We start from the raw sequence: 57671 nt of genomic DNA on the forward strand, positions 1-57671 counted from the left end.
AGGCCGCCACGCTCTCCGGCCTCTACCGGGTCGGCGGCGGCGGCGAGGCACTGGCCGCGCGGATCGAGGAGATCTGCACCGAGGTCGACGCCGCCATAGAGGACGGCGCCCGCCTGATCGTCCTGTCCGACCGCCACTCCGACGCCGAGCACGCGCCGATCCCGTCGCTGCTGCTCACCTCGGCCGTGCACCACCACCTCATCCGCACCAAGCAGCGCACCCAGGTGGGCCTGCTGGTCGAGGCCGGTGACGTCCGCGAGGTCCACCACGTCGCGCTGCTGATCGGCTTCGGCGCCGCCGCGGTCAACCCGTACCTGGCCATGGAGTCCGTCGAGGACCTGGTCCGGGCCGGCACGTTCATCGAGGGCATCGAGGCCGAACAGGCCATCCGCAACCTCATCTACGCGCTGGGCAAGGGCGTCCTGAAGGTCATGTCCAAGATGGGCATCTCCACCGTCGCCTCCTACCGCGGCGCCCAGGTCTTCGAGGCCGTCGGCCTCGACCAGTCCTTCGTCGACCGGTACTTCAACGGCACCGCCACCAAGATCGGCGGCGCCGGACTCGACGTCGTCGCCAAGGAGGTCGCCGCCCGGCACGCCAAGGGCTACCCCGCCTCCGGCATCTCCGCCTCGCACCGCGCGCTGGAGATCGGCGGCGAGTACCAGTGGCGCCGCGAGGGCGAGCCGCACCTGTTCGACCCGGAGACGGTCTTCCGCCTCCAGCACGCCACCCGCAACCGCCGGTACGACATCTTCAAGAAGTACACGGACCGGGTGAACGAGCAGTCCGAGCGCCTGATGACGCTCCGCGGCCTGTTCGGGTTCACCTCGGACCGCGAGGCGATCGACATCGACGAGGTCGAGTCCGTCTCCGACATCGTCAAGCGCTTCTCCACCGGCGCCATGTCGTACGGCTCGATCTCGCGCGAGGCGCACGAGACCCTCGCCATCGCGATGAACCAGCTGGGCGGCAAGTCCAACACCGGCGAGGGCGGCGAGGACGCCGACCGGCTCTACGACCCGGCCCGCCGCTCCTCCATCAAGCAGGTCGCCTCCGGCCGCTTCGGTGTCACCAGCGAGTACCTCGTCAACGCGGACGACATCCAGATCAAGATGGCGCAGGGCGCCAAGCCCGGCGAGGGCGGCCAGCTGCCCGGCCACAAGGTCTACCCGTGGGTCGCCAAGACCCGGCACTCCACCCCGGGTGTCGGTCTGATCTCCCCGCCGCCGCACCACGACATCTACTCCATCGAGGACCTGGCTCAGCTGATCCACGACCTCAAGAACGCCAACCCGGCGGCCCGCATCCACGTGAAGCTGGTCTCCGAGGTCGGTGTCGGCACGGTCGCCGCCGGTGTCTCCAAGGCGCACGCGGACGTCGTCCTCATCTCCGGCCACGACGGCGGAACGGGCGCCTCCCCGCTCACCTCCCTGAAGCACGCGGGCGGCCCCTGGGAGCTCGGCCTCGCCGAGACCCAGCAGACCCTGCTGCTCAACGGCCTGCGCGACCGCATCGTCGTGCAGACCGACGGCCAGCTCAAGACCGGCCGCGACGTCGTCATCGCCGCACTGCTGGGCGCCGAGGAGTTCGGTTTCGCGACCGCTCCGCTCGTCGTCTCCGGCTGCGTCATGATGCGCGTCTGCCACCTCGACACCTGCCCGGTCGGCATCGCCACCCAGAACCCGGTCCTGCGCGACCGCTTCTCCGGCAAGGCCGAGTACATCGTCAACTTCTTCGAGTTCATCGCCCAGGAAGTCCGCGAGATCCTCGCCGAGCTCGGCTTCCGTACGATCGAAGAGGCCGTCGGCCACGCCGAGCTCCTGGACACCGACCGTGCGATCACGCACTGGAAGGCCCAGGGCCTCGACCTCGCCCCGCTGTTCTACGTCCCCGAGCTGGCCGACGGCGCCGTCCGTCACCAGATCGCCGAGCAGGACCACGGTCTGTCCAAGGCCCTCGACAACGAGCTGATCAAGCTCGCCGCCGACGCCCTGAACGCCGACAGCCCCGAGTCCGCCCTGCCGGTCCGCGCGCAGGTCGCGATCCGCAACATCAACCGGACCGTCGGCACCATGCTCGGCCACGAGGTCACGAAGAAGTTCGGCGGTGCGGGCCTGCCCGAGGACACCATCGACATCACCTTCACCGGTTCCGCGGGCCAGTCCTTCGGCGCCTTCCTCCCCAGCGGTGTGACGCTGCGCCTGGAGGGCGACGCCAACGACTACGTCGGCAAGGGCCTCTCCGGCGGCCGCGTCGTCGTCCGCCCGGACCGCGGCGCCGACCACCTCGCCGAGTACTCCACCATCGCGGGCAACACCATCGCCTACGGCGCCACCGGCGGCGAACTGTTCCTGCGCGGCCGCACCGGTGAGCGGTTCTGCGTCCGCAACTCCGGCGCCACGGTCGTCTCGGAAGGCGTGGGCGACCACGGCTGCGAGTACATGACCGGCGGACACGCCGTCGTCCTCGGCGAGACCGGACGCAACTTCGCGGCCGGCATGTCGGGCGGTGTCGCGTACGTCATCGACCTGAACCGCGACAACGTCAACATCGGGAACCTCGGCGCGGTCGAGGAGCTCTCCGACACCGACAAGCAGTGGCTGCACGACGTCGTGCGCCGCCACCAGGAGGAGACCGGATCCACGGTCGCCGAAAAGCTTCTCGCCGAGTGGGACACCGCGGTGGCCCGCTTCAGCAAGATCATCCCGTCCACCTACAAGGCAGTGCTCGCCGCCAAGGACGCCGCTGAGCTCGCCGGTCTCTCCGAGCAGGAGACCACCGAGAAGATGATGGAGGCGGCGACCAATGGCTGACCCCAAGGGCTTCCTGACCACCGGCCGCGAGGTCGCCAAGACCCGCCCCGTCGGCGAGCGCGTCAAGGACTGGAACGAGGTCTACGTTCCGGGCTCGCTGCTCCCGATCATCAGCAAGCAGGCCGGCCGCTGCATGGACTGCGGCATCCCGTTCTGCCACAACGGCTGTCCGCTCGGAAACCTCATCCCCGAGTGGAACGACTACGCCTACCGCGAGGACTGGACCGCCGCGTCCGAGCGCCTGCACGCCACGAACAACTTCCCGGAGTTCACCGGGCGGCTCTGCCCGGCCCCGTGCGAGTCGGCGTGTGTGCTCGGCATCAACCAGCCGGCCGTCACGATCAAGAACGTCGAAGTCTCCATCATCGACCAGGCGTGGGACCGGGGCGACGTCACCCCGCAGCCGCCCGAGCGCCTCTCCGGCAAGACCGTGGCCGTCATCGGCTCCGGCCCGGCCGGACTCGCCGCGGCCCAGCAGCTGACCCGGGCCGGCCACACCGTCGCCGTCTACGAGCGCGCGGACCGCATCGGGGGACTCCTCCGGTACGGCATCCCCGAGTTCAAGATGGAGAAGTCGCACATCAACCGCCGCATCGAGCAGATGCGCGCGGAGGGCACCAAGTTCCGCACCGAGGTCGAGATCGGCAAGGACATGGACGCCGCGAAGCTGCGGCGCCGCTACGACGCCGTCGTCATCGCCGCCGGCGCCACCGTCTCCCGCGACCTGCCCGTCCCGGGCCGTGAGCTGAACGGCGTGCACTTCGCGATGGAGTACCTGCCGCTCGCCAACAAGGTGCAGGAGGGCGACCTGACGGTCTCCCCGATCACCGCCGAGGGCAAGCACGTCGTCGTCATCGGCGGCGGCGACACCGGCGCCGACTGCGTCGGCACCGCCCACCGGCAGGGCGCGCTCTCCGTCACGCAGCTGGAGATCATGCCGCAGCCGGGCGAGGACCGGAACGCCAACCAGCCCTGGCCGACCTTCCCCATGCTCTACAAGGTCACCTCCGCGCACGAGGAGGGCGGCGAGCGGGTCTACTCCGTCTCCACCACCCACTTCGAGGGCGACGAGGACGGCAACGTCCAGGCCCTCCACCTCGTCGAGGTGGAGTTCAAGGACGGTAAGCTGGAGCAGAAGCCCGGCACCGAGCGGCAGATCCCCGCACAGCTGGTCACCCTCGCGATGGGCTTCACCGGCACGGACCAGTCCAACGGCCTGGTCCAGCAGTTCGGTCTGGAGCTCGACGCGCGGGGCAACGTCGCCCGTGACGACGACTACGCCACCAACGTCGGCGGAGTGTTCGTCGCCGGTGACGCGGGCCGCGGCCAGTCCCTCATCGTGTGGGCCATCGCCGAGGGCCGCTCCGCGGCACGCGGCGTGGACCGCTTCCTGACCGGAGCCAGCGCACTGCCGGCCCCGATCCGCCCGACAGACCGTTCCCTGATGGTCTGATCACGGCACACCAGACGTCCCGTACAACGGCGTACGGAACTGAACGCGGCGCCTGCCCGTCCCCGACCGGACGATTCGGCAGGCGCCGTGGCGCGTCCCGGGACGTTTTCTCCGCCCCGCCCCGCCCCGCCCCGCCCCGCGCCTCAGACGACCAGGGCCAGCGCGCAGGTGGCGGCGGCCACCCCCGTCACCGACAGCACCAGGCCGGTCAGGAGGAAGCGCCGCACGTCGATCCGCGTTCCCTGCCAGCGGCACCTCTCGAACCACAACAGGGTCGCCAGCGAACCCCACGGCGTGACGACGGACCCGGCGTTGACGCCGATCAGCAGGGCCAGCAGCTGGTTGTGGTTGTCCGCCGGGATCACCGCCTCGCCCGCCACGTACGCCGGCAGGTTGTTCAGCACGTTGGACAGCCCCGCGCCCACCCCCGCCGACCGCAGCATGCCCACGAAGCCGTCGTCCGAGCCGAGCGCCCGCACCAGCAGCTCGTGCAGCCCGTGCGCACTCACCGTCTCCACGACCAGGAACATCCCGGGGACCAGCACCAGCAGCCGCCACGGGACCAGCGACAGCCGCAGCTCCTCCCGGCGCCGCACCGCGTAGGCCGCCACCACGACCACCATCGCGACCAGCGAGGCGGACCACAGCGGCACGTCCAGCAGCAGGATCGCCAGCAGGAAGCCGGCGCACGCCACCGCGCAGATCCTCAGCAGCACCGGATCACGGGGCACCGGCACGGAGGGCGGGGTGTAGCGGTCCGCCCCGCGACGGCCGCGGCGCCAGTAGAACACCCACAGGCACCCGGCCGTCACCCCGATCGCGGCCAGCTGGGGCAGCCACATCACGGCGGCCAGACCGGCCGGTGACAGCGCCACCCGGTCCGCCGCCAGCAGGTTGGTCAGGTTCGACACCGGCAGCAGCAGACTCGCCGTGTTGGCCAGCCACACCGTCGTCATCGCCAGGGGCAGGGCCGCGATCCCCACCCGGGTGCCCAGGGCCAGCATCACCGGGGTGAGCAGGACCGCGGTGGTGTCCAGGTTCAGGGTGATCGTGGTCAGCGAGGCGAAGGCCACGCACAGCCCGAAGAGCAGCGGGTACCGGCCCCGGCCCGCCCGCGCCACCCACGCCGCCACCACATCGAAGACCTGGGCCCGGCCCGCCAGTTCCGCCAGCACGATCACCGTGGCCAGGAACGCGAGCAGGGGCCCGATGCGCCGCATCTGGTCCGCCGCCGGGCCGGCGGGCAGCAGCCCGGTCGCCGCGGCGAGCAGCCCGGCGAGGAGCAGCCCGGCCGCCAGCCAGTCCAGTGGGTGCAGCCGCCGCAGCAGGGAGACCGCACCGGAGCGCACGGCTCCCGGCGCGGAGTGATCATTCCGCATGCGGGCATCGTGTCAGACCGGGCACCCGACGGGCCTCTCAGCCCGTCAGCGCCGAGCTCTTGAGAACCACCAGCAGGACCAGCACGGCGAGCAGCACCACACACCCGGCCGCCTGTACGGGCGCACGCCGCTGCGCCGGGGCGTACGCGTACACGACCGTGACCACCGCACCGGTCAGCAGCCCGCCCAGATGCGCCTGCCATGAGGCGAAGGCCGCCGAGATCAGCATCCAGACCAGGAACCCGGCCATGAACCGGTTCACCGCCTGCATGTCCCGGCCCAGCCGCCGGTTGATGACGTAGAACGACGCGGCGAGACCGAAGACCGCCCCCGAGGCACCCACCACGGAGTCGAGCGGCGCGATCAGATAGGCCAGCACCGAACCGCCCAGCGCGGACAGCAGATACAGCGCGAGATACCGGACCCGGCCCAACTGCTCCTCGACGACCCGGCCCAGATTCCACAGGGCGTACATGTTGAAGACGATGTGCAGCACGCCGAACGGCACCGAGCCGAGGGAGGACCCGTCCGGCGGCAGGTGCAGGAACGCCCCGGTCAGCAGCCGGTACCACTCACCGTCCACCACGCCGATCACGTCGAAGCCGGGGACGCCCCCGTTCTCGTAGACGTACTGGACGCCGTCCGGGCCGGCCAGTCCGGCACCCGTCATCGCGAACCGGTCGACGATCCCCGGACGCACCAGTTCGGCCAGGTACGCCAGGATGTTGAGGCCCATCAGCACATAGGTGACGACCGGCACCGCGCTGCGGGGCACCGCACCGCCGAACACCGTCCGCGCCGCGCGTATCGAACGCCGTCCCTCCTTCACGCACTCCACGCAGTGATGGCCGACGGCCGCCTCGCGCATGCAGTCCGGGCAGATGAAGCGCTCGCAGCGCGTGCAGCTCACATACGTCTCGTACGAGGGATGGCGGTAGCACGTGGTGACGGCGGCCTCCATGGCCGGCTCCTTCATCTGTGTTCGGACAAGAGGCCGGTGGGGGCGGCGGCGATCAAGATAGCGAATCCGGGGGAGCGGACCGCACCCGGGATTGCGGGGCGGCCCTCCGGGAGCGGACCGCGATCCCGGGTGGCTCAGCGCGCGGGCGTCGTGCGCCCGCCGGGGACGACGCGACAGCCCTTAGGCTCGGGTTTCCTCGTTCCCGTAGATCGGAGCCCCACTGATGACCGCCGAGGCGTTCCGGATCCTGCGTGCGGCGGGCCGCACACCGGTGGCGTGGAAGAACGGACGGGGCGTCACCCGTGAGATCGCCGCGTCCCCCGGCGCCACGAACGAGACCTTCGACTGGCGGGTCAGCCTGGCGGACGTGGCCGAGGACGCGCCGTTCTCCGTGTTCCCGGACGCCGACCGGACCCTGACGGTGGTGGAGGGCGCCGGGATGGACCTGATGGTGGGCGGCGAGCACCACATCGTCGACGAGCCGTACTGGCCGCACGACTTCCCGGGCGACCTGGAGACGGACGGCCGGCTGCTGGCCGGCCCCGTCGTGAACCTCAACGTGATCCACCGCCGCGACCGCGTCCGGGCGGAGACGGCGGTGGTGCGCGGCACCCTCCGGCTGATGGCGCCGGAGGGCGGGGCGGTGCTGGCCGTGGCGCTGGAGGACGGTGCCGTCATCGACGGCACGGACACCGGACTCGGCCGCTACGACGCGGTGCTGGTGCGGAGCGGGGCGTCCTGTGTGCTGCGGACGCAGGGATACGCGGCGCTGGTCACGCTGTCGGGTTACGAGCCCGGCAGCCAGTAGCGGTGCACCTGCGAGACCGTCGGGCGCTCACCCGAGGCGGGCAGCCCCTGCTTCTCGGCGACGGGCATCATCACGGCGCCGAACTTGTCCATGGCCTCCTCGGACTCCCAGAGGTCGTACACCTCGATGCCCGATTCGGTGGCGACGCAGACGTGCGACAGACAGCCCGCGAAGGTGTCGCCGGGCAGTGCCTGGAGTTCCGCGTTGAGCGCTTCGTACTGGTCCGTCGTCATACCCGGCAGCGACGCCTTCATGAAGATCGCCATCTGAACTCACCTCGGAGGCGGGAGCGGTCCTCCCCGCCGCCCGGACGGCGGCCTCTACCCCTTCCAGCACAACACGCCGGAACCCGGTCGGCATCCGTCCGGACGGTCCGTGACCGCGCGGTCCGGTGTCAGAGAGTCCGGACGGAGGACGACCGGGTTCCGTGTTCAATGGGGCGATGACTTCACGTTCCTGGGCGGACTTCCGGTCCGCGGAGCCGGACTTCGCCGACAGCGTCCGACAGCGCTTCGAGCTGTACAGACACCACGTCCTGGCGACACTCCGGAAGGACGGCTCGCCGCGGGTGACCGGTATCGAAGTGGACTTCTGGCACGGCGAGCCGTTCCTCGGCATGATGCCGAACTCGCGCAAGGCACTGGACCTGCGTCGCGACCCCCGCTTCGCGGTGCATGCCAATCCGGGCCCCGACGCCGGGATGTCCGACGGGGACGTACGGATCTCGGGACGCGCGGTCGAGGTGACCGACCCCGAGGTGCTGGCCCGTTTCATCAGCGAGAGGAAGCCCCCGGAACCCTTCCACCTCTTCCGGGTGGAGCCGGCCGAGGTGGTACGCGTCGGGATCGAGGGCGGCGACACCATGGTCATCCAGTCCTGGCACCCCGGCCACCCGCTGCGCACCGTCCGCAGGGGCAACGACGACGGCTCGGCGGCCACCGCGCCCTGACCGCTCCCGGAGGCGGGTGACGCGGTGTCCTCGGCGCTGCCTCCCGGGCGGAGAATGGGCGGGTGCCTACCAAGAAGAAGCCCCAGGTGACCCCCTCGCCCGAGCGCCGCGGCGAACTGCTCGCCACCGCCGCCGAGGTGTTCGCCGCCCAGGGATACAACGCCACGACCGTCCGCAGGATCGCGGACGCGGCCGGCATGCTCGCGGGCAGCCTCTACTACCACTTCGATTCCAAGGAATCGATGCTCGACGAGATCCTCTCCACCTTCCTGGGCGAGCTCTGGGAGGGGTACGACGCCGTCCTCGCCGCGGGGCTCGGCCCCAGGGAGACCATCGAGGCACTCGTCACCGAATCCTTCCGTGAGATCGACCGGCACCGCGCCGCCGTCGCCATCTACCAGAAGGAGGCCCGGCACCTGGCAGCCCAGCCGCGGTTCCAGTACCTCGTCGAGTCCCAGGAGAAGTTCGAGAAGGCCTGGCTCGGCACGCTGGAGCGAGGTGTCGCCGACCGGACCTTCCGCGCCGATCTCGACATCCGCCTCACCTACCGGTTCGTCCGCGACACGGTCTGGGTCGCCGCGTCCTGGTACCGGCCGGGCGGACAGCACAGCCCGGAGGAGATCGCCCGCCAGTACCTCTCGATGGTCCTGGACGGCATCGCCCTGCGTCACTGAAGCCGGCCCGCGGGAACGGGTTCGAACGGATTCGAGGCGGCTCCAGGCCGGACGCCCCAAGGGTTCGCACGGGAATCCGAGGACCCGCGGCGTGGCGTGTCCCACCGCTGGTCGGCAGATCGTGCTACGGTGATCCGGTTGCAGTTTTGGTACCCATGAACTTTATGTGCGCCTGACGGGAATGCTTCCTCAGGCGCTTTAATGTTTTCCGGCTTTCTCCGGGTGGGGCTCAATGCGGCGACTTGGAATTCGTAAAGTGCGGATTTCCGGCACTGCACCTGTTTTAGGAGAATGACATGGCTACTGGAACCGTGAAGTGGTTCAACTCGGAAAAGGGCTTCGGCTTCATCGAGCAGGACGGCGGCGGCGCTGACGTCTTCGCCCACTACTCCAACATCGCCACCCAGGGCTTCCGTGAGCTCCAGGAGGGCCAGAAGGTCTCCTTCGACGTCACGCAGGGCCAGAAGGGCCCGCAGGCGGAGAACATCGTCCCGGCCTAATTGCCGGACGCGTACCTCGCAGCCGGGGCCCGCACCGTGAAGGTGCGGGTCCCGGCTTGTGCTGTCCCTGGGAAGTAACGCACAGACCGGGCGCCGTCGGCGACCGGCACAGGGTGCAACGAAGCGCCCCGGGCGTCCCGGGAGTTCCGCGCGCCGCGTCCAGCGGTCCGTCCGCATGGACACGCAGCCCCCGGAACGCTCCCGCAGCCCCAGCCAGTCCCCGTATGTCCCAGCAGTCCCACGTAGTTCCCCAGGAATCCCCAGGAGGGCAATTCCGTATGACCCGCTCCGAACGTCAGGACCGTCCCGCCCGCAATCGCCCGTCGAGGGGGCGTGGCACGGCCCAGGCACAGGCAACCGCACAGGGTTCCGGCAAGGGATCCGGCAAGGCGTCACCCCGTCGCAGGGCCACGCCGCCGCAGGGTGAGTTCGCCCTGCCCGAAACCATGACCCCCGCGCTGCCCGCCGTCGAGGCGTTCGCCGAGCTGGACATGCCCGCCGCCCTGCTGAAAACCCTTGCCGCGCAGGGCGTCACCGACCCGTTCCCGATCCAGGGCGCCACCCTGCCGAACTCGCTCGCCGGCCGGGACATCCTCGGCCGCGGCCGCACCGGCTCCGGAAAGACCCTCGCCTTCGGCCTCGCGCTGCTGGCCCGCACCGCAGGCCGCCGCTCCGAGCCGAAGGCACCGCTGGCGCTCGTCCTCGTCCCGACCCGCGAACTCGCCCAGCAGGTCACCGACGCGCTGACCCCGTACGCCACCGCCGTCAACCTGCGGATGGCCACCGTCGTCGGCGGCATGTCGATCAGCAAGCAGTCCGGCACCCTGCGCCGCGGCGCCGAGGTGCTCGTCGCCACGCCCGGCCGCCTCAAGGACCTCATCGAGCGCGGCGACTGCCGCCTGGACGACGTCGCGATCACGGTCCTCGACGAGGCCGACCAAATGGCCGACATGGGGTTCATGCCGCAGGTCGTCGCCCTGCTCAAGCAGGTCGAGGACGACGGACAGCGGATGCTGTTCTCCGCGACGCTGGACAAGAACATCGACCGGCTGGTCAAGATGTTCCTGACCGACCCCGTCGTGCACTCGGTCGACCCGTCCGCCGGTGCCGTCACCACCATGGAGCACCACGTGCTCCACGTGCTCGACGAGACCGACAAGAAGGTCGTCGCCACGAAGATCGCCGCCCGCGACGGCCGGGTGATCATGTTCGTCGACACCAAGCGCGCCGCCGACCGCTTCGCCAAGCGGCTGCTCGCCAGCGGTGTCCGGGCTGCCGCACTGCACGGCGGGCGTTCCCAGCCGCAGCGCAACCGGACCCTGGACCAGTTCAAGACCGGTGAGGTCACCGCACTCGTCGCGACGAACGTGGCGGCCCGCGGCATCCACGTCGACGACCTCGACCTGGTCGTCAACGTGGACCCGCCCACCGACCACAAGGACTACCTCCACCGCGGCGGACGCACGGCCCGCGCCGGGGAGTCCGGCAGCGTCGTCACGCTGGTCCTGCCCGAGGAGAAGCGGGAGATGACCCGGCTGATGCAGGACGCCGGCATCGCGCCCCGCACCACCCGGATCAAGTCCAGCGACGAGGAGCTCACCCGGATCACCGGGGCACGCGAACCGTCCGGCATCGCCATCGTGATCGAGGTCCCGCAACCGACCCAGCCGAAGCCGCGCACGCGGTCCGGCGGCGGCACGGGCACCGGTACCGGCTCCGCGGGCGGCTTCCGCTCGGGCAGCCGCGGCCGTGGCCGGCGCGGCGGCTCCGGTGGAGCCGGCGGCGCGGGTGCGGCCGGTGGCAGCGGTGCACAGGGTACGAGCGGTGCGTCCCGGAGCGCCGGTGCCGGCGGCGCCTCGCGCGGAACCGGTGGCACGGGCCGCTCCGGTGCCACGGGCGGTGCCGGTCGCTCCGGCGGCGCGGGCCGCTCCGGTGGTTCCGGCCGCGGTGGCGCGCCCGCACGGGGCCGCCGCGCGGCGTAGCAGGTCGGTTCTCGGCCCGTCCGGTGTTCGGGGACGGAGGCGGCAAGCGGGTACGCCCGGGTGCCGCCTCCGTCCCCGAACACCGGACGGGCCTGTTCATGCCCGGCACGAATCAAGCGCCCCCGGCGACCGGCGAGCGGGGGTACGGGGACAGCGCCCCCGTCCGAGGCGGCACGGACGCTCCCAGCCGGGCCAGCACCTCCGCGCCGAACGCCCGCCGCGAGGGGTCCTCCGCCGCGCACCACGCGGCCGCCGCCTGCCGGGTCTCCTCCCCGCCGCGCTCGCACAGCGCGTCGAGGGACGTTCGCCAGTTCTCCAGCTCCGGGCCACCGGACCGCAGAGCCCGCCGCGCCAGCTCCTCGAAGGACGCACCCAGGCCCAGCTCGCCCTCCAGCACCGTGGCGATCGCGCCGTGCCCCGTCTGCTGGTCCCGGCCCGCAGACGGCCAACCGTCGCGGACCAGCTCGACGGTCAGCGTCTCCCCGCCGTCGACGACGGTCCGGCCCACCACGACCTCGTACGCGTCCCCGTCCCCGTACAACTCCCGCAGACCCGCCCGCATCTCCTGCTCCAGGTCGGTGTCCAGCATGCGCCGCGCCTCGCCGAGCGCCTCCTCGACCGCGCCCTCCACCGCCCCCGCACCGTGCCGCAGCAGCACGCGGACCGTCGGCAGAGAGCCCCGGCGGGTGGCGAGCAGCAGAGGCGATTCACCCTCCGGACCCGGCAGGCACGCGTCGGCGCCGTACGCCAGCAGCACCTCGGCGGTCCGTGCGTGACCCAGCCCCACCGCCCACCGCAGCGCCGTGAACCCGAACTGCTCGCGCAGATCGGGCCGCGCCCCGGCCGCCAGCAGCGTCTCGACCACCTCCGTGTGGCCGCCGCACGCCGCCCCGCACAGCGGCAGGTCGCCCGCCTCGGGACCGCACGCCCGGTCGGGATCGGCGCCCGCCGCGAGGAGCAGCCGCACCACCCCCGGCCGGTCCGACACCGCCGCGAGATAGAGCGCGCTCGCACCGTCCCCGTCGACCGACTCGGCGGGCACACCGGCACGCAGCAGCCGCACGACGGCGTTCTCACCCTCGTACACCGCATCGATCAGGCTCGGGCCGCCTCCTGCCGCCACCATCGGATCATCTGTCATATTTCGACTGTAATACGCCGCGCTCCAGGGCCTCTTGCCCGTAGCGGCCGTCCTCAGGTGGTGCAGTCCAGCACCGTGCGGCACAGCGCGCACCGCGCCCGCACCCGGCCCCGGACCGGAACCCTGTTGCGCTGATGGCAGGTCGGGCACGGGAACGCGACCCGCAGCCCGTCCCGGCCGGACTCGAAGGCGTACGGAACCTCCCGACCCGGGACCGCGACCGCTCCGGGATGGTCCTGGGCGTACCGCCGGTCCTTGGCGTACCGGCGCCGGCCCGCCCAGCCCGCCGCCGTCAGCGGCGGCTGCGCACTCTCGCGCAGGGCCTGCGCCCGGCCCCTGGTGTACGCGGTGTACGCCTGCGGGCTGGTGAACCACGGCGAGGGATCCTCGTCGAAGGCGAGCGCCCGCTTGGCCAGCACGTACCCGAACTCCTCCGGAGTGAGATAGCCGAGCTTCTGGCTGGACGTGGCGTCCTCCCGGAACGCGTCCAGCAGCAGCCAGCCGGCCCCCAGATAGGCCGCGGCCGTGTCGGTGAGGATCTCGTTGTCGCGCGTCCCCGGGAACTCCAGGCCGAGCCGGTGCAGCAGCACATGCGTGACCTCGTGCGACAACGCGGCACCGATGTCCCGGCGATGGGTACGGAAGCGGTCGTTCAGCTCGATGAAGTACTCGGGCCCCGCCGCGAGTTCGACACTTCCCGCATGCTCCATCGCACGGAACGCCACGACCATCCGGGCATCCGGCAGCCGCAGATGCCGCACCATCGCCCGCGCCACCCGCTGCGCACCGAGATGCAGGTCGTCCACGTCGGCGAACGCCGCCTCCGCGGGGGCGAGGCTCGGGGCGAAGCGGTGGACACCGTCGTACGACAGGCGGCGGTACAGCGCGGTGATCGCCGAGCGCACGGTGTCCAGATGCGGGAAACCGTGCACCACCGGGCTCCCGCGGGGGCTGTCCGGCACGTCCCCACCCCCACTTCGCGACGCTCAGCTCCTCACCACTGTAGACCGCGGCGGGCGCGGCCCGTCAGGCCTCCGCGTCCACCGGACCGGCCGCCCGCACGGGCAACCCCGGCCCCAGCTCCGCGTACGGCGCCGCCGCGCCCTCCACCTCCAGCACCCACACCTCGTTCACGCCGTCCCGCAGCACCGGACCCGGCACGTACAGCGTCCGCTGCGGGCCCGCCGACCAGTAGCGCCCGAGGCAGAAGCCGTTCACCCAGACGAACCCACGCGTCCAGCCCGGCAGTTCGAGCCCCGCATGCCCGGTGCCGGACGCGTCGGCGACCTCGAACGTGCCCCGGTACAGGCCCGGGCCCCCGGACCCGTCGACCGGCACGAACGGGACGCCCGCCACCGCGGCCGGCTCGTCGAACGCGTCGAGCCGCAGCGCCCGCGCCCGGACCCCGTGCAGGAACTGGCGCTCGTGCAGCACACCCCCGGTGATCCCCTTCGGTTCGCCCAGGCGCGGCCCGTAGTTGACCCGGCCCAGCGACTCCACCCACAGCTCTACCTCGGCGGGCCCCGCCACCGGCTCCGCCAGGCGGTCGTCCCCCTCGCTCAGCACCCCCCTGCGGACCCCGTCCACATAGACCAGCGCCCGGTCCCGCAGGCCCGAAACGCCCAGGGTGTACGGCCGGCGCGGACCCGGGACCGCGACCCGGTAGCGCACCAGGCCACGGTCGACCCCCAGCTCCTCGAACGTGGGCGGCACACCGGACTCGGCCCGCTCCTCGTCACCCAGCGCCTCCATCACGCCGGTCAGGGGCGCCCACTCGGTCAGCTCCGCCCGCGCCGGAGCCAGACCGGCGGGCTCCGGCGGCAGCGCGGGCAGCGGCCCGTCCGCGAACGGGGCGAGAAGCTCCCGGAACAGGCGGAACTTCTCCGTGGCCCGGCCGTACTCGTCGATCGGCGCGTCGTAGTCGTACGACGTCACCGTCGGCTGCAGGCCCTGGTCCTGGAGCGGCCCCGAGCGGTTGGCGCCCGCCCACCCGGCGAAGTTCGTCCCCCCGTGCGCCATGTAGATGTTCACCGACGCCCCGCACTCCAGGATCTCCCGCAGCGCGTCGGCGGCCTGCGCCGGATCCCGTACGACGGGCGGCGCGCCCCAGTGCTCGAACCATCCGCACCAGAACTCCATGCACATCAACGGGCCCGCGCTCTGATGACGGCGCAGCACCCGGAACGCCTCGCGCGCCCCCGAACCGAAGTTGGCCGTGGCCAGCAGACCGGGCACCGAACCGCCCGTGAGCATGTGGTCCTCCGGCCCGTCGGAGGTGAACAGCGGAACGCTCACACCGCACTCGGCGAGCAGCGCCGTGACCCGGCGCAGGTAGACCGCGTCGGTGCCGTAACTGCCGTACTCGTTCTCCGCCTGCACCATGATCACCGGACCGCCGCGGTCGATCTGCCGCTCCGCCACCTGCGGCAGCAGCTCGGCGAACCACCGCTCCACCGCGTCCAGATAGCCCGCGTCCCGGGTCCGCACCCGCCGGCCGAACCGCCCCGTCACCCACGCCGGCAGCCCGCCGTTCTCCCACTCCGCGCAGATGTACGGCCCCGGGCGCACGATCGCCCACAGACCGGCCCGGTGCGCCGCGTCCAGGAAACGGCCGAGCGCCGCGACGTCCCGGAACTCGCCCGGCCGCGGCTCGTGGAGGTTCCACGGCACATACGTCTCGACACAGTTCAGGCCCATCGCCCGCAGCATCGACAGCCGGTGCTCCCACTGCGCCTCGTGCACCCGGAAGTAGTGCAGGGCCCCCGACAGCAGCCGTACGGGCTTCCCGTCGAGCCGGAAGTGGTCGTCCCCCACGGTGAAGTCAGCCATCGTGCTCGTTCTCTCCTGTGCGCGCGGTCCCGTGAACGCCGCGTTGCGCGGCCCGGTACGAGCGGAACGCGGTACGTGTGACGGAGCGGGCGAACCCGGGAGGAATGTCACGGCCCAGCCTCACCCCCTGGCGTGCGGCCGGTCCATGGACAAAGATCACTGCTGATTGGACGCAGCACACAACACCGCACGTCACATGGCCGCGGACGGAGGAGCGAAGGATGTACCACACCTGGATGCGCTTCTTCACGCCGAGCCCGCTCCACCACCGCCTCGGCCTGGTCTGCCTGGGGGTGGGCCTGCAGCACGGCACGCTGCCCACCGTCGGCCCCCGCACCCTGGACCACCACGTGGCCGTCGTCATCAACGCGGGCAGCGGATGGTTCGCGGGACCGGACGGGCGACGGGTCCCCGTCACGGCGCCCAGCCTGATCTGGCTGACCCCCGGCACCCCGCACCACTACGGCGCCGACCCGGTCACCGGCTGGGACGAGAGCTTCGTCGACTTCAGCGGGCCCGCCACCACCACGTACACCGAACTCGGCTACATCGAACCGGACCGCCCCCTCGTCCCGCTCGCCGACACCGCGGCGCCGCGTGCCGCCGTCGGACGGATGGTCCGGGCGGCCCGGCGCGGCAATCCCCTGCTGGAGGTGGAGACGGGTGCGGCCGTCCACGAACTCCTCGTCGCGCTGCGCCGGGCACGCGCCGACGTCAGCCCCGACGGCGACCCCGTGCTCCAGGCCCTGGCCCGTGACGCCTTCCAGCCGCTCTCCGTCGCCGAGCACGCCGCCCGGCACGGGATGACACCCGCCGAACTGCGGACGGCGGTGCGGCGGGGGGCCGGGTGCAGCCCGAAGGACTATCTCCTCGGCATCCGGCTCGGCCGCGCGAAGGAACTCCTCGCCACCGGCGACCTGCCCGTCGCCGCCGTCGCCCGGCGCGTGGGGTACGACGACCCCGCGTACTTCTCCCGCCTGTTCGCCCGCCGCGTCGGCATGGCCCCGGTCCGCTTCCGCGAGCAGCAGGGCCGCAGCGTGCCGGGTGGCTGGAGCGACCGGGTTCCGGACCCGGAACACCCACCGACGATCACGCCGTAGCCCGTTCCGTCTAAGCTCGCTGACCATGACCACGAGCGACATCGACGATTCCGTAGGCGCCGAACTCAACCGGCTGCGCGAGAGCATCGACAACATCGACGCTGCTGTTGTCCATATGCTCGCCGAGCGCTTCAAGTGCACCCAGCAGGTCGGCCACCTCAAGGCCGCCCACCAGCTTCCCCCGGCCGACCCGGCCCGGGAGTCCCGCCAGATCACCCGGCTGCGCCAGCTGGCGGAGAGCGCGCACCTGGACCCGGCGTTCGCCGAGAAGCTGCTGAACTTCATCGTGGCCGAAGTCATCCGGCACCATGAGCGGATCGCGGAGGAGTCGGCGAACGGGGATAGCGGCCCTGCCGCTTGAGCGGGGGCCCACCGGGTCTTCCCGGGCGCCCCGCCGGGCGCCCGGGAAGACCCTGCGGACGACCGGCTCAGTAGTACTGCGTGCAGGTCGTGGCGCCGTTCGACTTCACGATGCAGGCTCGGGCCTTGGACGTCGAGGGGTTGTAGTACATCGGCGTGCGGGTCACGTACGTGTTGCTGGTGCCGGCGACCTTGGCGGTCCAGCCGGAGGCGCCGACCTTGGTGTAACCGAGGTACGTGGTGCACGAGGTGCCGCTCTTGTTGCAGCGCTCGACCATGATGTGGTAATTCGGCGCAATGCTGAAGTACTCCAGCCGCGCCCAGCTGTACTGGTCGCCGTCCGTCTTCCCCCAGCGCAGCTCCAGGAATTCGGAGCCCCCGACCTGGACGGTGTAGTTGGTGACAGGGCCCTCCTGCCAGGTCTGAATGTTCGGGTCGTGGTCGTCGCACCCGGAACCGCTGCACGATGCGGCGAAGGCGGCATTCGGAATCGTGAACACGAGCGCCAGCGCGCCGAGAATGGTTCCCAGGGCGGACAGCATTCTGGCCGTCCGGGATCTCTTGAGCGACATAATTATCCCCTCATCAACAAAATGCATTCCACGCCGCATGCGCTTCGGCGGGTATTCGGCACTCTATGGGCTCGCGCCGTTTCTTGAAAAGGCGAAGGGGAGGGCTCATGAGGGGGAAGAGGAGGGGGTTACTCATGGTGATCCCGGCGGTGATCGCGCGGCAGGATTTATGCGATATGGGAGTTGGCGTGTCCCCGTAAAGTGATCACGGGTCAGGGTGTGATGTGCGTCTCAATCGGCGGGGTGCGTGAGGGCGTCGACCCGCGTGACCCGTCCCCCGCCGAGCGGAGGTGGGATTGCCGGGACCTGCGGGCCTTCGTTTCCGGGGGTGGATCGACGTGGGCGGCGCGAGCGGCGGATGATCTTCGGGGTCTTCGGGGTGATCTCCCCGGGCTCGGCCGAATGTCCGTGCCGGGCCCACCGTGCCGGGAGGGGGCGGCCGGGCGGAATACCGAAAGGCATTTCATGGTGCAGAAATGCCTGCCCCGCCGGAATGCGTGGATCAGTGAATCCGGGCTCGCGTTTCGGGGAGTGCGATCGGCGTTTCCCGTGCATCGGTGGATTCCGGGCGGACGTCGCGTCGGGGGAGGGGTGCCGGCTGCCTGGTGCGTGAGGGTTTCATCAGTCGGCGCCCGTCTCCCGCGGTCGGATCATGCACGGATATCGCCCCCATATCCCCTTCCGGGTGAAGGGTCCGTCCCGTCGGGGTGAGGCCTCTTTCCGGGGGAGGGGGCCGGGGGTCCGTCCCGTCGGGGTGGGGTCCCTTTCCGGGCGAAGGGCCGGGGCCCCGTGTGTCGGGGTGAGGCTCCTTCCGGGGGACGGGGCCGGACCGTCAGGGTGAGATCTCCTCCAGTGGCCGGTTCGCCGTCTCCTCCGCGAACGCCCCCGCCACGACCGCGCCCACCGCGGCGACGGCGCCCAGCATCACGAACACCGGGGCGACGCTGTCGCCCGCCGCGTAGACCATGCCCACCAGGATCGGGCCGAGGATGACGCCCGCCCTGTTCACCGCGCCGCCGACGCTGCATCCCAGGGCGCGCATCCGGGTCGGGTAGAGCTCGGGCGTGTACAGGTACAGGCAGATGTTGGAGCCGAAGAAGCCGACGGCCGAGAGGGAGGTCCAGATCAGGACCTCGGCGGGGGTGCCGGCGCCGAGCGCGGCCAGGGTGAGCAGGAGTGCGGCCGAGGCGCCGAGGCAGAGGGCGAAGATCCGGCGTCGGCCCAGGACGTCCACGGTGAGGGCGACGATCAGGCAGCCGAGCAGGCCGGCGACCGAGGTCACCGTGGAGTAGAGCAGGGCGTCGGAGAGGGTGAGTCCGTACGCGTCCTTGTAGATGCTGGGCAGCCAGGACGTCACGCCGTAGTTGACGAAGTAGCCGGTGAACCAGATCGCGCCGACGACCAGGGTGCGGCGCCGGTAGCGGCCGGTGAACAGGCCGCGGGCGCCGGTCGCGGCGCGTTCGGCCGGGGTGGCGGGCGTCGCCGCGGGCTCCGGGGCGGCGGGGGCGGTGGTGGCGGCCGGGCGGGGGAGCGGTTCGCCCGTCGCCGCCGTCACCTTGGCCTCGATCCCGGTCATGACCGCTTCGGCCTCGTCGAGCCGCCCCCGCTCCGCCAGCCAGCGTGGCGACTCCGGGACCTTGCGCTGGACGAGGAAGGCCAGCAGGCCGGGCACGGCGGCGACCGCGAACATCACGCGCCAGCCCGCCGCCGGGACCACCCAGGCCGCGACCAGGGCGCCGATGGTGAGGCCGGCCGGGAAGACAAGTTCGTACAGCAGGACGAATCGTCCCCGCTTGAAGCTCCGGGTGATCTCGCTGATGAAGGCCGCCGCGACCGGTACCTCGCCCCCGATCGCGAGCCCCTGGAGGAAGCGCAGGGCCAGGAACGGGGTGAGCGAGGTGCAGGCGGTCAGCGCCAGGCTCGCGACACCGGACGCGGCTACGCAGTACGCGATCACCTTCACCCGGCCGTAGCGGTCGGCGAGCCGGCCCGACAGCAGGGCGCCCACGAGCATGCCGGCCGAGCCGACCGTGAGGACCGCCGTGGCGTCGGCCGTGGACAGCTGCCACTCGTCGCGGAGCTCCGGCAGCGCGTAGGCGATCAGCAGCTGGTCGAAGGCCTCGAAGAAGGTGACGACACCCACGATCAGGCGGACGGTGACATGCCAGCGGGAGAGCGGCAGGCGCTCGAAGCGGGCGGCGATGGTGGCGCGGGTGGGGCCGGCCGGCGAGGGGCCGGGGGCGGCGCCCTTCGAGGTGTCGGTGCTCATCCAGGGTTCCTCCTGCTCCGCGTGGGGCCGGAGCGGTTGGGGAGCCAGGTGTACGGGGTCACAGAGGGGCGGGAACGAGCCGAGCGTACGGGTGGGAACGGTCGCGCGGTGCTCGTGAGCGGGTGAAGTCGCCCACGGGTCTCTGTAAGTGCCTAGCTTTTAAGTGCTTAAGTTTTACCGGTCCGAGGGTGCTGCCCGTCAAGCCCCTGGAGGCAAAGGGAGATTTTGCCGAGGGGGGTTGCGGTGGATTACTTAAGCACTTAGATTTTTAGCCCTGAGGTAACCGATCCGACTGCAGGAGGCCAACTGATGCTTGCCGACGAGGTGTTGGTCGCGGGACGGTGGCGACAGGGCCGTGGTGCCCTCATCGAGACGGTCGACCCGGCCACCGGCCAGGTCATCGCCACCGTGCACGCCGCATCCCTCGACGACGTCGAGGAAGCCGCCGAAGCCGCCGCCCGCGCCGCCCACGACCCCGCCTGGCGCGAACTCCCCGCCCACCGCCGCGCCCGGCTCCTCCACCGCATCGCCGACCTCGTCGAGCAGAACGCCGACCGGCTCTCCGCCCTGCAGACAGCCGACACCGGCAAATGCCGCACCGAAACCCGCGCCCTCGTCCTCAGCGCCGCCGGCACCTTCCGCTACACCGCCGCCGCCCTGGAGACCGCCGAGGACACCCTCACCCCCTCCCGCGGCCCCTACGTCACGATGAGCGTCCACGAACCCATCGGCGTCGTCGGCGCGATCACCCCCTGGAACTCGCCGATCGCCAGCGACGCCCAGAAGCTCGCCCCCGCACTCGCCGCCGGCAACGCCGTCCTCCTCAAGCCCGCCGAGTGGACCCCCCTCGTCGCCCTCGCGCTCGGCCGCCTCGTCCACCAGGCACTTACCGAGGCCGGGCTCCCCACCGCGCTGCTCTCCGTCCTGCCCGGCCGCGGCAGCGTCATCGGCGACGCGATCGTCCGCCACCGGGCCGTGGAGAAGATCACCTTCACCGGCGGCACCGCCACCGGCCGCACCCTCGCCCACATCGCCGCCGACAAGCTGATCCCCGTCTCCCTGGAGCTCGGCGGCAAATCCCCCACGATCGTGCTGGAGGACGCCGACCTGGAGCAGGCCCTCGCCGGCGTCATGTACGGCGTCTTCTCCTCCAGCGGACAGAGCTGCATCGCCGGCTCCCGCCTCTTCGTCGCCCGCTCCCGGTACGAGGAGTTCCTCGGCGCACTCGTCTCCCGTACCGAGAAGCTCCGCGTCGGACCCGGCACCGACCCCGACACCCAGGTCGCCCCGCTCGTCCACCACCGCCACCGCGACAGCGTCGCCGCCTACGTCGACCTGGCCCGCGAGGAGGGCGCCACTGTCCGGTGCGGGGGAGCGGCACCCGAAGGCGAGCGCTACCGCGACGGCGCCTACTACCTCCCCACCGTCCTGGACGGCCTGCCCAACACCGCCCGCGTCTGCCAGGAGGAGATCTTCGGCCCGGTCGTCGTCGCCCTGCCCTTCGACGACGAGGACGATCTCGTCGCCCAGGCCAACGACAGCGTCTACGGACTGGCCTGCGGCATCTGGACCCGCGACCACGCCCGCGCCTGGCGCCTCGCCCGCCGCATCGACGCGGGCACCGTCTGGATCAACACGTACAAGCAGTTCAGCATCTCCACCCCGTTCGGCGGGCTGAAGGACAGCGGTATCGGTACCGAGAAGGGCCGCGACCTCATCCGCGGCTACCAGCGTCAGAAGTCCCTCTACTGGGCCACCGACACCACCCCGCTGCCCTGGGCCTCCTAGGGCCGAGCGAGAAGAACCTGGAGCCCCCCATGCCGTACGAGAACACCGCACGCCCCCCGCTGGAACCCGTCGCCCGGCTGCGCGCCCTGCGTTCCGTCGAGCTCCGCACCCCCGCCTTCACCCAGTCCGCCGACTTCTACCGCGAGGTCTGGGGCCTGGAACCCGTCGAACAGGAAGCGGACGCCACCTGGCTGCGCGGCACCGGCGAGGAACACCACGTCCTCCACCTCACCCGCGGCGAAGCCAACGGCCTCGGCCGCATCACCTTCGCCGTCGCCACCCCCGCCGAGATCGACGAGGCCGCCCGCCGGCTCCTCGCCCGAGGCATCGCCCCCGTCGCGGGCCCCGGCCCCCTCGACCAGGTCGGCGGCGGCTACGGACTGCGCTTCACCGACCCCGAGGGCCGGCTGATCGAACTCAGCGCCCAGACCCACGCCGTCACCCCGCGCGGCCGGGACGCCGCCGTCCCCGTCGGCGTCACCCACACCGTCCTCAACACCATGGACATCGACGCCGCCGTCGCCTTCTACACCTCGGTCCTCGGCCTGCGCGTCTCCGACTGGTCCGAGCACCAGATGGCGTTCCTGCGCTGCAACGCCGACCACCACTGCATCGCGTTCAACCAGGCCGAGTGGACCTCCCTCAACCACGTCGCCTACGAGATGAGTGACGTCGACCACTTCATGCGCGGCCTCGGCCGCCTGCGCCACCACGGCATCAACCCCCAGTGGGGTCCTGGCCGGCACGGCCCCGGCAACAACACCTTCTCGTACTTCACCGACCCCGCCGGGCTCGTCTGCGAGTACACCTCCGAAGTCGCCCAGATCGTCGAGGACGCCTGGATCGCCAAGGTCTGGCGCCGCACCCCCGACCTCTCCGACCTGTGGGGAACCGCCGGACCGCCCTCGCCCGAGATCCGCTGCCACATGGCCGGTGCCCCCGACCCCGGCCCCCTCGCCACCCCCACCGACGCACCGCAAGAGGTGACCGCATGACCGCCACCCTCACCCCGGGGCCGGACACCACCACCCGGCCCGCCCGCCCCGTGCGCCGCATCGGCCTCGTCGGCTGGGGCGCCATCGGACGCGTCGTCGGCACCGCACTCGCCGAAGGCCGCATCCCCGGCGCCGAACTCACCTGCATCATCGACAACCGCCCCCTCGTCGACGCCCCCGCACCCCAGCTCTCCTTCGAGGACGCCCTCACCGTCTGCGACCTCATCGTCGAAGCAGCAGGCCAGGCCGTCGTACGGGAATGGGCCGAACGCGTCCTCGACAGCGGCGCCGACCTGCTGATCGCCTCCACCGGCGCCCTCGTCGACCCCGACCTCACCGACCGGCTGCGCGCCGCCGGACCCGGCCGCGTCTACTTCACCGGCGGAGCCGTCGGCGGACTCGACCTCCTCCAGGCCGTCCGCGGACTCGGGCCCCTCACCTCCGTCACCCTCACCACCACCAAACTCCCCGCCACCCTCCACCAGCCCTGGATGGACGCCGAACTGACCGAACGGCTGCGGACCACCACCGAACCCGTCGAGGTGATGCGCGGCACCGCACGCGACGTACCCGTCAAGTTCCCCAAATCGACCAACGTCGCCGCGTCCGTCGCCCTCGCCACCGGCGACCCCGCCCTCGTCGAGGTCGTCGTCGTCGCCGACCCGGCCGCCACCCTCACCCGGCACGTCATCGAAGCGGCCGGCCCGCACGGCAGCTACCGCTTCGAGGTCGCCCACCGGCCCGACGAAGCCAACCCCGCCACCAGCCAGGTCGTCCCGCACGCCGTGCTCCGCAGCCTCGGCGCCGTCGTCGGCCGCGCGGGACAGATCCTGTGACCGCCGCGACGCCCACCGCCGGGGCCGTCCACACCCGCGAAGCCGGCGACCCCGACGCCCCGCTGCTCCTGTGCCTGCACGGCATCGGCTCCTCCTCCGCCGCGTTCGCCCCGCAACTCGACGGACTCGCCGACCAGGTACGGGTCGTGGCCTGGGACGCCCCCGGCTACGCCGACTCCGCCGACCCGGACCACGCCCCCGGCCTCGACGGCTACGCCGACACCGCCGCCGCCCTGATCCGCGCACACGGCACCCCCGCCCACGTCCTCGGCGTCTCCTGGGGCGGCGTCATCGCCCTCCGCCTCGCCACCCGCCACCCGGAACTGGTGGCCTCCCTGATCGTCGCCGACTCCAGCCGCGGCTCCGGCACCCACCCCGACAAGGCGACGGCCATGCGCGGACGCGCCGCACAACTCGCCGACCAGGGACCCGAAACCTTCGCCGCCACCCGCGGACCACGCCTCGTCTCCGCCGACGCACCCCCCGCACTCGTCGCCCGCGTCGTCGCCACCATGGCCGCCTCCATCCGCAGCCCCGGCTACGGATACGCCGCCGCGTCCATGGCCGAAGCCGACCTCACCGACGACCTGCCCGCCATCACCGCACCGGCCCTCGTCCTCTGCGGCGAACAGGACACCGTCACCGGCACCGACGAGTCACAGGCCATCGCCGGCGGACTGAACACCTCCGTCTACGTCACCCTCTCCGGCGCCGGACACCTCTCCAACCAGGAACGCCCCGAGGCCTTCAACGCCTGGGTCCGCGCCCACCTCCACGTCGTCGCCCGCACCCCCGCGTAACGACGCCACCCAGCCCCACCACCGAACCGAGGAGCATCCCGTGCCCATCGACAACACCCCCTACGAGACCGACGGCGACCTCGCGAAGTTCACCGACTCCCTCATCGCCACCAAGGACTCCCGCGAACCCGACTGGAACACCCTCTCCTTCCAGGAGAAGGCCGGCGCCCAGTACCGCCGCGCCCAGATCCGCTACGTCGGCTCCGGCGCCACCGGCAACCACGAGAACGACAACCGCATCCTGCCCTCCGGCGGCTTCACCCTCTCCAACATGCTGCTCCCGCCGGGCGCCGAAGGCCCCGAGCACACCCACCACGACGTCGAAGAGGCCTTCTTCGTCCTGGAGGGCCAGGTCAAGGTCGGCATCCACCGCGGCGCCGACGAGGCCGAATACCGCACCCTCGGCTACCGCGACATGATCGTCGTCCCCGCCGGAGTCGCCCGCTCCCTGAAGAACGAGGGCGACACCGACGCCCTGTTCTGCGTCATCATCGGCACGCAGAAGCCGCAGGTCCCCACCTACCCCGCGCACTCCCCGATGCACGGCATCACCCGCGACTGATGGCCACCGACGACACCCCCCGCACGGTCGTCGTCACCGGCGCCGGCCGCGGCCTGGGACTGGCCGCGGCCCGCCGGATCGGCAACGACGGCCACCGCGTCGTCATCGCCGAACTCGACGGGACCACCGGCACCCGGGCCGCCGAGGAACTGCGCGCCGAGGGCATCACCGCCGACTACCACCCGCTCGACGTCGCCGACCCCGACTCCGCAGCCGCCCTGGCCGCCACCCTCGCCGAGGACGGCAGCCGGCTGTACGGACTGGTCAACAACGCCGGACTCGCCAACGCCGTTGGCGGCAAACCCTTCCACGAGATCGACATCGAGGCATGGGACCGCATCATGACGGTCAACGCCCGCGGCCCCTGGCTCGTCGCCCGCGCCCTCCTCCCGCTCATGCGGGCCCACGGCAGCGGACGCATCGTCAACCTCGCCTCGGACGCCGCCCTGTACGGCTCACCCCGGCTCGCCCACTACATCGCCTCCAAAGGCGCAGTCATCTCCCTCACCCGGGCCATGGCACGCGAGACCGGAGACCTCGGCATCACCGTCAACGCCGTCGCCCCCGGCCTCACCGAAGGGGAGTCCGCCGTCGACATCCCCGCCGAACGCCACGAGCTCTACCGCCTCAACCGGGCGATCTCCCGCCCCCAGCAGCCGGCGGACCTGGTCGGCCTGATCGCCTTCCTCATCGGCGACGAGTCCGGCTACATCACCGGCCAGACCTTCGCGGTCAACGGCGGCTTCACGATGAACTGACGCCACGAAGCCCGCACGCATCAAGCCCGCGCATATCAAGCCCGTCCGGCGATTGAGGACACCCCCGCACGGGGGTCCCCGTGCCCCCGCGGAGCGCCCCGTCCCGCCGCCGCCCCCAACCGCAAGGAACCCCATGGACCTCCGCCTGAAAGGCCACCGCATCCTCGTCACCGGCGGCAGCTCCGGCGTCGGCCTCGCCACGGTCCGGATGCTGCTCGCCGAAGGTGCCCGCGTCGCCACCTGCGGCCGCCGCGCCGACGCCCTCGCCACCGCCCTCGACGGCCTCGCCGGACCCGAAACGCTCTACCACGCCCCCTGCGACGTCACCGACGAAGCCGCCGTACGCGCCTTCACCCAGGCCGCGGCCGACCACCTCGGCGGCCTCGACGGCCTCGTCAACAACGCAGGCGCCTCCCGGATGAAACCCTTCGCCGAGACCACCGCCGACGACTGGCGCGACGAACTCGAACTCAAGTTCTTCGGCGTCCTCAACCCCCTCAACGCCGCACTGCCCCACCTGCGCGCCTCCGGCCACGCCTCCGTCGTCAACATCAACGCCGTCCTCGCCAAACAGCCCGAGACCGCACTGATGACCACCAGCGCCGCCCGCGCCGGCATCCTCAACCTCTCCACCTCCCTGTCCAAGGAACTCGCCCCCGACGGCATCCGCGTCAACTCCGTCTGCCTCGGCCTCGTCGACACCGGACAGTGGGAACGCCGCCACGCAGCCTCCGGTAGCCCCCTCGACTACACCGCCTGGCAGGCCGCACTCGCCGCCGACCGCGGCATCGCACTGGGCCGCCTCGGCAACGCCGACGAAGTCGCGTACGCCGTCACCGCCCTCCTCTCACCCAGGGCGTCCTACATCACCGGCACCACCGTCGACGTATGCGGCGGCGTCAACCGCGCCGTCGCATAACCCCTCACCCCACCACCCCCAGGAGCACCCCGACATGACCCGACCCAACGGCGGCGACCTGCTCGTCGAGACGCTGCGCGGACTCGGCGTCGACACGGTGTTCGGCATCGTCAGCGTGCACAACCTGCCGCTCGTCGAAGCCGTCGACCGCGACCTGCGCTTCGTCCCCGTCCGCCACGAAGCCGCCGCCGTCAACGCCGCCGACGGCTACGCCCGCGCCACCGGCAACCTCGGCTGCGCCCTCACCAGCACCGGCACCGGCGCCGGCAACGCCGCCGGCTCCCTCATCGAATCCCTCAGCTCCGGCACCCCCGTCCTCCACATCACCGGACAGATCGACAGCGCATACCTCGGCTCGGGACGCGGCTTCATCCACGAGACCAAGGACCAGCTCGGCATGCTCCGCGCGGTCTCCACCCACGCCGTCACCGTCACCGACGCCGCAGACGCCGGCCCCATCCTCCGCGACGCCGCAGCCCGCGCACTCACCGCACCGCACGGCCCCGTCAGCGTCGAATGGCCCATCGACCTGCAGTTCGCCCCCCAGCAGCTCACCGGCACCCCCGTGCCCAGGCCGGCCATCCCCGCCCTGCCCGACCCGGCACTCCTCGACCGGGCCGCCGCCCTGCTCTCGGCCGCCCGCCGCCCCCTCGTCTGGGCCGGCGGCGGAGCCAACAGCGCCCGCCCCGAACTCGCCGCACTCCTGGATGCGCTGAACGCCGGGCTCGTCACCTCCAACTCCGGCCGCGGCAGCGTTCCCGAGTCCGACGACCGCGTCCTCGGCAACTACGCCACCGCACCCGCAGGCCGCGCCCTGCTCGCCGAAGCCGACGTCCTGCTCTCCATCGGCACGCACTTCCGCTCCAACGAGACCGCCGACTACAGCCTCGAACTCCCCGCCGTCCACATCCAGCTCGACCTCGACCCGGCAGCCCCCGGCCGCGTGTACCCCGCCACCCACGCCCTGACCGGCGACGCCGCCACCGTCCTCGCCGCACTCCTGGGCCGCGTCACCAGCGGCGCCACGGAGAAGAGCTGGCCGGACCGCGTACGAAGCGCCCGCACCGACGCCCGCGCCGCGCAACGCCACGCCATCGGACCCCAGGCCGCGATCAACGACGCCATCCGCGACGCCTGCCCGCCCGGCTCCGTCATCGCCCGCGACGTCACCATCCCCTCCTCCACCTGGGGAAACCGGCTCCTGGAGATCACCGACCCGGCCACCAACGTGTTCCCCCGCGGCGGCGGCATCGGACAAGGACTCGCCATGGGCATCGGCGCCGCACTCGGCCGCCCCGACACCCCCACCGTCGTCATCGCGGGCGACGGCGGCCTCGCCGTCCACCTCGGTGAACTCCTCACCCTCGCCCAGGAGAAGCCCGACCTCACCCTCCTCGTCTTCAACGACGGCGGCTACGGCGTCCTGCGCAACATGCAGGACAACCACTTCCCCCGCCGCTCCGGAGTCGACCTCACCACCCCCGACTTCGCCCTCCTCGCCGCCGCAGTCGGCCTCCCGTACGCACGCATCGCCGCCGAAGCCGACGCCGGACCCGTCATCAAAGAAGCCATCGCCTCCCCGGGCCCCACCCTCGTCGAGATCGACCTCGCCGCACTCGGCCCGATGAACACCCCCTTCACCCCGCCCGTCAAGCTCCCCGCCACCGCCACCGATACCTCTGGAGAAGGAGGCAACCCGTCATGACGCCCGCCGAGGAACCCCGGCTCGACCTGCTCGTCCACCGCATGACCTGGGAGGCCGACGGAGTCCTGAGCATCGAACTCACCCACCCCGCGGGCGACCCCCTCCCCGCCTGGCAGCCCGGCGCCCACATCGACGTACACACGGGCGGACACATCCGCCAGTACTCCCTGTGCTCCGACCCCGCCGACACCACCCACTGGCGCATCGGCGTCCTCCACGAACCCGCCTCCCGCGGCGGCTCCGCCCACCTGCACACCCGGCTCCGCCCCGGCCAGACCCTCCACGTCCAGGGCCCCCGCAACCACTTCGAGCTCGACACCACGGGCGACGCCACCGGCTACCTCTTCATCGCCGGCGGCATCGGCATCACCCCGCTCCTCGCCATGGCCCGCGAAGCCACCCGCACCGGCACACCGTGGCGCCTCGTCCACGGCGGCCGCACCCGCACCTCCATGGCCTTCGCGGCCGAACTCACCGCCCTCGCCGAACTCCCCGGCGGATCCGTCGCATTCGTCCCCCAGGACGAACACGGCCACATCGCCCTCGACACCCTCCTCGGCGACCTCGCCCCCGGCACCCAGGTCTACTGCTGCGGCCCCGAACCCCTCCTCGCCGCCGTCGAGGAACGCCACCCCGACGCCCGCACCGAACGCTTCGCCGCACCCACCGCCGCACCCCGCGACGGCGAGGACAGCAGCTTCGACATCGTCTGCTCACGCACCGGACGCACCATCGAGGTCGGCCCCGCCACCACCGCGCTCGACGCACTGGAGAACGCCGGCATCCCCGTCGCCTCCTCCTGCCGCGACGGCATCTGCGGCACCTGCGAGACCAAGGTCCTCGAAGGCACCCCCGACCACCGCGACTTCCTGCTCACCGAAACCGAACGCGAAGCCGGCGCCTCGATGATGCTCTGCGTCTCCCGCGCCCGCACCCCCCGCCTCGTACTCGACCTCTGAGACGCCCCCGAAGGGAGCCGACATGACCAGCCCGACCACCCCGCAGTACCTCGACCCGCACCAGGCACGCACCGCCGAGCCCACCCCGTACGAGAAGAAGCTCGCCGCGGTGATCGAGGAGGTCTTCGGCAGCGGAGCCCACGACCTGCCCGGCCTCGTCGCCGGACTCAACGCCCGCGACCTGCCCGCCCCCGACGGCAGCCCGTGGACCGAGGAAACCTTCCGCACCGAGATGCGACGCCTGGGAGCGTGAGACGACCATGACCACCGACACCACCACCGTGCACCCGGGTACCCCCACCCGCCCCTCCGAAGTCGCCCGCCCCGGTCACCGGAGCGCCGACCGGCTCTACGCCACCGGCATCCGCAACCAGTGGTACGCCGTCTGCCCCTCCGGCTTCGTCCCCGCCGGCGGCATGAAGCGCCTCACCCTCCTCGGTGAGGAATGGCTCCTCTTCCGCCGCGCCGACGGCACCCTCCACATGCTGGAGGACCGCTGCCCCCACCGCGGCGCCCGCCTCTCCCTCGGCAAACACCTCGGCGACCGCATCGCCTGCTGGTACCACGGCGTCCAGGTCGACGGCACCGGCACCGTCGCCGCCGTCCCCGGCCTGCCCGGCTGCAACCTCGAAGGCAAACAGCTCGTCGCCGCCCCCCACGTCATCGAGACCGGCGGCGCGATCCTCGCCTACTTCGGCGACAACGAGCACCCCGAACCCGCACCGCTCGTCCTCCCCGAACACCTCACCGACCCCGGCACCTCCGCATTCCTCTGCTACGCCGAGTGGAACGTCAACTGGCGCTACGCGGTGGAGAACCTGCTCGACCCCATGCACGGCTCGTTCCTCCACCGCGACTCGCACAGCATGGCCGAGGGCCAGACCACCGCACGCTTCCGCATCCGCGAGACCGAACGCGGCTTCTTCTTCGAGAAGACCGACCAGAGCGGCATCAACTTCGACTGGGTCGAGCTCTGCCGCACCGGCGTCGACTGGGTCGACCTCACCATCCCGTACCCGCCGACCGCCGGCCCCGGCGGCCCGTTCGGCATCGTCGGCATGGCCACCCCCATCGACGAGGACCGCTGCGCCGTCTTCTTCTGGCGCTACCGCAAGGTGGCGGACTGGCAGCGCGACACCTGGCGCTTCCTCTACAGGACACTCCTGGAGGACCGCCACTGGGAGGTCCTCGAACAGGACCGCATCATGCTGGAGGACCTGCGCTCCGACGCCGACCAGGCGGAGAACCTCTACCAGCACGACCTCGGCGTGGTCCGGGTCCGCCGCATGTACCGCACGGAAGCGGAAGCCCAGGCGGCAACGGCGGGCGACTGAGCGCCGCCCCCGCGAGGAGATCCTCATTCGCCGGACCGGGCGTCGGCCGCCGCTGACACAAGCGCACCGCCGGCACATCCAGCCCGTCCGGCGATTGAGGACACCCCCCCCGCATCGGGGCACCGGCACCCGTACCCGTACCGGCGCACCGCACCCGCCACCCGCACCGCGGCACCGCACCGCACCCTGCGGAGCACCGCACCGCGCCCCGCCGCTACTCGCCCGACTCCGCCGCCAGCACAGACCGCTCCAGCTTCTCCAGCAGCCCCGCCAACTGCGCGCACTCCGCCGGCGACAACCCCGCCAGCATCCGCCGCTCGTTGTCCAGATGCTCCGAGAACAGCGCGTCGATCACCGACAGGCCCTCGTCCGTCAGCCGCGAATGCACCACCCGGCGGTCCTGCGGATCCCGCTCCCGCCGGATCAGCCCGTCCTTCTCCAGACGGTCGATCCGCAGCGTCACCCCCGCCGAACTGATCAGCCCCGAATCGGCCAGCTCACCCGCCGTACGCCGGAACGGCGCCCCCGCCCGGCGCAGCGCCGTCAGCACATCGAAACCGGCCATCGAGAGACCCTTGCGCTCCACCGGCCGCGAGATCGCCGTGCTGTACCGCAGGAACGCCCGGTGCAGCCGGCCGAACACCTCCAGCGGCGCCGTATCCAGTTCGGGCCGCTCCCGCCGCCAGTCGGCAACGATCGAGGCCACCGCATCCTGCCGCGGCGCGGACCCCGCGGCATCCCCGGACCCCGCCGCGTCCCCGGACCCCCCGGCAACGCCCGAACTCGCGGAAGCCTGCTTCTTCGCCATCCCGGGCACTCCTCCGTGCAGGTACAACGTCGTCAAGAATCTTAGCCCTCAAAGGACCGGGCCCGGCCCTGTCAGCCCAGCGAGAACCCGCCTGCACACCGCCGACCGCATACGGCAGCATGGCTCCCATGTCCGTACTGATGCGCGATGAAGCGCAGGCCCGAGCCCAGTTCCTCGACGTACAGCGGTACACGATCGACCTCGATCTGACCGTGGGGGAGGAGAGCTTCGACTCCCGAACCGTCATCCGGTTCACCGCACTCGCCGACGGTGACACCTTCGTCGAACTCAAGCCCGCCACCTTGCGTGCCATCAGCCTCGACGGGCACCCCCTGGACCCCGCGGACCTCACCGAGAACCGCTTCCCCCTCACCGGCCTCACCGCCGGCCCCCACGAACTGCACGTCGACGCCGCCATGCGCTACTCCCGCACCGGCGAAGGCATGCACCGCTTCACCGACCCCACCGACAACGAGACCTACGTCTACACCCAGCTCTTCATGGAAGACGTCCAGCGCGTCTTCGCCGCGTTCGACCAGCCCGACCTCAAGTCCGTCTTCGACCTCACCGTCACCGCACCCGAAGGCTGGACCGTCCTCGGCAACGGCATCGGCCGGCACACCGGCGACCGCCGATGGACCCTCGCACCCACACCGCCCATCTCCACCTACCTCGTCGCCGTCGCCGCAGGCCCCTGGCACTCCGTGACCACCGAACACGCCGGACTGCCCTTCGGCATCCACTGCCGCCGCTCGCTGGCCCCCCACCTCGACGCCGACGCCGACGAGATCCTCGACATCACCCGCGCCTGCTTCGACCGGTTCCACGAGAAGTTCGACGAGCCCTACCCCTTCGACTCCTACGACCAGGCCTTCGTCCCCGAATTCAACGCGGGCGCCATGGAGAACCCCGGCCTCGTCACCTTCCGAGACGAGTTCATCTACCGCTCCGCCGTCACCGACACCGAACGCCAGACCCGCGGCATGGTCATCGCCCACGAAATGGCCCACATGTGGTTCGGCGACCTCGTCACCCTCGCCTGGTGGGACGACATCTGGCTCAACGAGTCCTTCGCCGAGTACATGGGCTACCAGACCCTCGCCGAAGCCACCCGCTTCACCGACACCTGGGTCGACTTCGGCGTCGCCCGCAAGGGATGGGGATACGACGCCGACCAGCGCCCCTCCACCCACCCCGTCGCCCCCGACCCCGCCGCCGTCCCCGACACCGCGTCCGCGATGCTCAACTTCGACGGCATCTCCTACGCCAAGGGCGCATCCGCCCTGCGCCAACTCGTCGCCTGGCTCGGCGAGAAGGACTTCCTGGCCGGCATCAACACCCACTTCGCCCGCCACAAGTTCGGCAACGCCACCCTCGCCGACTTCATCGACAACCTCGCCTCCGCCACCGACCGCGACGTCCACGCCTGGGCCGACCAGTGGCTGCGCACCACCGGCGTCGACACCCTCACCCCCCACGTCACCGAGGCCGACACCACCTGGTCGCTCACCGTCGACCACCACGGCACCCGCCCCCACCGCATCACCGTCGGCACCTACGACCACACCATCGACACCCAGTCCGGCCCCGACCGCCTCGTCCTGCGCGACCGCTTCGACATCAGCGTCCCCCACGACGACAGCGCGCAGGACGGCCCCACCACCCGTCCCGGCCGGCGTCCCGCCCTCGTCGTCCTCAACGACAACGACCTCACCTACGCCAAGATCCGCCTCGACCCCGAATCCTGGAACACCGTCCTGGACGGCCTCTCCGGCATCCCCGACGCCCTCACCCGCGCCGTCGTCTGGAACGCCGCCCGCGACATGGTCCGCGACGGCGAACTCGCCCCCGCCACCTACCTCGAAGCGGCCCGCACCCACCTCCCGCACGAAACCGACCTGGCCCTCCTCCAAGGCGTCCTCGCCTTCGCGGACACCCAGATCGCCGCACGCTACGTCACCCCCGAGGACCGGCCCGCAGCCCTCGCCACCCTCACCGCCCTCAACCGCGACCTCATCCGCCGCACCGAGGACGGCACTCACCCCGGCCTCCGCCTCATCGCCGTACGCCACCTCATCGACGCCGCCACCCAGCCCGACACCATCCACGGCTGGCTCACCGACGGCACCGTCCCCGGCGGCCCCGAACTCGACCCCGAACTGCGCTGGCGCATCCTCACCCGCCTCGCCGTCCTCGGCGCCACCGACGAGACGGCCATCGCCACCGAACTCGCCGCCGACCCCAGCGCCACCGGCCAGGAAGGCGCCGCCCGCTGCCGCGCCGCGCTGCCCACCCCGGAGGCCAAGGCCGCCGCCTGGCAGGCCATGTTCACCGACGACAGCCTCTCCAACTACCTGTTCACCGCCACCGCCCAAGGCTTCTGGCAGCCCGAACAGACCGACCTCCTCACCCCGTACGTCCCCCGCTACTACCCCGACGCGACCGCACTCGCCGTCCGCCGCGGCCCCGCCATCGCCGAAGCCGCCGGACGCTACGCCTTCCCCGCGTACGCCATCGACGCCGACAGCCTCCACCGCGGCGAACAAGCACTCACCGACCAGGGCCTCATCCCCGCCCTGCGCCGCAAGCTCACCGACCAGATCGACGACCTGCGCCGCGCCCTCACCGTCCGCAACGCGCACTGACCAAGGCGCCGCACCACCGCGCCACGTCCCCAACGAGCCACGGTGCCACCGCGTCAAAGCGCCTGAGTGCCGGGTCACCACCGCACCGGGCGCCACCGAACCAAAGCGCCACCGCACCGAGCACCACCGCCCGGACGCACCACCCGTGCCCGGCCCGCCCTCACTCCGAGGGCGGGCCGGGCACACCCGTATCCGGGGCACACGCCCAACCGGCCACCCATTTCCCGGGCGGCACCCTTCACCGGCCACACCCACATCCCCCGGCCACACCCACAACCGCGCCCCCCGGCCGCGCACCCACTACCACCCGAACCCCTCACCCACGCCCCCAAGCGCCCACCCATCCCCCTTTCGAGTTCAGATCACCAGGCTCCCCGGCAGCGCCCACCGAAACCCGGACAAGCTGGAATGTCCACCCATGCGCACCCGAAGGGCCACCCACCCATGCCCACCCCACCCCTCGCCGGATCCACCACCGGCCCCACCGCCCTGCGCCCCCTCATCGACACCGTCCTCACCGCACTCCAAGAAGGCGCCCGCCGCCGCGACGGCCCCCTCCCCGCCGGCGGACCCGACACCGTCACCACCCACATGCGCACCGCACTCGACCCCGTCATCCCCGAACACGGCACCGGCCCCCACCACGCCCTCGCCACCCTCATCGGCGCCCTCACCGAAGGCGCCGCCGACCCCGCAGACCCCCTCTGCGCAGCCCACCTCCACACCCCGCCCCTCGCCCTCGCCACCGCAGCCGACCTCGCCGCCTCCGCCCTCAACCCCTCCATGGACTCCTGGGACCAGGCCCCCGCCGCCTCCACCCTCGAAGCCGACACCGCCGCCGCCCTCGCCGCCGAGATCTACCCCCACCAACCCCACCCCGACGCCCTCATCACCACCGGCGGCACCGAAGCCAACCAACTCGCCCTGCTCCTCGCCCGCGAACGCCACGGCCCCGTCCAGACGATCACCGGCGCCAACGCCCACCACAGCATCACCCGCGCCGCCTGGCTCCTCGGCCTCCCCACACCCCTCACCGTCCCCGCCCCCGACGGCACCCTCGACCTCGCCGCACTGAACGACACCCTCACCCGGCAACAAGGCCACCGCCTCCTCGTCACCGCCACCGCAGGCACCACCGACACCGGCCAGATCGACCCCCTCACCGACATCGCCGACCTCTGCCACACCCACGGCGCCGAACTCCACATCGACGCCGCCTACGGCGGACCCCTCCTCCTCAGCCCCACCCACCGCCACAAGGTCAACGGCCTCGACCGCGCCCACAGCGTCACCCTCGACCTCCACAAACTCGGCTGGCAACCCGCATCAGCCGGCATCCTCGCCGTCCCCGACCACCGCCACCTCCACGCCCTCCACCACCACGCCCCCTACCTCAACGCCGACGACGACACCCGAGCCGGAATCCCCGACCTCCTCGGCCGCTCCCTGCGCACCACCCGCCGCCCCGACGCACTCAAGATCGCCGTCACCCTCCAAGCACTCGGCCGCACCGGACTCGCCGACCTCATCGACCGCACCTGCGCCGCCGCCCACCACCTCGCCGACCTCATCACCAAAACCCCCGCCCTCGACCTCTACGACCGCCCCACCATCACCACCGTCCTCTTCCGCCCCACAGACGCGGACGACGACACCGTCGCCACCATCCGCCGCACCCTCCTCACCCGCGGCCACGCCGTACTCGGCCGCACCCGCACCCACGGCCACCTCTGGCTCAAAGCCACCCTCCTCAACCCCCACACCACCCCCGACGACCTGAACCAACTCATCGACCTCGTCACCCACCTCACCGCCGAACTCACAGAAAGCAGCACCAACCGATGACAGCCCGGCCCGACCGGCCCACCCCCGACACCGATCAGCCGCACGACCTCATCGGCATCGGCATCGGCCCCTTCAACCTCTCCCTCGCCGCCCTCGCCCACGGCCTCCCCACCCCCCTCACCACCGCCTTCTACGAACAACGCCCCGCCTTCCACTGGCACCCCGGCCTCCTCATCGACGGCGCCAGTCTCCAAGTCCCCTTCCTCGCCGACCTCGTGACCCTCGCCGACCCCACCAGCCCCTGGACCCTCCTCAACTACCTACGCACCCGCGAACGGCTCTTCCCCTTCTACTTCGCCGAGCGCTTCCACATCCAACGCGCCGAATACGACGCCTACTGCCGCTGGGTCAGCCAACAACTCCCCGACCTCCACTTCGGCCACCAGGTCGACGCCATCCGCTGGAACCCCGAACACGCCCACTTCGAAGTCGACTTCACCCAACTCGGACCCGACGGCGAAGCAGAAGCCCTCGGCCGCGCCCACACCCGCCACATCGCCCTCGGCATCGGCACCGAACCCCACATCCCCGACCCCCTCAAACCCCTCACCGACGCCGGAACCGCCCCCGTCATCCACTCAGCCGACTACCTCCACCACCGCCAACAACTCCTCGACGCCGAACACATCACCGTCATCGGATCAGGACAATCCGGCGCCGAGATCTTCCTCGACCTCCTCCGCGCCCGCCCCGCAGGCCACGAAAAACTCCACTGGCTCGCCCGCACCCCCGCCTTCGCCCCCATGGAGTACTCCAAACTCGGCCTCGAACACTTCACCCCCGACTACACCCGCTACTTCCACGCACTCCCCGAACCCGTACGCGACCAACTCGTCCCCCACCAATGGCAACTCCATAAAGGCATCGACCACGACACCATCACCGCCATCCACGACGAGCTCTACCGCCGCACCCTCCACGGCGGCTGGCCCGACGCCACCCTCACCCCCGGCGTCCACGTACGCACCGCAGGCCGCCTCGCCACCACCCGCGTCGAACTCCACCTCGAACACACCCAACAAGGCACCCGATCACGCCTCACCACCGACGCCGTCGTCCTCGCCACCGGCTACCGCGAACGCCCCCTCGACCAGATCCTCGGCAACCTCGGCACCCACCTGCGCCGCGACACCGCCGGACGCCCCCGCATCGACGACCAGTACCGCCTCGACCTCGACCCCGCCATCACCGGCAACATCTACGTACAGAACGCCGAACGCCACACCCACGGCGTCGGCGCCCCCGACCTCGGCCTCGCCGCCTGGCGCAGCGCCACCATCCTCAACAACCTCACCGGCACCACCCCCTACCCCCTCCCGCAACGCACCGCCTTCACCACCTTCGGCCTCACCCCCCACCAGCCGAACATCCCCGCACAACCCCCCGTCCTCGTCCCCCTCGTCCAAGGCAACTGACCAGGGCCGCTGACCAGGCGACTCACACACAGAAAGCGGCCGCCCCTCTCCCGTGACAGGAGAACGGCGGCCGCCTCACGCACACCCGGCGCCAAAACGAACGACTGTGACGAGACCGGCCGCACCCCCCAACATTGTCGAGGTCACGTCACCAACTGATGCGGCTTCCGCACAACGCTGGGCCGCAGCAGCCGCACCCGCCATCGTGGTGACCCGTCAGCAGCCGCAGCCCGCACCCCAGGAACGACAGCACCCACCGCCCTGGACAGCACACGGCCGGCGAACCACACCACGGAACCAACGGGGGAACCATGACTCTTCGCAACCGGCTCACACGCCGCACGCAGATCGCCCTCATCGGCGTCGCCGCCGGAGGCGTCGCGGCCGCAATCGCCGTCATACCCGCGCTCGCCGACAGCGACCCCGCACAGCCGGCCACCGCCGCCGCCCGGAACGACACCGACTACGGCCCCGAACCCGAAGCCGACAGCACACTCGTCACCCAGGCCAACGACTTCACCACCATGGCCACAGCCACACTCTCACCCGACACCATGATCAACCGAGCCCGCACCTGGCTCACAGCCAACAACGGACACGCAGTCCCCTACAGCATGGAACGCACCTGGAAGGACGGCTACCGCCAGGACTGCTCCGGCTACGTCTCCATGACACTCGGCCTCGGAAAGCCCGGCCTGAACACCGTCGGCCTGGCAGACTCACGCAACGGCGTCACCAAGCGGCTCAGCAGCGTGAGCCAGCTCAGGAAGGGTGACCTGCTGATCGACTACAGCACCACCGACGGCGACTTCCGCCACGTGGTGATATTCGAGAAATGGGCCAACACCTCCCACAGCGCCTACTGGGCATACGAACAGCGCGGCACCTACGGCACCACCCACCGGCAGCTCAAGTACGGCATCGGCAGCGACCACTACGACCCCTTCCGCCCGCTCAAGCTCAGCGGCGGCAGCAGCGGCGGCGGCGGCGGCGGACAGGTCCCCGCCCCCAGCGCCTCCTGGCCCACCCTCAAGAGCGGCTCCAAGGGCGCCGACGTGAAATCCGCCCAGCAACTCCTGACCGCGCGGGGCTACACCGTCGCAGCCGACAGCAGCTACGGCCCGAAGACCCGCGCCGCAGTGATCCGATTCCAGAAGTCCCGGTCCCTCACCGCAGACGGAGTCATCGGCCCCAACACCTGGTCCAAACTGACCACCACGGTCAAGTACGGCCAGTCCGGCCAGGCAGTGAAGGCCGCACAGACACAACTGAACGTCTACGGCTACAGCATCGCCGTCGACGGCAAGTTCGGCGCCAAGACCAAAACGGCAGCCACGGCCTTCCAGAAGAACCACCACCTGGCCGTCGACGGCGTCATCGGCCCGAACACCTGGCGCACCCTGCTCGGCACCCGCTGACACCAGCACCACCGCAACGCCCAACGGCTCCTTCCCGCCGCACCCGCGGCGGGAAGGAGCCGTCATCACACACGAAGAAGAGGCCTAGAACACCGGCGAACCATCCCGCGTCAGACGCCAGTCCACCGAAGCGAACGCCGCACCGTCCACCGAACCCTTCGCCTGCACCCACGCAATGATCGTGTTCCGGATCTCCTCCGAATTCGCCCACAACTGCTTCGCAGCCGGCACATGCGGGAAGTTACCCCCACCGCTCGCCCGGTAGTTGTTCACCGCCAGCACGAACTGCGCCGCCGGATCGATCGCCTTCCCCTCGAACGACAGGTTCACAATCCGCGAACCATTCGGCTTCGCGATGTCGATCTCGTACGTCAGACCGGACACCGCGTCGTAGTTGTAGTCCGGAGTGTTGTCCGCGTTCGTCAGCTTCGCCGTATCCACCGGCGCACCCGCCGCCGTCTGCACGTAATACCGCGCCGAGAACTCCAGATAATCCCTGATCTGCGCGCCCGTCACCAGCCGTGCCTCAAGCGTGTTCTCGAACGGATACAGACCCGCCGCATCCTTGATCGTCACATTCCCCGCAGGAATCTGCGCCGTACGCGAGAAACACGACGCCTGCGACAGCACCGGCAGCGCCGCGTACTCACCGCCGGCCAGCGCCGCCTTCACCGTCTCCGCCTGGACGACATTGATCAGATCGATGATCGGCTCGTCCTTCCACGCCGCCTCGGCCGTCGTCATCGCCGCAGTCGACGTACCGATCACCTGGTTGACGTACGCGACCACCTTCGTGTGCTCGTCCGCCAGCATCTTCGTGATCTTCGGGTCCTCCGCCACCGTGTTGGAGTTCAGCACCTGCGAACCGGCCTTCTCGACCACCCAGCGCCCCTTCTCCCACACCAGGTCGAAGTCGAACAACGTCAACCGCTGCCCCCACTTCAACGGCTCCGACAGCACGACCTTCTTGCCGGTCTCCTTGTTCTCCACGAAGTACTCGGGAATCTCCAGGTGCGCGTGACCGACCAGAATCGCGTCGATCCCCGGCACCTGCTCCGCCACCAGACCCGCCGCGTTCTCCACGTACGGAATCTGATCGCCGTACGACGACGTCCCGCTGTTCCCCGAGTGCGCCGACACGATCACCACGTCCGCACCCATCGAACGAAGCCGCGGCACGTACTTCGCCGCCTGCTCCTCAAGGCCGGGGAACACCATCTTCCCGCCCACATTCGCCTTGTCCCAGATCGCGATCCCCGGGTTGGTGAGACCCAGAATCGCCACCTTCACATCCCGGCCGTGCGGCGTACGCAACCTCTTGATCACATACGGCGCGAACGCCGGCCGCAGCGTCTTCGCATCCAACGCGTTCGCACCCAGCAGCGGGAAATCACACTGCTCCTCGAACTTCCGCAACACCGGAATGCCGTAATTGAACTCGTGGTTGCCCAGCGCCGCCGCGTCATAACCGATCGCGTTCATCGCCTGCGCCATCGGATGCACCGGCCCGCGCTTCGCCGTGATCGGATCGATCTTCGCGTAGTAGTACGACAACTGCGTACCCTGGATCGTGTCACCCGCATCGATCATCAGGGTGTTGTGACGGCCCTTCTCCCGGCGGACCTGATCCACCAGCGTCGAGATCTTCGCCAGACCGACGTCGTTGTGCGCCTTGTCGTCGAACTCCTTGTCGGTGAAGTAGTCCCAGTTGAAGACGTTCCCGTGCAGGTCCGTCGTCCCCATCACGGTGAACGAGTACCGCTTCGGCGGACGCCCGTGCTCGTGCCCGTGACCATGCGCCGCCGCCGGCCCCGCAGCACCGCCCACGATCGCCACACCGGCCCCGGCCGCAGCCGATGTGCCCAGGAACGTCCTTCGGTTCAGCGGCATCTCGTCTCCCACATCTCTGTTCTCTCCGTGCACAGTTCTGTCCGTACACAACGCGCGTAGACCCCACGCACGCGTGGACAACGCGCGTAGATAATCACCCACGCACCGCCCCCGGCAACACCCCCGGCAGGTTGCTATTCGATGACCCCCACACCCTCATCCGGTTGCCACCGCGAACTCTCAGCCGACACCACCCGCCCCCACGGCGCAGGAACCCACCACCGAACGCTCATCCGAGCACCCCGCCGCACAATTCAACACTTGTCAAAAACCCTTCACCCAAAGGACGTTGACCAGTCATGCGCGGCCAATTAACTACCCGTAGGTAAGGTTTAGGCTCGCCCTATGCGCCGAGCCAAAATCGTTTGCACCCTAGGACCCGCCACCGACACATACGACCAGATCAAAGCTCTGGTCGACGCCGGAATGGACATCGCCCGACTCAACCTCAGCCACGGCACCTACGCCGAACACGAAGACCGCTACCACCGCGTACGCAAAGCATCCGACGAAGCCGGCCGCAGCGTCGGCATCCTCGCCGACCTTCAAGGTCCGAAGATCCGCCTCGGACGCTTCCGCGAAGGACCCGTACTCCTTGAACGCGGCGACGACTTCACCATCACCGTCGAACCCATGGAAGGCGACCGCCACGCCTGCGGCACCACCTACACCGGCCTCAACGCCGACGTCACCGCCGGTGAACGCATCCTCATCGACGACGGCCGCGTCACCCTCGAAGTCACCGGAGTCGACGGCCCCCGCGTCCACACCACCGTCATCGAAGGCGGCATGGTCTCCGACCACAAAGGCCTCAACCTCCCCGGCGTCGCCGTTTCCGTCCCCGCCCTCTCCGAAAAGGACATCGAAGACCTCCGCTGGGCCCTGCGCACCGGCGCCGACATCATCGCCCTCTCCTTCGTCCGCAGCGGACGCGACATCGAAGACGTGCACCGCATCATGGACGAGGAGGGCCGCCGCCTCCCCGTCATCGCCAAGGTCGAAAAGCCCCAGGCCGTCGACAACATCGACGACATCGTCGCCGCCTTCGACGGCATCATGGTCGCCCGCGGCGACCTCGGCGTCGAAATGCCCCTCGAACAGGTCCCGATCGTCCAGAAGCGCGCCATCAAGCTGGCCAAGCGCAACGCCAAGCCGGTCATCGTCGCCACCCAGATGCTCGACTCGATGATCGACAACTCCCGCCCCACCCGCGCCGAGGCCTCCGACGTCGCCAACGCCGTCATCGACGGTACGGACGCCGTGATGCTCTCCGGCGAGACCAGCGTCGGCAAGTACCCCATCGAGACCGTCCGCACGATGTCCCGCATCGTCGAAGCGGCCGAGGAGGACATCCTCGCCAAGGGCCTCCCGCCCCTCACCGACCGCAACAAGCCCCGCACCCAGGGCGGCGCGGTCGCCCGCGCGGCAGCGGAGATGGGCGACTTCCTCGGAGCCAAGTTCCTGGTCGCCTTCACCCAGAGCGGCGACACGGTCAAGCGACTCTCCCGCTACCGCTCACCCATCCCGCTCCTGGCCTTCACCCCGGACCCCGCCACCCGCTCCCAGCTGAACCTCACGTGGGGCGTGGAGACGTTCCTGGGGCCGCACGTGGACTCGACGGACGCGATGGTGGCGCAGGTCGACGAGGAACTGCTGAAGATCGGCCGCTGCCAGAAGGGCGACGTCGTCGTCATCACGGCAGGCTCCCCGCCGGGCGTAGCGGGCTCGACGAACCTGGTGCGGGTGCACCACATCGGCGAGGACGACAGCCCGAAGTAGGGGGCGCGCTCAGTATTTCGGCCCGACGTGTGCGTCCATGAGCGCTACGGATGCCCGTCGGGCTACGGAGATGTTGTACTCCTTGCCCGCGCGGGTGCAGTGCGTCCATTCGATGCCGAGCTTGTCGAGAGTGTCCGTGTAGAGCCTGCGGATGTCGTCCGAGACGTTGGTGAACCAGTACCGCGGATACTCGTACCGCTTCTTTACGCCGCCGACGACCCGGGTGGTCCAGTTGATGTTCCGACAACCGTCGGAATGGATCAGGCCGCGGATGAAGTCCCAGGGGTGGGCGTCGACGATCTCCTGCTGCCAGGACTCGAGGGTGATGAGGCGATCGTGCTTCTTGCCGGGGCCGTGTTGCGGGATGAGGCACGTCCAGTGCTTGGTGTAGGACTTGATCTCGATACAGCCGCTTTTGTGGCGCCTGCCCGTGCGTGGCATAGGCATTACCTGGAGGATTGCCCATTCGGCTTCATCGATCAGGCCCGGGTATGCCTCGCCGCAGAAGATCGACAGGTGATGTTGCTTCGGCTTGGAGATGATGTGGCCGTCGCCCAGATAGAGGCCCAGTAAGTAGGCGTAGGCGCCGCGATCGAAGTCGCGCCCGGTGCAGATCGGGCAGTCTGTCGGCTGCACGTAGTGAACTCCGCGCAGCTTGCGGTCCTCATGCAACCACCACCCGACTGTTCCGCGAGGAACATTGAGGAGCTCTGCAACCGCTCGATTTGTACTGCCGCTCCTCAAGAGGGCAAGAGCTTCGTCACGTATCGACAGATTGTGCTGTTCCATGCACTGAAGTCTTGTGCGACTCTCGCCGGCGCGTGCCCATCAAACGGGTGCGTTCATCAGCAAGGGTGAAGATCGTCAAAACGTGCATAGACCTTGGAATCGAAGGAGAAGTGCCCCGAGTCGGATTCGAACCGACGCTGGATGGGTTTTGAATCCATGGCCTCTACCGCTGGGCTACCGGGGCCCCTTCGAAACGAAGGATGCGTGAGCCCCTCCGTGCCTCAAACATACCGTAACTAGGTAGGCTCTTGGGAGCAGCACCCCTGTCTTGACCAAGGAGCCCCGTGACCACCCCCGAGTCGCCCCAGCCCGTAGACGCCGCCGACGACGACAAGTCGCACGTCCCGCCGCTGACGACCCGCGTCGTCATCGCCGAGGACGAGGCGCTGATCCGCCTCGACCTCAAAGAGATGCTCGAAGAAGAGGGGTACTCGGTCGTCGGCGAGGCCGGAGACGGGCAGCAGGCCGTCGAGCTGGCCCGGGAGCACAAGCCGGACCTGGTGATCCTCGACGTGAAGATGCCGGTCCTCGACGGGATCTCCGCCGCCGAGAAGATCGCCGAGGAGTCCATCGCACCCGTCCTCATGCTCACCGCGTTCTCGCAGCGCGACCTCGTGGAGCGGGCCCGGGACGCCGGGGCGATGGCGTACCTCGTGAAGCCGTTCAGCAAGAGCGACGTGGTGCCGGCCATCGAGATGGCGGTGTCGCGGTTCGCGGAGCTGAAGGCGCTGGAGGGCGAGGTCGCGGACCTGTCGCAGCGGCTGGAGACCCGGAAGCTCGTGGACCGGGCCAAGAGCATCCTGCAGACGGATTACGGGCTCTCGGAGCCCGCCGCGTTCCGGTGGATCCAGAAGACGTCGATGGACCGGCGGCTGTCGATGCAGCAGCTGGCGGAGGCGCTGATCGAGGACGCCGAGGAGAAGAAGCGCGCGGCCGAGTAGCCGCAGACGTACTCGTACACGAGGAAGGCCCGCGTCCCGGACATCCGGGGCGCGGGCCTTCTCCGTGGGTGAGGTCAGTCCTCGCCGAGGTACGCCTTGCGGACGGACTCGTCGTGGAGGAGGTCCGCTCCGGTGCCGGAGAGGACGATCTTGCCGATCTCCATGACGTGGCCCTGGTCCGCGAGGGAGAGGGCGGCCTGGGCGTTCTGCTCGACGAGCAGGATGGTGGTGCCCGAGGCCTTGAGCTCGACGATGGTCTCCATGATCTTCTGCATCATGATCGGGGAGAGGCCCATGGAGGGCTCGTCGAGCATGAGCAGTTTGGGCTGGGACATGAGGGCGCGTCCCATGGCGAGCATCTGCTGTTCGCCGCCCGAGAGGGTTCCGGCGGCCTGTTTCCGGCGTTCCCCGAGGATGGGGAAGAGGTCGTAGGCGCGCTGGATGTCCTTCTCGATGCCTGCCTTGTCGTTGCGGAGGTAGGCGCCGAGGAGGAGGTTCTCGGTGATCGTCAGCCGGGGGAAGATGTGGCGGCCCTCGGGGGAGTGGGCGAGGCCCAGTGCGACGATCTTGTGTGCGGGGATGTTGGTGAGTGGTTTGCCCTCGAAGAGGATGCGTCCGCCGATGGGCTTGAGCAGTCCGGAGAGGGTGCGCAGGGTGGTGGTTTTGCCGGCGCCGTTGGTGCCGATGAGGGTGACCACCTGGCCGGCGTCGACGCTGAAGGAGATGCCTTTGACGGCTTCGATCTTGCCGTAGGCGACGCGGAGGTCCTCGACCTCGAGCAGTGCGGTCATCGGGTGTCCTCCTCCTCGGTGGTGGTGGTGTCCTTGGTGCTGGTGCTGGTGCTGGTGCTGGTGCTGGTGCTGGTGCTGGTGCCGGCGACCGCTTCGGCTTCTGCCGCTTCGACTTCGGCGACCTCGTCGGCGCCGGGGGCGCCTTCGAAGGGTGTGCCGAGGTAGGCGGCGATGACGCGTTCGTCGCTCTGGACGACTTCGGCGGTGCCTTCGACGAGTTTTTCGCCTTGGACGAGGCAGGCGACGCGGTCGCTGAGGTTGAAGATGAAGCGCATGTCGTGCTCGATGACGAGGACGGCGATGCCTTGGTCCCGGATGGCGAAGATGAGTTCTTCGGTGACGCGGGTTTCCTGGGGGTTCATGCCGGCTGTGGGCTCGTCGAGGAGGAGGAGTCCGGGGTCGCTGGCGAGGGCGCGGGCGATTTCCAGCTTGCGCTGGTCTCCGTAGGGGAGGTTGCGCGCGAGGTGGTCGGCCTTGTCCTGGAGGCCGATGAACTCCAGGAGTTCCATGGCGCGTTCGTGGCTGGCCTGTTCGGCTTTGGTGAAGCCGGGGAGGCGCAGGAGTGCGGACCAGAGGCCTTCTTTGGTTCTGGTGTGGCGTCCGACGAGGACGTTTTCCAGGACGGTCATGTTGGCGAAGAGCCTGATGTTCTGGAAGGTGCGGGCGATGCCTGCCTTGGTGACGAGGTGGGGCTTGGGTGGCAGGACGGTGCCTTTGTAGCTGACCTTGCCCTCGGTGGGGACGTAGAGGCCGGTGAGGCAGTTGAAGAAGGTGGTTTTGCCGGCGCCGTTGGGGCCGATGAGTCCGACGATTTCGCCCGCGTTGACGGTGAGGTCGACGTTGCGTACGGCGGTGAGTCCGCCGAAGCGCATGGTGACGCCGCTGGCGTCGAGGACGGTGGTCGTGGTGTTCGTGGTGGTGGTCATGGTGTTCACGCCCCCGCCTTGGTGATGCCGGCGTCGGCTTCTTCGGGCTGCCGTGGTTCGGGTACGGCGATGGTTTCGTCGTTCTCGTGGAATTCGAGTTGTTTCCGGCGGTCGGCGACCAGGCCTTCAGGGCGGAAGCGCATCAGGAGGATGAGTGCGACGCCGAAGAGGAAGAGCTGGTAGTCCTGCATGAACTGCAGTTTGGCCGGGATGAGGTAGAGCAGTGCTGCGCCGACGAAGGGTCCGCTGAGGGTTCCCATGCCGCCGAGGATGACGGCGGCGAGGAGGAAGGCGGAGTTCGGGGGTACGGAGCCGGCGAACTGGTACTGCTCGGGTGTGACGGTGTAGTTGACGTGTGCCTGAACGGTGCCGGCGAGTCCGGCGAGGGTGGCGCCGAGGGCGAAGGCGAGCAGTTTGAGCCGGAAGGCGTTGATGCCCATGGCGGTGGCTGCGGTTTCGTCTTCGCGGATGGCGACCCAGGCGCGGCCGATGCGGGAGTCTCCGGAGCGGCGGAAGACGAGGACGACTACTGCGGTGACGACGAGCATCATCAGGTAGTAGTTGGCCGGTCGGCTGAGGGTGAAGGGGCCGATGTCGTGGCTGAGTCCGAAGTCGATCCCGAAGAGGTTGAGGTCGGGGATGCTCGGGATGCCCTGGGAGCCGTTGGTGAGGTCGGGTCCGCTGTTGCCGTTGAGGTTGTTGACGGTGACGCGGAAGATCTCTCCGAAGCCGAGGGTGACGATGGCGAGGTAGTCGCCGCGCAGTCGCAGGGTGGGGGCGCCGATGAGGACGCCGAAGATCAGTGAGACTGCGGCTCCGGTGAGGACGGCGGCCCAGAAGGGGAAGTGGACGCCGATGGCGGAGAGGGGTGCGCCCGAGACGAGAGCGGCGGTGTAGGCGCCGACGCCGAGGAAGGCGACGTAGCCGAGGTCGAGGAGGCCTGCGAGGCCGACGACGACGTTGAGGCCGAGTGCGACGGTGGCGAAGATGAGGATGTTCGCGCCGATGAGGGCGTACTCCGCGGTGTCCTGGGTGAAGGGGAAGCAGAAGGCTGCGACCAGGGCTGCGGTGAGGGTGACGTTGCGGTGCTTCGTGGTCAGCGCGGTGATGCGGGCGATGAGGCCGGCCCGGGTGAGTGCGGTGAAGGTGAAGCCCGCGGTGATGAGGAAGCCGATGAACTGTTCGGATTCTTCGGTGGGGATGTCGATCCCGTAGGTGAAGAAGTACAGCGCGGCGCCGAAGGAGGCGGCGATGATGAGGATTTCGGCCCAGGCGGGGAGGGGCTTGGCGCGTCCCGCGGAGGGTGCGGCGAGGCTGTTGCGGAAGCGTTGCCAGGCGCCCGCCGGGGGGCCGGTGGTGGGGAGTGGTTCGTCGCTGGGGAGTCCGAGGGCGGCGACGAAGGCGATGAGTGCGCCGATGCCGCTGACCCAGGCTCCGGGTTCGAGGTTGACCACGCCGCCGAGTTCGTAGGCGATGGCACCGATGGTGTAGCCGGTGGTGCCGAGGGTGGCGAGGGCGAGGAGGCGTACGGGGCTGTTGGTGCCGCCGGGGGTGAGCCAGCGCAGGCCTCGGATGCCGTATCCGCAGAGGGTGAAGAGGAGGGTGAGGATCGCGGCGGTGAGGGTGAGGATCTGGAGGCCGCCGGGGTAGCCGGTGACGGTGAGGTCGCCGGGGAATTCGGAGGTCCAGGTCCAGGGGAGGAAGGTGCCGGCGAGGGCGACGGCCGCGCCTGCCGCGGTGGCGATCCGGGCGGCGGGGGCGGGCAGCGGGATGAGTGCCTTCTGGGTGGTCATCCGTATCACGCCCTGTCCGCGACGCGTTCGCCGAGCAGGCCTTGTGGCCGGAGCAGCAGGACGACGATGAGGAGGACGAAGGCCCATACGTCCTTCCAGGCGCCGCCGCCGAAGAGGTCCATGCCGGGGACGTCGCTCATGTAGCCGGTGGCGAGGGATTCGGCGACGCCGAGTACGACTCCGCCGAGCATGGCGCCGTAGATGTTGCCGATGCCGCCGAGTACGGCTGCGGTGAAGGCTTTGAGGCCCATGATGAAGCCCATTTTGAAGCCGATCTGGCCGTTCTTGAGCCCGTAGGCGACGGCGGCGACGGCTGCGAACGCGGCACCGATGGCGAAGGCCATGACGATGATGCGGTCGGTGTTGATGCCCATGAGCTTGGCGGTGTCGGGGTCCTGGCTGGTTGCCTGCATGCCGCGGCCGGAGCGGGTCTTGGAGACGAAGAGGCCGAGGGCGATCATGCAGACGGGGGCGGCGATGAGGACGAAGAGGTCACCGCGTTGGATGTGGGCGCCGAAGACGTCGAATGCCTCCCCCTTGAACTGGGGGAAGGGGCGGTCCTTGGTGGCGTTGGGGTACCACTTCCAGATGGCCTGCTGGAGTGCGAGGGAGAGTCCGATCGCGGTGATGAGCGGCGCGAGTCGGGGTGCGGTGCGCAGGGGCCGGTACGCGAAGCGTTCGGCGGCGACGCTGACGGCGACGGAGCATATGACGCCGCCGATGATCATGAGTGGGACGATCGCGAGGAGGTTGGAGCCGGCCGGCATCCAGAGGTACACGGTGAGAGCTCCGAAGCCTCCGATCATGAAGATCTCGCCGTGGGCGAAGTTGATGAGCTGGATGATTCCGTAGACCATCGTGTAGCCGATCGCGATGAGTCCGTACATCGCGCCGAGGATGAGTCCATTGGCCAGCTGTTGCGGCAGTTCGTGCACCGCAGGGCCTCCGTGGAGTGGTTCGGATATGGCACCGCGCGGGAGCGCTCGTAGCGCTCCCGCGCGGTCTGGTGTCAGTCAGGGAGTGACCGGGAGCTGGTTACGGCTTGTAGGCCTCGCTGAGCTTGGAGGCCCACTTGCCGCCGTCGACCTGGTAGGCGGTCATCATGGTGTTGGTGGTGTCGCCGTATTCGTCGAAGGAGACGGGGCCGGTGACGCCTTCGAAGCTGACCTTGCCGACGGCGTCGAGGACCTTGGCGCGGGCGTCGTCGGGGAGCTTGCCGTCGTTGGCTGCGACGACGGCCTTGACGGCCTCGATGATGGCCCAGGTGGCGTCGTAGGTGCCGCCGCCGTAGGCCTCGTAGGCGTCCTTGTATCCGGCGGTCTTGTAGTTCGCGATGAAGGCCTTGGCGGAGTCGAGTTCTTCGACGGGCTTGCCGACGGAGGTGGCGATGTCGCCCTGGGCCTTCTTGTTGAGCTTGATGAAGTCGGCGCTGTACATGCCGTCGCCGCCCATGAGGGGGATCTGGACGCTGTCCTTGAGCTGCTGGCTCAGGGGTGCGCCGGCGGGGTATTCGCCGCCGTAGTAGACGGCCTTGGCGCCGGACTTCTTGACCTTGGTGACGACGGCGTTGAAGTCGCGGTCGTCGGGGTTGACGTGGTCGGATCCGGCGATCTTTCCGCCGAGGCCGGTGAAGGTCGCCTTGAAGGAGGCTGCGAGACCGGCGCCGTAGGGCTTCTGGTCGTCGATGAGGTAGACCTGCTTGATCTTCGCGTTGTTGTAGAGGTACTTCGCGGCGAAGGCGCCCTGGATCTGGTCCGTGGTGGCGGTGCGGAAGTAGGTCTTGAAGGGGCGCTTCTTGTCGCCGGTCTTCCAGTTGTCGCCCTGGGTGAGCTCGGTGCCCGTGTTGGCGGGGGAGATCTGGGTGAGGCCGGCGTCGTTGAGGGGCTTCTGCATCGACTGGGAGACGCCGGAGTTCAGCGGTCCGACGACGCCGAGGACCTTTTTGTTGTCGATGAACTTGGTGGCGTTCTGCTGGCCGACGGAGGGCTGGGCCTGGTCGTCGAGGGGCTGGACCTCGAAGGTGATGCCCGGGACCGTCTTCTCCTTGTTCGCCGTTTTGGCGGCGAGGTCGGCGGAGTTCTTGATGCCGAGGCCGAGGGCGGAGAGGTCACCGGTCAGCGGGGCGTCGACGCCGATGACGACGGTCTGTGTGCCGCCGCTGCCGCTGTCCTTCTTGTCGTCGTCGCGCGACCCGCAGGCGGTGAGTGTCAGTGCTCCTGTGGTGAGCACTGTGGTGAGGATGAGCAAAGAACGGTGTCGCACGAAAAGTCCTTTCCCTGGCGCGGCCTCCTCTGCTTGAGGTGCCGTGTCGTTCGCCGGGCCGTACTGATTGGTACAGGGCCGTGCTGCAGACGCGCCCGGCGGCGCGGTGACTGGCGGTGACTCTAAGGGCAGGGAAGGGGGTCGGGGATGGGGGTGGAGCAGGATGTGACTGTCTTGTTATGCCCTTGAGCAAGGCTTGAGGTGGCTGTGTGGACATGTACGGCTTTTTACCGGACGGTGAAGTGACCGCATGCTGAGAACGCGCAGCTCTGTTAAGGGGCTTGGGGTGATCTTGGTGCTGTCGCGTGGTGGGGGTGGGGGAGGGCGTCGCTGAGTGCCCGGTGCCTGCGGGGCCGGGTTCTGGGTGTGGTGCGGGGCGGGTGCACATTGCGCGTGTGTTACGCAGTGTTACATCCGGGGTGGTGTGGTCGACGCGGTGTGGTGGGAGCGCAGGCGGTGTGGCTGATGAGTGGGCCATGGAAGGGGGTTGGTGGTCAAGGGGGTTGGCTGCGTGTGTGGTGCAAGTCCGTTGTGTGGTGGGGTGGTTGTGTCCGGGTATGGGACTGCCCGGCCGGGTTGGGGTTCCGGCCGGGCAGGGGTGGTGCGGGGTGGTGTGTGGTCAGGAGGCTTCGGCTCCGGGGGTGTCGCGGAGGAGGCAGGTGAGGCGGGCGGTGCAGACGCGCTTGTCCTGTTCGTCGGTGATGACGATCTCGTAGGTGGCGGTGGTGCGGCCGCGGTGTACGGGGGTGGCGACGCCGGTGACGAGGCCGCTTCGTGCCCCTCGGTGATGGGTGCAGTTGAGGTCGACGCCGACGGCGATCTTGGTGGCTCCGCCGTGGAGCATGGAGCCGACGGAGCCGAGGGTCTCGGCGAGGACGGCGGAGGCGCCGCCGTGCAGGAGTCCGTAGGGCTGGGTGTTTCCTTCGACGGGCATGGTGCCGACGACGCGGTCCGCGGAGGCTTCGGTGATCGTGACGCCCATGCGTTCGCCGAGGTGGCCTGCGGAGAAGAGGGCGGGCAGGTCGACGCCGAGGGCGGCGTACTCGTCGATGATCTCCTGGGGGAACTGGGGTGTGGTGTGCTCGCCCATGGGTCCGGCTCCGTTCGTCTGCGGTGGTTCGCTGCTGAGTGCACGTGGTTGTGTGCACTGTTCTTATCAGACGGCTGAGCGGGCGCTTAGTGGCGCCCGCCCGGGGGAGTCAGCGCAGGTTCTCGAAGCGCACCACGACGGATTTGCTGGCGGGGGTGTTGCTGGTGTCGGCGGTGGAGCCGAGGGGGACGAGCACATTGGTCTCGGGGTAGTAGGCGGCGGCGCAGCCGCGGGCGGTGGGGTAGTGGACGACGCGGAAGCCGGGGGCGCGCCGTTCCACCCCGTCCTTCCATTCGCCGACGAGGTCGGCGTAGGCGCCGTCGGCGAGGCCCAGGGCGGCGGCGTCGTCCGGGTTGACGAGGACGACGCGGCGGCCGCCCTTGATGCCGCGGTAGCGGTCGTCGAGGCCGTAGATGGTGGTGTTGTACTGGTCGTGGGAGCGCAGGGTCTGCAACAGGAGCCGGCCTTCGGGGAGTTCGGGGAACTCGACGGGGGCGGCGGTGAAGTTGGCCCGGCCGGTGGCGGTGGGGAAGCGGCGGGAGTCGCGGGGGGCGTGGGGGAGGGTGAACCCGCCGGGGTGGGCGACGCGTTGGTTGAAGTTCTCGAAGCCGGGGACGACGCGGGAGATGCGGTCGCGGATGGTGGCGTAGTCCTTCTCGAACTCTTCCCAGGGCGTGGTGGAGGCGGGGCCGAGTACGGCGCGGGCGAGGCGGGCGACGATGGCGGGTTCGGAGAGCAGGTGGGGGCTTGCGGGGGTGAGGTTGCCGCGGGAGGCGTGGACCATGCTCATGGAGTCCTCGACGGTGACGAACTGTTTGCCGCCGGCCTGGATGTCCTTGTCGGTACGGCCGAGGGTGGGCAGGATGAGGGCCCGGGTGCCGGTGACGGCGTGGGAGCGGTTGAGTTTGGTGGAGACGTGGACGGTGAGGCGTGCGGTGCGCATCGCGGCCTCGGTGACGTCGGTGTCGGGGGTGGCGGCGACGAAGTTGCCGCCCATGGCGAAGAAGACCTTGGCGTCGCCGTCGCGCAGGGCCTCGATGGAGCGGACCACGTCGTAGCCGTGGTGGCGCGGTGAGGTGATGGAGAACTCCTTGTCGAGGGCGTCGAGGAAGGCTGTCGACGGCCTTTCGAAGATGCCCATGGTGCGGTCGCCCTGGACGTTGGAGTGGCCGCGTACGGGGCAGACTCCGGCGCCGGGCCGGCCGATGTTGCCGCGCAGGAGGAGGAAGTTGACGACTTCGCGGATGGTCGGCACGGAGTGTTTGTGCTGGGTGAGGCCCATGGCCCAGCACACGATGGTGCGTTGGGACGCGAGGACCATGGTGAGGGCTTCTTCGATGGCGGAGCGTTCCAGGCCGGTCGCGGCGAGGGTCTGCTCCCAGTCGGCTTCCGCGGCGGCTGCGGCGAATTCCTGGTAGCCGTGGGTGTGTTCGGCCACGAAGGTCTCGTCGACGGCTCCTTCGGTCGCGAGGATCATCTTGTTGAGGAGTCGGAAGAGGGCCTGGTCGCCGCCGATGCGGATCTGCAGGAAGAGGTCGTTGAGGGCGGCGCCCCTGACCATGCCGAGGGGGGTCTGGGGGTTCTTGAAGCGTTCGAGGCCGGCTTCGGGCAGCGGGTTCACCGAAATGATCTTCGCTCCGGCGGACTTGGCCTTCTCCAGGGCGGAGAGCATCCGGGGGTGGTTGGTGCCCGGGTTCTGTCCGGCGACGATGATCAGGTCGGCGTGGTGGAGGTCTTCGAGGGAGACGGAGCCCTTGCCGACGCCGATGGTCTCGGTGAGTGCCGAGCCGGAGGACTCGTGGCACATGTTGGAGCAGTCGGGAAGGTTGTTGGTGCCGAATTCGCGGGCGAACAGCTGGAGGAGGAAGGCGGCCTCGTTGCTGGTGCGTCCCGAGGTGTAGAAGAGCGCCTCGTCGGGGGAGGTGAGGGCGCCGAGCTCCTCGGCGATGACGGCGAAGGCGCGTTCCCAGGTCACGGCCTGGTACCGGTCGGCGCCCTCGGGCAGGTACATGGGTTGCGTGATGCGTCCCTGCTGGCCGAGCCAGTAGCCGCTGCGGGTGGCGAGGTCGGCGACGGGGTGGGCGGCGAAGAAGTCGGGGGTGACGCGGCGCAGCGTGGCTTCTTCGGCGACGGCTTTGGCGCCGTTCTCGCAGAATTCGGCGGTGTGCCGTTTGTCGCCTTCGGGCCAGGCGCAGCCGGGGCAGTCGAAGCCGTCCTTCTGGTTGACCTTGAGGAGGGTCTGCGCGGTGCGGCGGACGCCCATCTGCTGCTGGGCGATGCGCAGGCTGTGGGCGACGGCGGGCAGCCCGGCGGCGGCGTGCTGGGCGGGTTCGACCTGGGGTGCGTCCTGGACCGGGTCTCCTGCGGGCGGCTTGGTGGCCATCGTGCTCCCCTTCGAGCCTGCTGCGGGCCTGGTGCGGTCCGCTGCGTGTGTGTGCTTCTCCTCGATCCTGGCACGTGGTGCGGGCGGGCTGCCCGGTGAGCGGCCACGGGCGGTCGGCGGTCCGGATTGTCAGTGGTACGTGGCAGGATCGGGGTGTGGCTGAGACGGCATCGAAGAAGACGGCAGACAACCGACCGCGCCTGCTCCTGATGGACGGGCACTCCCTGGCGTACCGGGCGTTCTTTGCGCTGCCTGCGGAGAATTTCACGACGGGGGCGGGGCAGCCGACGAACGCGGTGTACGGCTTCGCGTCGATGCTCGCGAACACGTTGCGTGACGAGGCGCCGACGCATTTCGCGGTGGCGTTCGACGTGTCGCGCAAGACGTGGCGTTCGCAGGAGTTCCCGGAGTACAAGGCGAACCGGTCGAAGACGCCGGACGAGTTCAAGGGTCAGGTCGAGCTGATCGGTGAGCTGCTGGACGCGATGCACGCGGACCGTTTCGCGGTCGACGGTTTCGAGGCGGACGATGTCATCGCGACGCTGGCGACCCAGGCGGAGGCGGCGGGTTTCGAGGTCCTGATCGTCACGGGCGACCGGGACTCCTTCCAGCTGATCACGGACAACGTGACGGTGCTCTACCCGACCAAGGGCGTGTCGGAGCTGACGCGGTTCACTCCGGCGAAGGTCGAGGAGAAGTACGGGCTCACTCCGCAGCAGTACCCGGACTTCGCGGCGCTGCGCGGTGACCCGTCGGACAACCTTCCGGGCATCCCCGGGGTGGGTGAGAAGACGGCCGCGAAGTGGATCAACCAGTTCGGTTCGTTCGACGAGCTGGTGGACCGGGCCGAGGAGGTCAAGGGGAAGGCCGGGCAGAATTTCCGTGACCACCTGGACGCGGTGCGGCTGAACCGGCGGCTGACCGAGATGGTCCGCGATGTGGAGCTGCCGAAGACCCCGTCCGACCTGGAGCGTGCTCCGTACGACCGTACGGCGGTCACCGGGGTGCTGGATGTGCTGGAGATCCGCAATCCGAGCCTGCGTGAGCGGCTGCTGGCGGTGGACCCGGGCAAGGCGGAGGACGAGGCTCCGGCGCCGGCCGCGGGTGTCGAGATCGATGGTTCGGTGCTGGGTGCGGGTGAGCTCGCTCCGTGGCTGGCCGAGCACGGCGCGCAGCCGCTCGGTGTGGCCACGGTCGACACGTGGGCGCTCGGCAGTGGCACGGTCACCGAGATCGCGCTGGCCGCGGCCGGCGGTGCCGCGGCGTGGTTCGATCCGGCTCTGCTGGATGCGGCCGACGAGCAGGCGTTCGCGGCGTGGATCGCGGACGCGGGGCGGCCGAAGGTCATGCACAACGCGAAGAGCGTGATGCGGGTCTTCCCGGAGCACGGCTGGCGGACGGAGGGTGTCTCGATGGACACCGCGCTGGCCGCCTATCTGGTGAAGCCGGGGAGGCGGTCCTTCGCGCTGGACGCGCTGGCCGTGGAGTATCTGGGCCGTGAGCTCGCTCCGGCGTCGTCGTCCGACGGGCAGCTGGCGTTCGGTGCGGACGACCAGGCCGAGGCCGATGCGCTGATGACGCAGGCCCGTGCGGTCCTGGACCTCGGTGACGCGTTCACGGCGCGGCTGAAGGAGGTCGGTGCGGCCGGGCTGCTGCACGACATGGAGCTGCCGACGTCGATCCTGCTGGCCCGTCTGGAGCGGCACGGCATCGCGGCGGACCGGTCCCATCTGGAGGGTATGGAGCAGCAGTTCGCGGGCGCGGTGCAGCAGGCGGTGAAGGAGGCGCACGCGGCGGTGGGCCGTGAGTTCAACCTCGGTTCGCCCAAGCAGCTCCAGGAGGTCCTCTTCGGTGAGCTGGGCCTGCCGAAGACGAAGAAGACGAAGACCGGTTACACGACGGACGCGGACGCGCTGGCGTGGCTGGCGGCGCAGACCGAGCACGAGCTGCCGGTGATCATGCTGCGTCACCGTGAGCAGGCGAAGCTGCGGGTCACGGTGGAGGGCCTGGTCAAGACGATCGCGGCGGACGGCCGTATCCACACCACGTTCAACCAGACGGTGGCGGCGACGGGCCGGCTGTCGTCCACGGACCCGAATCTGCAGAACATCCCCGTCCGTACCGACGAGGGCCGGGCGATTCGCCGGGGCTTCGTCGTCGGCGAGGGTTTCGAGACGCTGATGACGGCGGACTACAGCCAGATCGAGCTGCGGGTGATGGCCCATCTCTCCGAGGACGCGGGTCTGATCGAGGCGTTCACGTCCGGTGAGGACCTGCACACCACGGTCGCCTCGCAGGTGTTCGGCGTCGAGAAGTCGGCGGTCGACCCGGAGATGCGGCGCAAGATCAAGGCGATGAGTTACGGGCTGGCGTACGGGCTGTCCGCGTTCGGCCTGTCCCAGCAGCTGAACATCGAGGCGGGCGAGGCCCGGGGCCTGATGGATACGTACTTCGAGCGGTTCGGCGGAGTCCGTGACTATCTGCACCGGGTGGTGGAGGAGGCCAGGGCCACGGGTTACACGGAGACGATTTTCGGCCGTCGCCGTTATCTGCCGGATCTGAACAGCGACAACCGGCAGCGGCGTGAGACGGCCGAGCGGATGGCGCTGAACGCGCCGATCCAGGGCACGGCCGCGGACATCGTCAAGGTCGCCATGCTCCACGTCGACCGGACGCTGACCGAGGCGGAGCTGAAGTCGCGGATGCTGCTCCAGGTGCATGACGAAATCGTGCTGGAGATCGCCACGGGCGAGCGGGAGCGGGTGGAGAAGATCCTGCGCCACGAGATGGCGGCGGCGGTGCAGTTGCGGGCGCCGCTGGATGTGTCGGTCGGGGTCGGCGGGGACTGGGAGTCCGCCGCGCACTGACGCGTACGGGCGGACGGTGTGGTCCCTCAGTCGCCGGTCCGGCTCGTGTCGCGGGCCGGGCCGGCGGCGGGGAGCGCCGGTGTTCCGGTGCCCCGGTCCCGGAGCCGCATCCACGCCCCGTACAGCACGAGTCCGACGGCCAGTCCGGCGCCCGCGCCGAAGCAGGCGGTCGGAATGATGTCGAGCGGTGTGCCGATGTGCCCGAAGTACGCGTACCAGCGCGCGCAGCGGTGCACGGTGCCGAGCAGGACACACAGTCCGAGGAAGGCCGCGGCCCACCGCCGTGCGCGCCGGTCCAGGACGGGTACGGACGCGGGTACGGGCAGGGCCCCGATGCGGCGCAGGCCCGACACGGTGAACCGGGCGAGCAGGATGAGCGCCAGGGCCGAAGTGCCGTACTGCACCAGTTGGAACACGGGGTATCCGGCCGTGTTCCGCCCGAGCACGGGTACCAGGCGCACTCCCCAGCGGTCGTGGTGGGTGAAGGCGTCCCAGACGACATGCGTACCGGCTCCGATGGCGGCCGACACGACGAACCACGCACCGTCCCGCAGGTCCCGGCGTCCTTGTTCCGGCGGGCGCCGGGCTCCGCGGACCCAGGTGTGCACGCGTCCCTGCCAGGAGGCGGGCAGGAGTGCGACGAGGGGTTCGCGCAGCAGCAGCCACAGGGCCACGGTGGCCGCGGTGATCAGGACGTCCACCGTGCACACACCCCACCACGCGTGTGTGACCTGCCCGAACTCCATGGCGCCCGGGATCGCCGTGTCCGCGTAGTACGTGAGGTCGGGGGCGAACGAGCCGGCGACGAGTGCCGAGGCGAGGAGCGGTCCGCGCCCTGTCCCGTTGCGGCGGATGCCGGGGAGGACGGCTGCGGCGTGGCTGAGGGTGAACGGCATGGGGGAAGTATGGGCGAGCCGCCGGTACGGACTCTTCGCGCACTGGACAACCTGCTGAACGGAAGGTGAGAAACCGGTAAGAAGCGGTCCGGCCGCTGTGTTCGGGCGGCACAAGTTGCCGTAGGGTCGCCTGAGTCCAGGCGCAGGGGAGCGCGGACAGCCGACGAGGGGGAGGGCCCAGAGGTTATGGCAGCGCAATTCGGACGCCGACTGCGCAGAGGGGCGACCACGACTGCCGTGGCCGCTGCCGCTGTGGCCGCACTCACCGCTTCGCAGGGCCCGGGTTCGCCCCTGGCGGCGTCCGAGGACGACCACGCGAACCAGCCGACCGCCGGTTCGACGCCCTCGGGTGACGGTGGAGTGTCGGGCGACTCGCCCTACTTCACGGACCTGCCGCCGCTGAACACGCCCAACAAGCCGGGCACCTCGGTCAATCTGCCCGTGACGGGCAGTGCGGAATCGGGTATACCGGCCTCGGTCCTGGCGGCGTACAAGAAGGCGCAGCAGACGATCGCGGGCACGGACGCCGCCTGTCGGCTGCCGTGGCAGCTCCTCGCCGCGATCGGCAAGGTCGAGTCGGGCCAGGCCGGTGGCGGCCGCGTCGACGCGCAGGGCACCACGCTCTCGCCGATCCTCGGCCCGGCCCTCGACGGCCGGGGCTTCGCCCTGATCAAGGACACCGACAAC

At 70.1% G+C, this 57671-nt stretch carries 47 protein-coding genes and 1 tRNA gene (2 of these 48 running past the window's edge); 28 read left to right on the forward strand and 20 right to left on the reverse strand.

Annotated features, from left to right (window positions below):
- On the forward strand, nucleotides 1–2813 hold the 3' portion of the coding sequence (gene gltB, locus ACGFZA_RS33815) for a glutamate synthase large subunit (protein WP_385279616.1). The gene continues 1747 nt to the left of window position 1, outside the view; the window shows 2813 of its 4560 coding nt (coding positions 1748–4560); the start codon falls outside the window, past its left edge; the stop codon is at nucleotides 2811–2813.
- A complete protein-coding gene (locus tag ACGFZA_RS33820) occupies nucleotides 2806–4266 on the forward strand; it encodes a glutamate synthase subunit beta (protein WP_385279620.1) in 1461 nt (486 codons plus the stop codon). The genes gltB and ACGFZA_RS33820 overlap by 8 nt, the downstream gene beginning before the upstream one ends.
- A gap of 143 nt (nucleotides 4267–4409) precedes the next feature.
- Here the strand turns inward: ACGFZA_RS33820 and ACGFZA_RS33825 are convergent, their stop codons facing one another.
- Complete coding sequence (locus tag ACGFZA_RS33825) at nucleotides 4410–5645, reverse strand: SLC13 family permease (protein ID WP_393684208.1); 1236 nt, start codon at nucleotides 5643–5645, stop codon at nucleotides 4410–4412.
- 37 nt (nucleotides 5646–5682) lie between these two features.
- The gene (locus ACGFZA_RS33830) at nucleotides 5683–6606 is read right to left on the reverse strand and encodes a rhomboid family intramembrane serine protease (protein ID WP_393684211.1); all 924 of its coding nucleotides are present in this window, start codon (nucleotides 6604–6606) and stop codon (nucleotides 5683–5685) included.
- Nucleotides 6607–6829: 223 nt separating this feature from the next.
- Between ACGFZA_RS33830 and ACGFZA_RS33835 the strand changes: the two genes are divergently transcribed.
- Nucleotides 6830–7414: a HutD family protein gene (locus ACGFZA_RS33835; protein WP_385279629.1), complete on the forward strand. Its 585-nt coding sequence runs from the start codon at nucleotides 6830–6832 to the stop codon at nucleotides 7412–7414.
- On the opposite strand, the gene ACGFZA_RS33840 is transcribed toward ACGFZA_RS33835, so the two are convergent.
- Entirely contained in the window at nucleotides 7393–7680 is a 288-nt protein-coding gene (locus ACGFZA_RS33840) for a hypothetical protein (RefSeq protein WP_385279632.1), read from the reverse strand. The two genes, ACGFZA_RS33835 and ACGFZA_RS33840, sit on opposite strands and share 22 nt — an antisense overlap.
- Nucleotides 7681–7856: 176 nt before the next feature.
- Between ACGFZA_RS33840 and ACGFZA_RS33845 the strand changes: the two genes are divergently transcribed.
- The 4 genes from ACGFZA_RS33845 to ACGFZA_RS33860 all read left to right on the forward strand — a co-directional run bounded on the left by ACGFZA_RS33845 (nucleotide 7857) and on the right by ACGFZA_RS33860 (nucleotide 11519).
- Nucleotides 7857–8363 carry a pyridoxamine 5'-phosphate oxidase family protein gene (locus ACGFZA_RS33845; protein ID WP_393684213.1) on the forward strand — a complete coding sequence of 169 codons (507 nt, stop codon included), beginning with the start codon at nucleotides 7857–7859 and terminating at the stop codon, nucleotides 8361–8363.
- A gap of 62 nt (nucleotides 8364–8425) precedes the next feature.
- Nucleotides 8426–9037: a TetR/AcrR family transcriptional regulator gene (locus ACGFZA_RS33850; RefSeq protein ID WP_385279638.1), complete on the forward strand. Its 612-nt coding sequence runs from the start codon at nucleotides 8426–8428 to the stop codon at nucleotides 9035–9037.
- Between the two features lie 296 nt (nucleotides 9038–9333).
- Nucleotides 9334–9537: a cold-shock protein gene (locus tag ACGFZA_RS33855; protein WP_015607926.1), complete on the forward strand. Its 204-nt coding sequence runs from the start codon at nucleotides 9334–9336 to the stop codon at nucleotides 9535–9537.
- A 278-nt stretch (nucleotides 9538–9815) separates the two neighbouring features.
- Nucleotides 9816–11519, forward strand: coding sequence for a DEAD/DEAH box helicase (locus ACGFZA_RS33860; RefSeq protein WP_385279642.1), 1704 nt, complete (start codon nucleotides 9816–9818; stop codon nucleotides 11517–11519).
- Between the two features lie 112 nt (nucleotides 11520–11631).
- Here the strand turns inward: ACGFZA_RS33860 and ACGFZA_RS33865 are convergent, their stop codons facing one another.
- The 3 genes from ACGFZA_RS33865 to ACGFZA_RS33875 form a co-directional block, all read right to left on the reverse strand.
- Complete coding sequence (locus ACGFZA_RS33865; RefSeq protein WP_393684217.1) at nucleotides 11632–12660, reverse strand: ankyrin repeat domain-containing protein; 1029 nt, start codon at nucleotides 12658–12660, stop codon at nucleotides 11632–11634.
- A gap of 53 nt (nucleotides 12661–12713) precedes the next feature.
- The gene (locus tag ACGFZA_RS33870; protein ID WP_393684219.1) at nucleotides 12714–13622 is read right to left on the reverse strand and encodes a hypothetical protein; all 909 of its coding nucleotides are present in this window, start codon (nucleotides 13620–13622) and stop codon (nucleotides 12714–12716) included.
- A 64-nt stretch (nucleotides 13623–13686) separates the two neighbouring features.
- A complete protein-coding gene (locus tag ACGFZA_RS33875) occupies nucleotides 13687–15489 on the reverse strand; it encodes a beta-galactosidase family protein (RefSeq protein WP_393684221.1) in 1803 nt (600 codons plus the stop codon).
- A 221-nt stretch (nucleotides 15490–15710) separates the two neighbouring features.
- On the opposite strand from ACGFZA_RS33875, the gene ACGFZA_RS33880 reads away from it, so the two are divergent.
- Both ACGFZA_RS33880 and ACGFZA_RS33885 read left to right on the forward strand, forming a co-directional pair.
- Nucleotides 15711–16589: a helix-turn-helix domain-containing protein gene (locus ACGFZA_RS33880; RefSeq protein ID WP_385279653.1), complete on the forward strand. Its 879-nt coding sequence runs from the start codon at nucleotides 15711–15713 to the stop codon at nucleotides 16587–16589.
- Nucleotides 16590–16614: 25 nt separating this feature from the next.
- Nucleotides 16615–16950: a chorismate mutase gene (locus ACGFZA_RS33885; protein WP_393684223.1), complete on the forward strand. Its 336-nt coding sequence runs from the start codon at nucleotides 16615–16617 to the stop codon at nucleotides 16948–16950.
- Between the two features lie 67 nt (nucleotides 16951–17017).
- On the opposite strand, the gene ACGFZA_RS33890 is transcribed toward ACGFZA_RS33885, so the two are convergent.
- On the reverse strand, nucleotides 17018–17521 hold the full coding sequence (locus ACGFZA_RS33890; protein WP_385279658.1) for a hypothetical protein: 504 nt from the start codon (nucleotides 17519–17521) through the stop codon (nucleotides 17018–17020).
- An 832-nt stretch (nucleotides 17522–18353) separates the two neighbouring features.
- On the reverse strand, nucleotides 18354–19790 hold the full coding sequence (locus ACGFZA_RS33895; RefSeq protein ID WP_385279661.1) for an MFS transporter: 1437 nt from the start codon (nucleotides 19788–19790) through the stop codon (nucleotides 18354–18356).
- A 309-nt stretch (nucleotides 19791–20099) separates the two neighbouring features.
- Here ACGFZA_RS33895 and ACGFZA_RS33900 point away from each other — a divergent pair, with 309 nt between their 5' ends.
- The 11 genes from ACGFZA_RS33900 (at nucleotide 20100) to ACGFZA_RS33950 (ending at nucleotide 30446) form a co-directional block, all read left to right on the forward strand.
- Nucleotides 20100–21578, forward strand: a complete 1479-nt coding sequence (locus tag ACGFZA_RS33900; RefSeq protein ID WP_385279663.1) for an aldehyde dehydrogenase — start codon at nucleotides 20100–20102, stop codon at nucleotides 21576–21578.
- A 29-nt stretch (nucleotides 21579–21607) separates the two neighbouring features.
- The gene (locus ACGFZA_RS33905; protein WP_393684226.1) at nucleotides 21608–22573 is read left to right on the forward strand and encodes a VOC family protein; all 966 of its coding nucleotides are present in this window, start codon (nucleotides 21608–21610) and stop codon (nucleotides 22571–22573) included.
- On the forward strand, nucleotides 22570–23409 hold the full coding sequence (locus ACGFZA_RS33910) for an aspartate dehydrogenase domain-containing protein (protein WP_385279669.1): 840 nt from the start codon (nucleotides 22570–22572) through the stop codon (nucleotides 23407–23409). Before ACGFZA_RS33905 ends, ACGFZA_RS33910 begins: the two co-directional genes overlap by 4 nt.
- Nucleotides 23406–24209 (forward strand): alpha/beta fold hydrolase, encoded by an 804-nt coding sequence (locus tag ACGFZA_RS33915; RefSeq protein ID WP_393684228.1) that lies wholly within the window; start codon nucleotides 23406–23408, stop codon nucleotides 24207–24209. Before ACGFZA_RS33910 ends, ACGFZA_RS33915 begins: the two co-directional genes overlap by 4 nt.
- A 40-nt stretch (nucleotides 24210–24249) precedes the next feature.
- On the forward strand, nucleotides 24250–24771 hold the full coding sequence (locus ACGFZA_RS33920; protein WP_148015699.1) for a cupin domain-containing protein: 522 nt from the start codon (nucleotides 24250–24252) through the stop codon (nucleotides 24769–24771).
- Nucleotides 24771–25529 (forward strand): SDR family oxidoreductase, encoded by a 759-nt coding sequence (locus ACGFZA_RS33925; protein ID WP_393684231.1) that lies wholly within the window; start codon nucleotides 24771–24773, stop codon nucleotides 25527–25529. The genes ACGFZA_RS33920 and ACGFZA_RS33925 overlap by 1 nt, the downstream gene beginning before the upstream one ends.
- 133 nt (nucleotides 25530–25662) lie before the next feature.
- Nucleotides 25663–26448 (forward strand): SDR family oxidoreductase, encoded by a 786-nt coding sequence (locus tag ACGFZA_RS33930; RefSeq protein WP_393684233.1) that lies wholly within the window; start codon nucleotides 25663–25665, stop codon nucleotides 26446–26448.
- 34 nt (nucleotides 26449–26482) lie between these two features.
- Nucleotides 26483–28153 (forward strand): thiamine pyrophosphate-binding protein, encoded by a 1671-nt coding sequence (locus tag ACGFZA_RS33935; protein ID WP_393684235.1) that lies wholly within the window; start codon nucleotides 26483–26485, stop codon nucleotides 28151–28153.
- Nucleotides 28150–29112, forward strand: coding sequence for a PDR/VanB family oxidoreductase (locus ACGFZA_RS33940; RefSeq protein WP_393684237.1), 963 nt, complete (start codon nucleotides 28150–28152; stop codon nucleotides 29110–29112). Before ACGFZA_RS33935 ends, ACGFZA_RS33940 begins: the two co-directional genes overlap by 4 nt.
- Nucleotides 29113–29134: 22 nt before the next feature.
- Nucleotides 29135–29365, forward strand: coding sequence for a recombinase-like helix-turn-helix domain-containing protein (locus ACGFZA_RS33945; protein WP_329542145.1), 231 nt, complete (start codon nucleotides 29135–29137; stop codon nucleotides 29363–29365).
- A 7-nt stretch (nucleotides 29366–29372) separates the two neighbouring features.
- The gene (locus tag ACGFZA_RS33950; protein ID WP_385282485.1) at nucleotides 29373–30446 is read left to right on the forward strand and encodes a Rieske 2Fe-2S domain-containing protein; all 1074 of its coding nucleotides are present in this window, start codon (nucleotides 29373–29375) and stop codon (nucleotides 30444–30446) included.
- Between the two features lie 214 nt (nucleotides 30447–30660).
- On the opposite strand, the gene ACGFZA_RS33955 is transcribed toward ACGFZA_RS33950, so the two are convergent.
- On the reverse strand, nucleotides 30661–31152 hold the full coding sequence (locus tag ACGFZA_RS33955; protein WP_385282488.1) for a MarR family winged helix-turn-helix transcriptional regulator: 492 nt from the start codon (nucleotides 31150–31152) through the stop codon (nucleotides 30661–30663).
- Nucleotides 31153–31382: 230 nt separating this feature from the next.
- Between ACGFZA_RS33955 and pepN the strand changes: the two genes are divergently transcribed.
- The 4 genes from pepN (at nucleotide 31383) to ACGFZA_RS33975 (ending at nucleotide 38577) form a co-directional block, all read left to right on the forward strand.
- A complete protein-coding gene (pepN, locus tag ACGFZA_RS33960; RefSeq protein ID WP_393684241.1) occupies nucleotides 31383–33899 on the forward strand; it encodes an aminopeptidase N in 2517 nt (838 codons plus the stop codon).
- 444 nt (nucleotides 33900–34343) lie between these two features.
- Nucleotides 34344–35744 (forward strand): pyridoxal phosphate-dependent decarboxylase family protein, encoded by a 1401-nt coding sequence (locus ACGFZA_RS33965; protein ID WP_393684243.1) that lies wholly within the window; start codon nucleotides 34344–34346, stop codon nucleotides 35742–35744.
- The gene (locus tag ACGFZA_RS33970; protein WP_385282496.1) at nucleotides 35741–37159 is read left to right on the forward strand and encodes a lysine N(6)-hydroxylase/L-ornithine N(5)-oxygenase family protein; all 1419 of its coding nucleotides are present in this window, start codon (nucleotides 35741–35743) and stop codon (nucleotides 37157–37159) included. Before ACGFZA_RS33965 ends, ACGFZA_RS33970 begins: the two co-directional genes overlap by 4 nt.
- A gap of 311 nt (nucleotides 37160–37470) precedes the next feature.
- On the forward strand, nucleotides 37471–38577 hold the full coding sequence (locus ACGFZA_RS33975; protein ID WP_393684246.1) for a peptidoglycan-binding protein: 1107 nt from the start codon (nucleotides 37471–37473) through the stop codon (nucleotides 38575–38577).
- 84 nt (nucleotides 38578–38661) lie between these two features.
- Here the strand turns inward: ACGFZA_RS33975 and ACGFZA_RS33980 are convergent, their stop codons facing one another.
- Complete coding sequence (locus ACGFZA_RS33980) at nucleotides 38662–40467, reverse strand: bifunctional metallophosphatase/5'-nucleotidase (RefSeq protein WP_393684409.1); 1806 nt, start codon at nucleotides 40465–40467, stop codon at nucleotides 38662–38664.
- A 345-nt stretch (nucleotides 40468–40812) separates the two neighbouring features.
- On the opposite strand from ACGFZA_RS33980, the gene pyk reads away from it, so the two are divergent.
- A complete protein-coding gene (gene pyk, locus ACGFZA_RS33985; RefSeq protein ID WP_385282504.1) occupies nucleotides 40813–42246 on the forward strand; it encodes a pyruvate kinase in 1434 nt (477 codons plus the stop codon).
- Nucleotides 42247–42255: 9 nt separating this feature from the next.
- Here pyk and ACGFZA_RS33990 read toward each other — a convergent pair whose 3' ends face one another.
- Both ACGFZA_RS33990 and ACGFZA_RS33995 read right to left on the reverse strand, forming a co-directional pair.
- The gene (locus ACGFZA_RS33990; RefSeq protein ID WP_393684249.1) at nucleotides 42256–43035 is read right to left on the reverse strand and encodes a helix-turn-helix domain-containing protein; all 780 of its coding nucleotides are present in this window, start codon (nucleotides 43033–43035) and stop codon (nucleotides 42256–42258) included.
- Nucleotides 43036–43146: 111 nt separating this feature from the next.
- Nucleotides 43147–43219: transfer RNA gene (locus tag ACGFZA_RS33995), tRNA-Leu, on the reverse strand.
- 100 nt (nucleotides 43220–43319) lie between these two features.
- Between ACGFZA_RS33995 and ACGFZA_RS34000 the strand changes: the two genes are divergently transcribed.
- Nucleotides 43320–43976: an ANTAR domain-containing response regulator gene (locus ACGFZA_RS34000; protein WP_385282511.1), complete on the forward strand. Its 657-nt coding sequence runs from the start codon at nucleotides 43320–43322 to the stop codon at nucleotides 43974–43976.
- 74 nt (nucleotides 43977–44050) lie between these two features.
- Here the strand turns inward: ACGFZA_RS34000 and ACGFZA_RS34005 are convergent, their stop codons facing one another.
- From ACGFZA_RS34005 to ACGFZA_RS34035, 7 genes are all read right to left on the reverse strand, one after another.
- Nucleotides 44051–44767, reverse strand: a complete 717-nt coding sequence (locus ACGFZA_RS34005; RefSeq protein ID WP_326735622.1) for an ABC transporter ATP-binding protein — start codon at nucleotides 44765–44767, stop codon at nucleotides 44051–44053.
- Nucleotides 44764–45693, reverse strand: a complete 930-nt coding sequence (locus ACGFZA_RS34010) for an ABC transporter ATP-binding protein (protein ID WP_393684411.1) — start codon at nucleotides 45691–45693, stop codon at nucleotides 44764–44766. Before ACGFZA_RS34010 ends, ACGFZA_RS34005 begins: the two co-directional genes overlap by 4 nt.
- Nucleotides 45694–45698: 5 nt before the next feature.
- Nucleotides 45699–47486 (reverse strand): branched-chain amino acid ABC transporter permease, encoded by a 1788-nt coding sequence (locus ACGFZA_RS34015; RefSeq protein WP_393684252.1) that lies wholly within the window; start codon nucleotides 47484–47486, stop codon nucleotides 45699–45701.
- Nucleotides 47487–47491: 5 nt separating this feature from the next.
- Entirely contained in the window at nucleotides 47492–48421 is a 930-nt protein-coding gene (locus tag ACGFZA_RS34020; protein WP_385282516.1) for a branched-chain amino acid ABC transporter permease, read from the reverse strand.
- 100 nt (nucleotides 48422–48521) lie between these two features.
- Nucleotides 48522–49733: a branched-chain amino acid ABC transporter substrate-binding protein gene (locus ACGFZA_RS34025; protein ID WP_385282653.1), complete on the reverse strand. Its 1212-nt coding sequence runs from the start codon at nucleotides 49731–49733 to the stop codon at nucleotides 48522–48524.
- 634 nt (nucleotides 49734–50367) lie between these two features.
- Nucleotides 50368–50838, reverse strand: coding sequence for a PaaI family thioesterase (locus ACGFZA_RS34030; protein ID WP_385282519.1), 471 nt, complete (start codon nucleotides 50836–50838; stop codon nucleotides 50368–50370).
- Between the two features lie 109 nt (nucleotides 50839–50947).
- Entirely contained in the window at nucleotides 50948–53221 is a 2274-nt protein-coding gene (locus ACGFZA_RS34035; RefSeq protein WP_393684255.1) for an FdhF/YdeP family oxidoreductase, read from the reverse strand.
- Nucleotides 53222–53376: 155 nt separating this feature from the next.
- Here ACGFZA_RS34035 and polA point away from each other — a divergent pair, with 155 nt between their 5' ends.
- Entirely contained in the window at nucleotides 53377–56088 is a 2712-nt protein-coding gene (gene polA, locus ACGFZA_RS34040; protein ID WP_393684257.1) for a DNA polymerase I, read from the forward strand.
- A gap of 26 nt (nucleotides 56089–56114) precedes the next feature.
- Here polA and ACGFZA_RS34045 read toward each other — a convergent pair whose 3' ends face one another.
- Nucleotides 56115–56984, reverse strand: coding sequence for a DUF4184 family protein (locus ACGFZA_RS34045; RefSeq protein ID WP_393684259.1), 870 nt, complete (start codon nucleotides 56982–56984; stop codon nucleotides 56115–56117).
- 186 nt (nucleotides 56985–57170) lie between these two features.
- On the opposite strand from ACGFZA_RS34045, the gene ACGFZA_RS34050 reads away from it, so the two are divergent.
- Nucleotides 57171–57671, forward strand: the 5' portion of a protein-coding gene (locus tag ACGFZA_RS34050; protein ID WP_393684261.1) for a lytic murein transglycosylase. The gene runs 1176 nt beyond the window's last position; 501 of the gene's 1677 nt are visible here — the first part of the coding sequence; it begins with the start codon at nucleotides 57171–57173; the stop codon falls past the right edge of the window.

It is taken from the genome of Streptomyces sp. NPDC048211 (assembly GCF_043202315.1).
Classification (GTDB): domain Bacteria; phylum Actinomycetota; class Actinomycetes; order Streptomycetales; family Streptomycetaceae; genus Streptomyces.

Excerpts from the sequence above, each read along its gene's own strand:
- ACGFZA_RS33820 (WP_385279620.1), top strand. The coding sequence starts at position 2,806 with ATGGCTGACCCCAAGGGCTTCCTGACCACCGGCCGCGAGGTCGCCAAG.
- ACGFZA_RS33825 (WP_393684208.1), bottom strand. The coding sequence starts at position 5,645 with ATGCGGAATGATCACTCCGCGCCGGGAGCCGTGCGCTCCGGTGCGGTC.
- ACGFZA_RS33830 (WP_393684211.1), bottom strand. The coding sequence starts at position 6,606 with ATGGAGGCCGCCGTCACCACGTGCTACCGCCATCCCTCGTACGAGACG.
- ACGFZA_RS33835 (WP_385279629.1), top strand. The coding sequence starts at position 6,830 with ATGACCGCCGAGGCGTTCCGGATCCTGCGTGCGGCGGGCCGCACACCG.
- ACGFZA_RS33840 (WP_385279632.1), bottom strand. The coding sequence starts at position 7,680 with ATGGCGATCTTCATGAAGGCGTCGCTGCCGGGTATGACGACGGACCAG.
- ACGFZA_RS33845 (WP_393684213.1), top strand. The coding sequence starts at position 7,857 with ATGACTTCACGTTCCTGGGCGGACTTCCGGTCCGCGGAGCCGGACTTC.
- ACGFZA_RS33855 (WP_015607926.1), top strand. The coding sequence starts at position 9,334 with ATGGCTACTGGAACCGTGAAGTGGTTCAACTCGGAAAAGGGCTTCGGC.
- ACGFZA_RS33860 (WP_385279642.1), top strand. The coding sequence starts at position 9,816 with ATGACCCGCTCCGAACGTCAGGACCGTCCCGCCCGCAATCGCCCGTCG.
- ACGFZA_RS33865 (WP_393684217.1), bottom strand. The coding sequence starts at position 12,660 with ATGACAGATGATCCGATGGTGGCGGCAGGAGGCGGCCCGAGCCTGATC.
- ACGFZA_RS33875 (WP_393684221.1), bottom strand. The coding sequence starts at position 15,489 with ATGGCTGACTTCACCGTGGGGGACGACCACTTCCGGCTCGACGGGAAG.
- ACGFZA_RS33880 (WP_385279653.1), top strand. The coding sequence starts at position 15,711 with ATGTACCACACCTGGATGCGCTTCTTCACGCCGAGCCCGCTCCACCAC.
- ACGFZA_RS33885 (WP_393684223.1), top strand. The coding sequence starts at position 16,615 with ATGACCACGAGCGACATCGACGATTCCGTAGGCGCCGAACTCAACCGG.
- ACGFZA_RS33890 (WP_385279658.1), bottom strand. The coding sequence starts at position 17,521 with ATGTCGCTCAAGAGATCCCGGACGGCCAGAATGCTGTCCGCCCTGGGA.
- ACGFZA_RS33895 (WP_385279661.1), bottom strand. The coding sequence starts at position 19,790 with ATGAGCACCGACACCTCGAAGGGCGCCGCCCCCGGCCCCTCGCCGGCC.
- ACGFZA_RS33900 (WP_385279663.1), top strand. The coding sequence starts at position 20,100 with ATGCTTGCCGACGAGGTGTTGGTCGCGGGACGGTGGCGACAGGGCCGT.
- ACGFZA_RS33905 (WP_393684226.1), top strand. The coding sequence starts at position 21,608 with ATGCCGTACGAGAACACCGCACGCCCCCCGCTGGAACCCGTCGCCCGG.
- ACGFZA_RS33910 (WP_385279669.1), top strand. The coding sequence starts at position 22,570 with ATGACCGCCACCCTCACCCCGGGGCCGGACACCACCACCCGGCCCGCC.
- ACGFZA_RS33925 (WP_393684231.1), top strand. The coding sequence starts at position 24,771 with ATGGCCACCGACGACACCCCCCGCACGGTCGTCGTCACCGGCGCCGGC.
- ACGFZA_RS33930 (WP_393684233.1), top strand. The coding sequence starts at position 25,663 with ATGGACCTCCGCCTGAAAGGCCACCGCATCCTCGTCACCGGCGGCAGC.
- ACGFZA_RS33935 (WP_393684235.1), top strand. The coding sequence starts at position 26,483 with ATGACCCGACCCAACGGCGGCGACCTGCTCGTCGAGACGCTGCGCGGA.
- ACGFZA_RS33940 (WP_393684237.1), top strand. The coding sequence starts at position 28,150 with ATGACGCCCGCCGAGGAACCCCGGCTCGACCTGCTCGTCCACCGCATG.
- ACGFZA_RS33945 (WP_329542145.1), top strand. The coding sequence starts at position 29,135 with ATGACCAGCCCGACCACCCCGCAGTACCTCGACCCGCACCAGGCACGC.
- ACGFZA_RS33950 (WP_385282485.1), top strand. The coding sequence starts at position 29,373 with ATGACCACCGACACCACCACCGTGCACCCGGGTACCCCCACCCGCCCC.
- pepN (WP_393684241.1), top strand. The coding sequence starts at position 31,383 with ATGTCCGTACTGATGCGCGATGAAGCGCAGGCCCGAGCCCAGTTCCTC.
- ACGFZA_RS33965 (WP_393684243.1), top strand. The coding sequence starts at position 34,344 with ATGCCCACCCCACCCCTCGCCGGATCCACCACCGGCCCCACCGCCCTG.
- ACGFZA_RS33970 (WP_385282496.1), top strand. The coding sequence starts at position 35,741 with ATGACAGCCCGGCCCGACCGGCCCACCCCCGACACCGATCAGCCGCAC.
- ACGFZA_RS33975 (WP_393684246.1), top strand. The coding sequence starts at position 37,471 with ATGACTCTTCGCAACCGGCTCACACGCCGCACGCAGATCGCCCTCATC.
- ACGFZA_RS33980 (WP_393684409.1), bottom strand. The coding sequence starts at position 40,467 with ATGCCGCTGAACCGAAGGACGTTCCTGGGCACATCGGCTGCGGCCGGG.
- pyk (WP_385282504.1), top strand. The coding sequence starts at position 40,813 with ATGCGCCGAGCCAAAATCGTTTGCACCCTAGGACCCGCCACCGACACA.
- ACGFZA_RS33990 (WP_393684249.1), bottom strand. The coding sequence starts at position 43,035 with ATGGAACAGCACAATCTGTCGATACGTGACGAAGCTCTTGCCCTCTTG.
- ACGFZA_RS34005 (WP_326735622.1), bottom strand. The coding sequence starts at position 44,767 with ATGACCGCACTGCTCGAGGTCGAGGACCTCCGCGTCGCCTACGGCAAG.
- ACGFZA_RS34010 (WP_393684411.1), bottom strand. The coding sequence starts at position 45,693 with ATGACCACCACCACGAACACCACGACCACCGTCCTCGACGCCAGCGGC.
- ACGFZA_RS34015 (WP_393684252.1), bottom strand. The coding sequence starts at position 47,486 with ATGACCACCCAGAAGGCACTCATCCCGCTGCCCGCCCCCGCCGCCCGG.
- ACGFZA_RS34030 (WP_385282519.1), bottom strand. The coding sequence starts at position 50,838 with ATGGGCGAGCACACCACACCCCAGTTCCCCCAGGAGATCATCGACGAG.
- ACGFZA_RS34035 (WP_393684255.1), bottom strand. The coding sequence starts at position 53,221 with ATGGCCACCAAGCCGCCCGCAGGAGACCCGGTCCAGGACGCACCCCAG.
- ACGFZA_RS34045 (WP_393684259.1), bottom strand. The coding sequence starts at position 56,984 with ATGCCGTTCACCCTCAGCCACGCCGCAGCCGTCCTCCCCGGCATCCGC.